This is a genomic window from Zhongshania sp., from assembly GCF_041623545.1.
GTDB lineage: Bacteria > Pseudomonadota > Gammaproteobacteria > Pseudomonadales > Spongiibacteraceae > Spongiibacter.
The window spans coordinates 1-53,602 of the sequence record NZ_JBFJWS010000005.1 but is presented as its reverse complement, the minus strand read 5'-3'; the positions used below and the strand labels follow the sequence as shown (position 1 = coordinate 53,602).

Sequence of the window (53,602 nt, the reverse complement as noted above, 5' to 3'; positions counted from 1 at the left end):
GACCCAAGAACCCAGCTCAGTAGCTGTCCAGGCAAGCTCGAAGCATTTCTGTCAAACGGGGCAAAAATCAAACGCAGAACAACCGTCGGTGTGCGCTGCACCGCTGGGGCCAAACCCTGGAAAATTTATCTACCGGTCACGGTGGAGGCCTACGCCAAGGTAATGGTTGCCCGTCACCCTATTGCCCCCGGCACTGAAATAAGCGCCAATGACATTAGCTGGAGCAAGCGCGACATCACTAGCTTGGGCTACGGCTACTTGCGATCTTTAGGGGATAAAGGCGGCTATCAGAGTCGCCAGAGCATTGCCCAAGGCGCAGTGCTCACCCCCAATATGGTTACCGCCAGCAGCATTATTAGTAAGGGCCAGCGGGTGCAGCTCAATAGTAATGATGGCCCGGTCAGTGTGAGTATGATGGGCATCGCCCTGCAAAACGGGGCCTTGGGGAAGCGGATTTTGGTTAAAAATCTCAACTCTGGTAAACAGTTGGAAGGCGTTGTGGCATCGGATAACACCGTTCTCCTCAACTGATGACGGCCTTGGGGTAAACCACCATGCTCGACAGCGTAAATTCGTGCTAAAGTTTTAGCTAATAGTGCCGATATAACAGACGAAAGCTATTTAAAGAGGATTTAACAATGGTTGACCGTATCGATGGCTCCTCGCTGAGTCAGACCCGCAAGCTAGACAGCGGGCGTACCGGTGCCAGCAAAGCAGAAAGCAGCCCGGCAAGCACTGCCGCCGCCAGCACCGCTAAAAGTCCGGTTGCGGAAACCCCGCTGCTGGAGCGCACCCGCGACCAAGTGAATAGCAGTGACGGCATTGACCGCCAAAAAGTTGAGGCCATCAAAACCGCGATCCGCAATGGCGAGTTCAACATCGACGCCAATAAAGTGGCAGCGGCACTAGTTAATATGGAAGCCCTCAGCGGCAGCTAAATATGAGCGATGAACTAAGCGAAGTCCTGAACACCATCCACACTGAAGCGCTGCGCTTAGAAGCCTTGCTGGGCGAAGAAGCCCGAATCTTAAAACTTGCTCGGGAACCTGAACAACTTGAAACAGTTGTTCAGCAAAAAATGGATTTGGTGCAGAGCTTGGAACTACTCGAAAAGCGCCGTGGCCAATTGGCCAGCACTGCCAACAATCACAACGAAGCACTTTGGCAGGAAACCCTCAGTATACTCAGCCGCTGCCAAGCCTTGAATGTACAGGCTGGCGCAGACATTAGCGCCCAGGCTCGCTACGGCAAACGCGCGCTAGAGATTCTTGGCGCGAGTAATAATGACACGCCGATTTACAGTGCCGGCGGCGAAACCCTTGGCCCACTTGGCGGCCAAAATCTCGGCAAGGCCTAAGCCAGCCACCCTTCCCCGTTTCTATCACCTCGATAAATACAGGCTTACAGGGTCTTTTCCATATAAAGATGGTTATCTAAAACACTGTTATAGCTTTTATTGCGTTTCACAAGCTTAAAGCCCATCTGTTGATATAAACGCAAAGCCCCAATATTTAATTCTGCCACGTCCAAGCTCAAGGTCGAGTACCCCAGCCCTTGGGCCCGGACAGTCATAAAATCAATGAGCTGCGCCGCGATCCCCTTGCCGCGCCACTGGGGATCGACGGCGATATGGCACAAGTAATAACAGCCTTTGCGAGGCGGCTTAACCAGCCGCAACTCAAACATTAAGCCTTTTACAATGCCCCGCCAACCATATTGGCTAAAAATAGCCTTGGCATTGCCCATAAGCGTTGCGTCGTGACTGGGCTTATCAAAACCGCCGATGGTAGCGATAAGCTGACCATCCTGTTCGTAAACAAAATGATGACGGTGGCTGAACATGGTCGCCGGTTTGGCGAATTCAGCCTTTAAAAAGTCGCGAATATCCGGGTCGTGGCCGGAACCAAAAATATGTTCAAAGGCAGCTGGCCCCGACAAAAATACTAAGCCTGCCGCCACCGCGCTGTCTTTACTCTCTGCTGGTCGAATCACTGTCGCTCCCTCAATAAACTCGCCACACTGTACCGCATTCATTTTTTTATACCATACTTGAACTCAGTACAGCGGTATGAATGAGCCATGAAAAGTTCTATGCTGAAAACAGGCGAGCCACCATCAATGTATTAGCTGAAGAGTGTAGCGATGACCCAGAGCCAGACCACCCAACTTGTTATATTCGGCGGCACCGGCGACCTTGCCCTGCGCAAGCTGCAACCCGCCCTTTACAAATTGCAGCGCGAAGGGTTTTTAGACAATGTGACCGCCATCATTGCCCTGGGCCGCGCCAACAGCAGCGATGAGGACTACCGACAAATTGTTAACACTAAGATGCAAGAGTTTTTGCCCGCGCATTTTTGGGACGAGCAACACTGGCAGACCTTTGCCAGTAAACTTCATTTTGTCAGTTTAGATGTTAATTCCCTCAAAGATTACCACCGCCTCAGTGACGCGGTTAATCAGCATAGCTCGGCGACAACGGTTTTCTATCTGGCCACCCACTCCACGCTCTACACCAGCATCTGCCGGAATTTACACAGTATTGGCGTGGTCAACGCCCAGTCGCGGGTGGTTTTGGAAAAGCCCCTCGGCCACGACTTAGCCAGCTGTACCGAGATCAATCACGAGGTGCTGCAAGTTTTCCCGGAACAAAACATCTTCCGCATTGATCACTACCTCGGCAAAGAAACCGTGCAAAACTTATTAGTGTTGCGTTTTGGCAACGCCCTGTTTGGCCCGCTGTGGAATAGCCAATATATCGACAACATTCAAATTACCGTGGCCGAAGATATTGGCGTTGAAGGTCGTGGCGACTTCTACGCGAAAACGGGCGCCCTGCGGGATATGGTGCAAAACCACCTCTTACAGCTTTTGTGTTTGGTGGCCATGGAGCCCCCAGCCAATCTGCGCGCCGATACCATTCGCGACGAAAAAGTCAAAGTACTGCAGGCCCTGCGCCCTATTACCGCCAGTAATGTAAAAGCGAAAACCGTGCGCGGCCAGTATCTTGCGGGCGCTGTTAACGCGGCGCCCGTAGCGGCATTTCTCGATGAAACAGGCTTTGAAGATAGTGAAAACACTGAGACTTTTGTTGCCCTGCAAGTCGACGTCCACAATTGGCGCTGGGAGGGCACGCCCTTTTATTTGCGCACCGGCAAACGCCTGAGCAGGCGCTTTTCCGAGATTATTGTCGAACTTAAAAAACACCCTTTTAGCCTGTTTGAAGGCGACCCCAACGACCTACCCAATAAGCTGGTGATTCGCCTGCAACCCGAAGAAAATATTACTTTGTATAAAGTAAATAAAAAGCCGGGCTTAAGCAGGCAGCTCAAACTCGAACAAGTTGAGCTAAATTTAGACCCAGACTTACACGATGAATTGCAGGCCCACGAAGCCTATGAGCGGCTATTATTAGATGTATTAGAGGGTGACCAAACCCTATTTATGCGCCGCGATGAAGTGGAGGCCTGCTGGGCATGGGTAGACGGCATTATAAGTGCGTGGCAGGAGGCGGGTATTCAGCCCAAAAGCTATGCGGCTGGCAGCATGGGGCCGAATGCGGCACTGGCGCTGCCGGAAAAAACTGGGAGAAGCTGGCATGAATAAAAAACCAACCCTTATTTTATTACCCAATCGCAAAGAGTTAAACGCGGTATTAAGTGACGATATTGCCAAAGTCTTAAACACCAGTCTAACGCGCTCGGGCGCAGCTAGCCTTGCGGTCTCTGGCGGTTCCACACCCGAAGAGATGCTGACGCTGCTCGGCAAGAAGCCATTGGACTGGGCCAAGGTGCAAACCCTGCTCGTCGATGATCGCTGGCTGCCCGCTGAGCATCCCGACAGTAATCAAGCCTTGCTCAACAAAACCTTGTTCACTGGACCAGCGAGCCAGTCGCGTTATTTACCTTTAAAAAATACGGCTGCCGATGTCGACGACGGCCAATACGCCTGCGAAGAAGCGCTGGCGGAATTGGATTGGCCCCTGAGCCTTGTTCATCTCGGTATGGGCAACGACGGCCACACTGCCTCATGGTTTCACGACGCCAAGGAGTACGAGATACTAATGGCGGCCCACGAACAGCATTGCATTGCGGTTCACCCCGGCGCGGCGCCATACTCCCGGATCAGCCTCACCCCCGCCGCCGTCTTCAACAGCGAAAAAATTGTGATTCAAGTGTTTGGCAAGGCCAAACGCGACGTGCTTGAGCGTGCCTTAGCCAAAGACGCCGATTTCCCCATTTCACTGGTATTGCATCAGCAGCAGGTACCTGTAGAGATTTACTGGGCACCGTGACAAATAAGAAAACATCAACATGGCAAGGAAATGCAGCGATCAATGCTGGCGTGGGTATTTTCCGCGGCACGGTGGGCGACAGCCATTTTCACACGCACTGGGCAACGCAAATCACCATCGCCCTGCACGACGAGTTCGTCGTTGACACGGCAAGTGCCAGCCATGTGTGCCAAGTCGCCATTATTCCCGCAGGAACACCACACCGTTTACAACAGGGCCATGTGGTGTCTATTTATATTGATCCCGCCAGCAATTTTACCGATGCATTATTTTTGCAGCCACCCGCGCGGAACGGCGTCGCCGTGCTGAAAAAATCCGACTTGCACCCGACATTTTTACGTATATCTGCAGACTCAAATCTAGAATCCATACTCATCAATATCCAACAAAATACACAGCGCCAAACAGGCGCAGACCCTAGGTTGGCGCAGCTACTAATGCAACTCAACGATGCTGTGGCTGAAGCCGAATACACACGCAAGCAATTAGCGACGAGTCTCGGCCTATCGCCAAGTCGATTTTCACACTGGTTTAAAGAGCAAACAGGTATTCCCCTGCGCAGTTACAAAAAATGGTTAAAGTTACGTATCGCCATTGAGGCACTATTGCGAGGTGTGCCCGCCGCTGACGCCGCACTCATTGGTGGATTTAACGACCAGGCGCACTTCAGCAATAGCTTTAGTGCCGCGTTTGGTATTACCGTCTCAACCGCAAGCCAAGCCTTTACCCCACATTAACGCGCAGCTGATTCATACAATCCTCTCTGGTGCCAAGGTGGCAAACTAAGTATTCCATTTGAGGATTATGACAATGCAAAGCTTTATACGCTGGGGCGCGTACCCCATTATTTTTGGAATGACTGCGATTGCACAGGTATGGGTATTAATTCAGCAACTACCCTACTGGCCGCTGTCGCCAATGATCGCGGCACTTGGCATCAGCGCCGTCGCTCTCCTCGAGCGCGTATCACCGTATATTGATCGCTGGAACAAAGACCACGGTGACAGCGGCGCCGATATACTGCATGCCGCATTTAGCCTCACGCTCATTTTTGTCAGTGCCGAAATTGTCAGCCTGTTTCGCCAGCAACTTCCAATCAGTTCAGCCTGGCCTGTGCACGCCCCAATTGCCCTACAAATTTTCTATGCAGGACTCATTATTGATTTTGGCCTGTGGGGGATGCACTGGCTAAGTCATCAAGTTCCGTTACTCTGGAAGTTTCACGCTTTGCACCACAGCGCCGAACGCCTGTACTGGTTAAACGGAGAGCGACGCCACCCCGTCAGTGCCCTACTACTCGCCGGCCCCGGCTTAATCGCGGCGGTATTACTCGGCGCGCCCGCCGCAATCATAGGAGGCTGGTTTGCAATTATCGCGGTGCACTTAGCTTTTCAGCATGCCAATCTCAACTACCGCATTGGCCCGCTGCGCTACCTGATTAGTACTGCAGAAGTACATCGCTGGCACCACAAACGGGATTACCAAGACGCCCAGGTAAACTTTGGCGAGTTTTGGTCTGTCTGGGATATTGTATTTGGCACCTTTAGATACCACGCACAGCAGCTTACGGCCAGTGAGGTCGGTGTGCAGGGCGCAATGCCGAAAAACTATTTAGAACAATTGTACTGGCCGTTTCAAACTCATAGTGCCGACAAACCAGCCGAGTAAATTAAACTACTGCGCTATACAAGTTATGCAACATACTTAAATAGCCGTCCCGGTCCTTTGCCAAGGCCTCCTCGCTTGGCACGAGCCAACTACCGCCCACGCAAGCCACATTAGGCAAAGCCAGATACTCTTGGTAGTTCGCTTCGGAAATACCACCGGTAGGGCAAAACACCGCCTCTGGAAAAGGGCCTGTCAGTGCTTTTAACAAGGCGACGCCACCAATAGCCGTGGCCGGATACATTTTAAATACACGGTGTTCCTCCGCCATTGCGGCCATAATTTCGGTTGCTGTTGCCACTCCGGGGATATAGGTAGTGAGGGTTTTATGCGCTAACATTGACAGTTCCCGCGAAAAACCCGGGCTGATCACAAAATCGGCTTCATCTACTGCACGCAGCATTTGCCTGCGATTGAGCACGGTACCCACACCGATTAAGGCCTTGGGCATAAAATCTCTAAAGGTTTTCACCATTTGCCAGGCGTCGTCATGGCGCAGGGTAATCTCCACGGCGGGCACGCCCGCTTCGGCAAATAATTCTGCACAGGCTTTGGCGTGGTCTAGGGATTTAAATTGGCCAACCGGCATTACCGGTGCCGCCTTTTTAACAACGGTTAGTGCATCGCGCATTATTTGCCTCCTCTGTTAACGCCAAGCCCCCTACTCTACACGCCAAGTTTATTAGGGTCGACTCGGACATCGCTAGCCATCAATCCAGTGTCCGCTTGTAGCGCAGCATCGCCACGCAACTCACCACCCCCATAAAAATTAGAATCGCGCCGAGATCGTAGCTTAGGTCCTTAAACTCCGAGCCCTTGAGCATAATCCCCCGCACCACACGCAGAAAATGGGTAAGAGGCAAAACCTCACCAATCGTTTGCGCCCAGCCCGGCATACCCCGAAATGGGAACATAAAGCCCGACAACAGAATGGAGGGTAAGAAGAAAAAGAAGGTTAACTGCATTGATTGAATTTGGGACTGAGCAATGGTTGAAAAGGTAAAACCCAAGGCGAGATTAGCGACAATAAAAATTGCCACACTTAAAACTAACAGGGCGATACTGCCAACAAAGGGCACGGCAAATAGCCAGTGGGCAACCACTAGGACTATCACCGTTTGCACCGAGCCCACCCCGACATAAGGCAGTATTTTGCCAATCATCACTTCAAAGGGTGAGCCGGGCATGGCGAGCAAGTTTTCCATGGTGCCGCGCTCGGTCTCGCGGGTCATCGCCATGCCAGTAATCATCACCAAGGTCATGGTCAGTATCACGCCCAGCAAACCCGGCACAATATTGTATTGGGTAATACCTTCGGGGTTGTAACGCGGATGCACCACCAAATCAAACGCTGGCGTGCTGGCACGTAAATGCGCCAGTGGCCCCGTCAAGTCTTTGGCTAAGGCTTGGTTAACGATAGTACTAATGCGCCCCAAGGCATTGGACGCTGCAACCGGGTCGGTGGCATCCGCCGATACCAATAATTGCGGACGTTCGCCGCGGATAAGCTGGCGGGTAAAACCGGCAGGGATTTCTATAATAAACACCACTTCGCCACTGGCGATCAAATGATCGCTAGTGCGCGGGTCGCTGTTAGTGATAACAACATCAAAGTATTCTGAGTTCTCTAGACCCGTGAGCACACTGCGCACCACTGGCGTGAATTCCTCAGCGTGGACCGCGGTAGGCAAATGTTTGGGGTCGGTGTTAATCGCGTAGCCAAATAGTACAAGCTCTAAAATTGGGATAGCGAGCATAACCGCAAAGGTCAGCCGGTCTCGGCGCATTTGGATTAACTCTTTGATGAACACCGCGTTAATTCGCGCCAATTTACGAGCGAGGCGATTCATCCGTGAGCCCTCTGGTCCCCACCGCTCTGTTCCATAAGTGCGATAAACACGTCTTCCAAACTGGGTTTAATTTCCTGCCAGCCGTAACCGCGATCAGCAACTTTGACCACCGCTGCTTCCAGTGCGGCGCGGTCGTGGCCGCTGATATGCAGGGCCGCGCCGTAATACGCCGCGTGTTCAATACCCGGCTGAGCCGCCATCAGTGGCTCCAACACCCGCACACCGCGGCCCTCCGCACGGAAGCTCACTAGACCAGACTGGTCAATAATATCCGGCACACTGCCTTCGGTAATTAATTTGCCGTGAGCAAGATACACAATATGATCGCAGCGTTCGGCCTCATCCATATAATGGGTCGACACCAGAACCGTCATGCCCTCATTAGACAGGCGGTGAATTTGATCCCAAAAATCTCGCCGCGCTTGGGGATCTACCCCAGCCGTGGGCTCATCTAAGAGCAACAATTTGGGTTTGTGCATGGTGACTGCCGCCAATGCCAGACGCTGCTTCCAACCACCGGACAAAGCCCCGGCCAATTGCCGCTGGCGGTGAGCAAGGCCTAGCACCGCCAAGGTGTCATCTACACAACGCCGGCGATTATCGAGCTGATAAATTCGAGCGACAAAATCCAAATTTTCCCGCACGCTGAGGTCAGCCCAAAAGGAAAATTTCTGGGTCATATAGCCGGTTTGACGGCGTATCGCTTCAGCCTCCCTGCGCAGGTCAAAGCCTAAACAAGTGCCCTCGCCACCGCTGGGCTTTAATAGGCCGCAGAGCATTCTTATTGTGGTCGTCTTACCCGAGCCATTGGGTCCCAAAAAACCCCACACCTGCCCCCGCGGCATTTGTAAATTGACATCGCTCACCGCAGCCTTATTGGCAAAGTGCTTACTCAAGCCGCGAACATCGATCACCAGTTCACTCATAACAAATCCACATCGACCGGCTGACCAGCGTGCAGACCACTATTGGCCGGCAGCCGCGCCTCAACCATAAACACCAGCTTCTCGCGATTGGCCACGCTATAAATTACCGGCGGGGTAAACTCGACTTGTTCAGCTAAATACGAGACAGTCGCCGTGATCGGCTCCGTGCTACCGTCTTGGCGTATTTGCACCTTAGTGCCAGCAGAGAACGCTGATGCCCGCGACTGCGGAACAAAGAACCGAACTTTTAGACCATCATCTGGTAGTAGCGCCAACGCCGGCGCACCGGCGGGCAATTGCTCGCCCTGGCGATAATATACGGCGGCAATCAAACCTGCTTGCCGTGCACTGAGTCGACGTTGATCCAAGCGCCACTGGGCGCGAGCCAGCCCCGCTTCGGCGGCTTCTGCAGCAGCCTTAGCGGCAAGCAATGCGTCTTCCCGCGCGGGTAACTTAGCCACCGTGATCGATGCACCTGCACTTTCGACACGGGCTTTGGCCGCACTAAACTCGGCGGCCGCGCGGTCGACCGCAGCAACTGAGCTAGCGCCTTTGCTCCGTAAATTTTGTAAGCGCTTCAGTTCCACACCGGCAAGCCTTAAGGCTGCCTTGGCTTCTTTATATTGAGCCGTGAGACGAGCTAGCTCTTCAGAGCGGGCACCACTGCCCAGATCTCGCCATTGGGCTTGGGCCTGACTGGCGCGCTGTGCCGCTTCATTTAAATCGATTTTTTGTCGGTCACTATCCAAACGCAACAGCACCTGTCCAGCACTCACACGATCACCTTCGCGAACCTCACTCGACGCTATCCAGCCAGTCTCCAGTGCACTGAGATAAACATACTCAGCCTCAACATAACCCGTCAGTACCTCAGATGATGTCCCGTTGCCGCAGGCGAGCAATTGACAGCAGCCAAGTAACAACAGTATTTTTATTTTTCTCACCCAGCACTCCTTCCGTCGCAAAATGCGTAAAAGGCAATTTATTATCAGTCCAAGCTTAGCGTATCACCGCAAAAAGCCGTTATATTTAAGCAATATCACCGCTAATTCACTGGCAAATCTAGCTAATAGTCGTCGGGTCGGTAAAATCCCCACTATTAGAAGTAAATGAGAGACCGCTATAGCATGGCGCACAAACCCGATCCACAGCTGCTTAAATTATCGACCTACCCATACCGCTTAAGCATTGACACGCAATTTAGTGATATGGATGCCTATACCCACCTCAATAACTTAGCCATTGCTAGGTTCTACGAAAGCGCCCGTGCCCGCTTATTATTGCAGGTCACCGGCCGTGATGATTTTTACCAACCCAGTACACCGGACAAAATGCTCTTAGTTGAAGCCCGCCTGCAATACTTAGCCGAAGGGCAATTTCCAGCACCCGTCGACGTGGCAACCGGCATCGGCCATATTGGCAATAGGGCCTACCACATTCATCAAGCGCTCTTCCAAAATGACCGGTGCATCGGCTTATGCGAGGTAGTGATGGTCTACGCTATCGATGGTAAAGCCACCGCAATACCCGCAGCTATACTCGAACAACTTGAAGGCCAGCGCTTAGCGAATTTCACGCCGGCCAGCAGCGTTCTTCACTGAGTATTAGAAATGACGAAACGAGCCAGCTGCCCACACTGTGAACGCCCGCTGCGCACTTGTCTCTGTGATGTTATGGTTATGCGCGATATTGATTATCGCCTCATTATTTTACAAGACCCTAAAGAAGCGAAACACGCGCTGTCGTCCGCTCCGCTATTAGCAAAATCCGTTAGCGGTGCCCAGCTGATTGTTGGCGAAGTATTCGACCCAGAACTGATCCTCGGCGACAACTGGCAGTCAAACAGCCTCGTCATTTTCCCCGGCGAAAACCCTATTACCCGGGAGACCGTGGCAAAAACTGACATCAAAACCTTGATACTACTGGACGGCACTTGGCGTAAAGTCGCGCGCTTAATACACCTCAACCCCTGGCTAAATACTCTGCCATGCTACGCCATAAATGCAAACGACAGCAGCCAGTATAGAATTCGACGATCACCACGCGCCGATGGTTTATCAACCATTGAAGCTGGGGTCTGCGCGCTGAACGAGCTCCACGCGGAGGCGGATTTTACGAATATTTTATTCGCCTTCCACAAGATGATCGATTATCAAATTGACGCGATGGGAGCAGAAACCTTTAACAAAAATCACATCAATACAAAAAAAGCGCCATAACACTGCCAAGATCACACACCAGAAAAAGTAATCTAACAGCAGTATTAATTTGCGCTAATCTCCTTTATATTGCGCGGGCTGGAAAACCGGACAGTGTCGGTTAGCCCCTAATAATTAAGGAATTTTGTGTTTAGATTTATCCTTGCTGTACTGTTATTGGTTTTTCAATTCCCTAACCTCGCCAACGCCACAACACCACCAAAAAGCTTCTCCGCTGCCAAAAAGAGCCTAATTCGCCTGTACCATAGTGAGCAGGCAGAGCAGAGTTTTTATTGCGGCTGCAGCTACTCCGAACAAGCTGTGAATGGGAAAAACAAACTATTAGCCAATCATCAAAGTTGCGCTTATACACCGCGCAAAAATGCCAAGCGGGCGGCAAGAATCGAATGGGAGCACGTCGTACCGGCGTGGGAATTTGGCCATCAGCTGCAGTGCTGGCAGACTGGCGGGCGCAAGGCATGCCGGAAAGATCCAGTTTTTAAGGCAATGGAAGCTGACCTATTTAATTTAGTGCCGGCCCTTGGCGAGGTGAATGGCGACCGCTCCAACTTTCAGTTTGGTATGATTAGCGGCGAGGCGCGCGCCTATGGTGCCTGCGATGTTGAAATAGCCTTTAAAGAGCGTCGTGTTGAACCCCGGCCCGATATACGCGGTGATATTGCCCGCAGCTACTTTTATATGGCAAAGCAATACGGTTTAAAAATCAGCAAGCAAAATCGCCGTCTGTATGAAGCGTGGGCGCGGCAAGATCCGGTGTCCGAGCAGGAGCTACGTATTGCCCGCGCCAAAACGAAGCTCATGGGCTGGAGCAATCCATTTATTGAGACGGCCACCACAGTGGCGAGCGCCAACCCGTCACATTGAAAAACCTAGTCTAAGCGTGGGGCGTACCAAACTTCAGCCGATACGCCCTCGGACTCAAACCCGTTTTACGTTGAAATAAGCGATTAAACGAACTGGCGTCGGCATAGCCAATCCGCACCATCACTGCATCGGTAGACAGCGCAGTGGCTTCAAATAATTTTTTGGCGGCCTCTATCCGCAGATTTTGCAAATAACTATTTGGAGTATCGCCAACCGCCGCTTTAAATCGGCGCATTAGCGTGCGTGAGCTAATACAAAATCTCGCGGCTAGCTCATCGAGGGAAAACGCCGCGTTGAGGTTTTTCTCTAGATAATCTTGCACCTCTAGCATAAGGGAATCACTATGCTGCTTTTGCCGCGGCAAGGTTAAATACGGCGCTTGTTGGGTGAGGTTGGTATCCACTAATAAGGTGCGCGCACTTTGAGAAGCCACTGCGCGGCCCATGTAGCGTTCAACCATGGTCAGCGCGGCCAGCATTTCTGCGCCGTTGGCTCCGCCCGTCAATAGACGGCCTTCATCGACCACCAGTTGATCTGCTCGTAATGTTATTTCTGGATAACGCTGGCGAAATTGTTCCGCCAGCCACCAGCTCGTGGTTGCAGACAAGCCATTGAGCAAACCGGTCTCCGCCAATACAAAACTGCCCGTGCAGTGGGTACAAATGATGCAATCATTTGCATACTGCCGCTTTAGCCAGTCGATAATATTACGCAGGGAATCTAAGGTTTTGTTAAATTCCCGTCCGCCGGGGTAAGCCATTGCCGGTACCACAATAATGCTGCCCGGCGCCAAATCAACAAAGGGACCATCAACGGCCACCCTAAGTCGCGACGCCGTGACTACCGGCTCACCGGATGCAGACAGGGTTTGCCATTCAAAATCGCCTTCACGGCCCTTGTACTGCTCGCGCCAATGGGCATTAGCAACGGTGTACAAATCTTGTGGGCTTGCCAAGCTACCGGCGTAGCAGTCTTGGTAAGCAATAAAAAACACCTTGGCCACAATCATTTCTCGAGTGCGAAAAGCGGCAGTGTCACTATCAACCCTTTTAATGTCAATACTGACACTACCCTATGACGGCAATTACCTCTACATTAAGGCCTCGAATCACCGCCGATGGAAAATCATTGCCATGAGCTTACCCGCTTCACTTGAAAACCGCCTTCGCCTGCCCGCTGTTGCCGCGCCTATGTTCTTGGCCTCGGGACCTGACTTGGTCATTGAAACTTGTAAAGCTGGCATGGTTGGCTCATTTCCCGCGCTGAATCAACGCACCAGCGACGGCTTCGAGGAGTGGCTAAACACGATCAATGGTGCGCTGAATGAGTTTAATGAGCACAGCGACACGCCTGCCGCGCCATTTGCGGTGAATTTAATTGTGCACAAAAGCAATCCGCGCCTACAGGCTGATCTTGCCTTGTGTGTAAAACATCAGGTGCCCATTGTGATTACATCATTGGGTGCAGTAAAAGAAGTCATTGACGCAATTCACAGCTATGGCGGCGTGGTATTTCACGATGTAATTAACGCACGGCATGCCCGTAAAGCAGCCGACGCCGGCGTTGACGGTTTAATTGCGGTGTGCGCCGGTGCCGGTGGCCATGCCGGTACGACCAACCCCTTCGCGCTCGTTGCCGAAATTAGGGAGTTTTTTGATAAGACATTGCTTTTAGCGGGCGCTATTTCCAAGGGCAATGACATTGCTGCCGCCCAGTTAATGGGCGCTGATTTAGCCTATATGGGTACGCGCTTCCTGAATACCAAGGAGAGCTTGGTACAGCCCGAATACAAGCAGATGATCCTTGACTGCAAGTCCTCGGATATTTTTTACACCCCAAATATCTCAGGCGTATTCGCTAACTTCCTCAAGCCCAGTATCGTGAATGCCGGTCTCGACCCACACAAATTAGAGGCGGTTACCGAAATCGATTTTGGCGACGAACTTACGGTAGATGCAGATACGCCCGACGGTGAAAAAACCGGAGGAGCTTGGAAGGCCATTTGGTCTGCCGGTCAAGGCGTCGGCGCCATTCACAACATTCCTAGCGCCAAAGACCTTGTTCAAAGTTTGGTAAACGAATACCAAGAAGCAACAGCGCGGTTCCGGAATTAAGCGAGCGGAGTAACATCTGTGTACGCTGCGGCTTTACGCCGCAGCGGTTTTCATGGGCCGAAGAAATATCTCCTCGGCTAACTCTTCGGCAACCGTCGCGGTATTCTTACTCAGTTTGTCTGCACGCCGAAAAATTTTTTGTAAAGTCTCGCCTATGCTCTCAACATGAGCGGCGGTATTATCCGAAGAACCCTCTATCCGCTGATGGTAGACATCAATAATACCACCGGCATTGATAACGAAATCCGGCGCGTACAAAATTCCCTGTTGGCGCAGCTGCTCACCCTGAATCGCATTGGCCAATTGATTATTCGCGGCGCCCGCAATTATCCCAGCCTTTATCTGCCCCACGCGCTGTTCATCAATTACCCCGCCCATTGCGCAAGGCGCCAGCACATCGACAGCTAAGCTAAATATCGCCTCGGGACTAACAGACTCAGCGCCAAGGTCTTGCGCCAGCTTGAGATTATTCGGGTTAATATCGGCGACAAATACCACAGCGCCGTCATTAATTAATAACTGGGTCAAATGTCTGCCCACTGCACCTGCACCCTGTACGGCAACCCGAACGCCTTTCAGTGACGTGACATTTTGACGATACGCCAACGCCGCTTTAATGCCGCAGTAGACCCCCTGCGCCGTATAGGGTGACGGGTCACCGCCAAATTGACTGCCATCCATTACCCCAGAAACATAGCGGGTACGCTCGTTGATAATTTTTAGGTCAGCAACGCCAGTGCCGGAATCTTCCGCCGTAATATATTGGCCATTAAGCCCTTCAATAAAGTCACCCATGGCCCGAAATAACAGCCGATTTTTTTGCGTGGCCGGGTCGCCAATAATCACCGCCTTGCCACCGCCCAGCGGCAATCCCGCCAGCGCGGATTTGTAACTCATGCCCCGTGATAGACGCAGAACATCGTCTAGCGCTTGTTCATCGGAGGTGTACGGATACATCCGACATCCGCCTATAGCGGGGCCCAAATTTGTATTGTGCACCGCAATAATCGCCCGCAAGCCGCTGGCATGATCTTCTTTAAAAGCCACTAGCTCATGCCTATCAAAAGACGGGGAATTAAACACTGTCATCTCTATACCCTCGCATTTTTAGTGTGGCAGACCGCCAGTTCAGGCAGCGTTACCAACATCCACTAGCTGCACGATGTCACCGCGCAAGCGCCCCAACAACTGCTGCCGACGAATCCGGTATTGGGCAATCGCCTCGTCTTTAACGTGGCCAAAGCCTCGCACCTCATCGACCAGCGCCACTATTTCAGTGATCAGCGCGATATTGTCGGCGTTAATTTGCGTCAAAAAGCTGTCTAGATCCTCATTAAACTCGGCAAGTAACGCCCGCTCGGTCTTGCGTTCAGCGCTGTAGCCAAAAATGTCCCAGGCACTACCCCGTAAGCCCTTAAGCTTTGCCAGAAAACCGAATGCCGTTAACATCCATGCTGAAAACACTCGCTTTTTAGGAAGACCATCGCGGCCACGCTTAGACAATATTGGCGGCGCCAAATGAAATTGCAGTTTAAAGTCGCCGTCAAAACTGGCTTTAAGTTTTTTCATAAACTCACCGTCGCTATACAGGCGAGCCACTTCGTATTCGTCTTTATAGCTCATCAGCTTATGTAGGCTGCGAGCAAGTGCTTCCGTTAAATTGCCCGCCGCACCGCTGATCTCAATCTCCTTGGCGCGGACTTTTTCTACGCGATCGCGATAGTTTTGGGCATAGGCAAGATCTTGATACTTAATTAAATGCTGAAAGCGAAACTCGATAATGTCATCAAGGTTTTCCAGCGGCGTCCAGTGCTCTACAGCAACACCGGCCGCGGCCATCACCGCCGCCATATTGTCGACAGCGCGGCGCCCCCACAAAAAGGCCTGCTGATTAAATTCAACAGCAACACCATTAAGTTTAATTGCGTGCTCTATCGCTTCAGAACTGATGGGAATGTAGCCCTTTTGAAAGGCGTAACCCAACATAAAAAAGTTTGTCGCCAGGCTGTCGCCGAGTAAATGACTGGCGATCTCTGAGGCCTGAATAAAATCAACTTTCCCTTCACCAACCTCGGTGACGATAAGCTGTTTCATAGCCTCCCCAGGGAATTGCGCATCGCGGTGATACACAAAATCCGCGGTTGTCATTTCCGTGTCGTTAATCACCGCCACGCTGCGCTCGACATTGACCTTGGCAATCGCTTCGTCGGAGCTCGACACCACTAAATCGCAGCCTAGTAAGAGATCCGCATCCCCCGCGGGAATGCGCACTGCATTGATGTCTTCCTGATTATTGGCAACCCGTAAATGACTCACTACCGGGCCAAATTTTTGCGCCAAACCGGTTTGGTTCATGGTCGCGCAGCCCTTGCCTTCAATGTGAGCAGCCATTGCCAATACCGCGGTAATGGTGAGCACGCCGGTGCCGCCGATACCCGTGACCACCAAATTCCATGGGGTGTTCAGGGTTGGCAAGGTCGGTTCAAGCAGCCCCGCAAAGCCGTCACTACTGGCGGCATCAACACTCTGCTTCTTAAGGCCGCCACCAACAACGGACACAAAGCTTGGACAAAAGCCATTAACACAGGAATAGTCTTTATTACAGGCGCTTTGGTCGATTTGACGCTTGCGCCCCAGCTCCGTTTCCTTTGGTAGTACAGACAGGCAATTGGATTTTTTACCGCAATCGCCACAGCCTTCACACACCGCCTCGTTGATAAAAATCCGGCGATCAGGATCAACCATGGTGCCCTTTTTACGGCGGCGACGTTTTTCAGCGGCGCAGGTTTGCTCGTAAATCAGTACCGATACCCCTTCGATCTCCCGCAGCTCTTCTTCAATACTCAGCAGGTCATCGCGGTGATTAACCGTTAAGCCTTCCTCTGTTGGGGTGTCATATTGCTCGGGGTGATCTGACACCAGCGCTATACGCTTAATCCCCTCACCACGCAGTTGTAAAATTAGTTGTTCGACAGTAAGCGTGCCATCAATCGGCTGACCGCCGGTCATGGCAACCGCATCGTTATAGAGGATTTTGTAGGTGATATTTACGCCAGCCGCAACTGACTGGCGAATCGCTAAGCTGCCAGAGTGAAAATAGGTACCGTCGCCGAGATTTTGGAAAACGTGTTTATTCTCGGTGAATGCCGCCTGCCCCACCCAGGTCACCCCTTCGCCGCCCATTTGGGTAAAGGTTATTGCTGGGCGCGAGGGCATCCACGTACTCATATAGTGGCAGCCAATGCCGCCGAGGGCGATGCTGCCCTCTGGCAACTGAGTCGAGGTATTGTGGGGACAACCCGAACAATAATGCGGAGTACGGTTGATGACGCCCTGTTTATTGGCAATAGACTGTTCTTTTTGATTATAGAAATTAAGGCGCTTTTCAATTTCCTCGCTTTTATAAAAGCGGCGAATACGCGAGGCAATCGCCCGTGCAACCATCGCCGGGGTCAGTTCACTGAGGTTGGGCAGTAAATCTGCACCGCTCTCATCGAATTCACCGATGACCCGCGGCCGATCCGCTACCGGCCAGTTATAAAGCTGCCCAGTAATTTGATCTTCAATAATGGAGCGCTTTTCTTCGACGACCAAAATCTCTTCTAGGCCGCGCGCAAACTCGTGCGTGGTTTCCGGCTCCAGCGGCCATGGCATGGCGACTTTGTATACCCGCAGACCAATCGCCGCCGCCTGCTTCTGGTCAATGCCCAAATCTTCTAGGGCCTGCAAGACATCGAGGTAGGCTTTACCACTGGTGACAATACCGAGGCGGGCCTTGGGGCTGTCGATAACAATGCGATTGAGATTATTGGCTCTTGCAAAAGCCCGAGCCGCATAGATTTTGTATTTATTGAGCCGTTTTTCCTGGGCCAGTGGCGAGTCCGGCCAGCGGGCGTGAACACCGTCTTCCGGCATTACAAAATCTTCTGGCAGCACAATATTGACACGGTGGGCATCGATCTCTGCGGATATCGCCGAATCCATATTTTCGGTAATTGCTTTAAAGCCTACCCAGCAGCCCGCATAGCGTGACAGCTCCCAACCAAAAATACCTAAATCCAATACTTCTTGGACATTGGCCGGTGCTAACACCGGAATTGAGGCACCCATAAACATGTGTTCTGATTGATGGGGTAGAGTCGAAGATTTGGCGGCGTGGTCGTCCCCCGCCACTGCGAGCACACCGCCGTAGCGCGATGTACCCACCGCATTGGCGTGCTTAATCACATCCATGCTGCGATCCACCCCCGGCCCCTTGCCATACCACATGCCAAATACCCCGTCGTATTTAGCACCGGGAAACAGACCAACTTCTTGACTGCCACGGACAGCGGTGGCCGCCATATCCTCATTCACCCCAGGCACAAACTGAATATGGTGTTTATCGAGATAGGGCTTGGCTTGCCACAGCGCTTGATCAAGATTGCCCAATGGCGAACCGCGATAGCCGGAGATGAAACCAGCGGTGTTTAAACCGCGCTCCAAGTCGCGTTGATGCTGGAGCATAGGCAGCCTAACCAGAGCTTCGATACCCGTCATATAGGCGCGGGTACTATCAAGCCGGTACTTATCTTCTAAGGATATCTTTAATGCAGCTTTAGACAGGGCCATGTTTGATCCTTCCTATTATTAACAGCGCGACGCCATTAATAAGAGTCTAGACCCAAGTTAGCGAAGAATTTATGTTATTCACTCCAAAATAGGCAAATAGCTTGGCTGATTTATTCCCAAAGACTGTCTTTATAGCAAAATTAATTCCAAAAGAATTAGAGTAGATCCGTAGCTTGATCAAAAAAACGCAATAAACAAGATTTCTTAGACCTGCGCATTAAGCAAAACACCCGCGATTCGTCAAGAACCGCGGGTGTTTTAGGGAGGTCAAACGTAGCTGGGCTGCAAGCCTAGCCCTGGGCTTGCCGAGGAAATACCGGCTCCCGCTTTTCCATGAATGCCTTGAGGGCTTCACGGTGTTCGTCACTATTGCGGCAACGCTGAAAGTTTTTAATTTCCTCTGCAATATAACTTTCGCAACTCATTTCTTGTGCGTTTTTAAGGTTCGCTTTAATACAGGCTAAGGCATTAGTCGGCCCCTCTGCCAAATGCGTCGCCAACCTAGCCACATCGGCTTCGAGTTCTGTGTCGTCGCAGACCTTGCTAAGTAAACCATTAGCAAAAGCTTCCTGGGCGCCATAAACCGGATTTAACAGACAAAACTCCCGCGCTTTACCCGCGCCCATCCACTTGCTTAGGAAATACGCAGCAGCAAAGTCCCCAGACAGCGCAATCTTGGTATGGGCATAGCTTAAGCTTGCGGTACTGTCGGCAACCCGAAAATCACAGGCTAGCGCCAAGGACAAACCTCCGCCCATTGCAGGACCGCGAATCATGGCGATTGTTGGTTTGGGCATTTCATGGAGTAACATTGCTGCCTCAGCGCCCACTCGCAACAGGACTTCGGTAGAGTACTTGCGAGTATGCTCAGCACCTAATGCGAGGTTTTTAATATCTGCACCGGCGCAAAACGCGTCGCCAGAACCTTCCAACACCACCGCACCGACGCTGTCATCTTGCGCGGCTTCCCGCAGGCTCCGATACAGTGTGGTGACCATGTCCTCGTTTATCGCGTTTTTCAGCGCTGGACGACTCAGGGTGATGTACAAAACCCGGCCAAGCCGACGAACACCTACTGAGGCACTATCATTACTCATTATTTTTATCCCGTATTTTGCCAATTAGCCTACGCACCATATTGCTGGCACTGAAGAAATACTACCACCATCAGCCCCTTTGCGCCTCCCAATCGGCGCCAATGAACCAGAAAAGCTAACATATCGTCAATACTGATGCATGTGCTTAGCTCACATGCCAGAATCCAGTGAAGCACCTTGCTCCCGCTCCTCACCGCCCAGTGAGAGTAGGCGGGTATTCCCGCCGATTGCAGCCGTATTAGTACTGATTAGTTTTTCCTCGACCAAGCGCAGCCAACTCGCGGAGTGTAGTGGCTCTGATACCAATACCGGAATACGTCCCGCTAAGCGATTAAGTTGTGACACAACGGCCTCAAGCATAAGGGCGCTAGGCCCCAAAATTAGGCAACTGATATCTGAACGCCAGAAGGCATCTTCACTCACAAGCGCAACGGCGCTGTCACAACTTAAACTCGCGCCCTCAATTTCTGCTTGCCACGCCGCCGGAATCAGCGCCGTAACTCGACAGCCAAGCCGTGTGGCAAGAGCGCAGTAATCGCGACACTCCTGTGGGTCATCCGCTTCGCTATAAATGATATGAACCTGCCTGCGCGCTGATAAATAATACTCATTAGTCTCGCCGGTTGGTCCACGGAGTAATGACTTTGCCGGCGCTCGCTTGTCACTCGGCACCGGTTTATCGCCAGCCTGATAGCGCATTAAGCTCGGCAGATAAAGCGGCCCGCCCGCCTTCGGCCCGGTTCCCGACAAGCCGCGTCCACCAAAAGGCTGCACCCCGACAACGGCGCCCACCATATCCCGATTGATATAAACATTGCCCACCTCAGCAGCTGTGGCAATCTGCTGTGAAATGCCCGTGTTGCGGCTATGGACGCCAAGGGTGAGGCCAAAACCGCTGGCATTCACGTCGGCAATGACTTGCTCTAGCTCACCCGCCTGATAACGAATGACGTGTACTACCGGTCCAAATACCTCTGCAATTAAATCGCTCATGGCCGTAATTTCCACTAAACAGGGCGCAAAGAAGTGACCGTCGGCTAGGTCGAGGGGCAGCTCGCATTGATACAACAGGCGCGCGCGGCTACTCGCCGCTACGTACGCCAAGTGTTGTTGTAATTTTGCCAAGGCATTGCTATCGATAACCGGGCCAATGTCCGTGGCAATCACCGCGGGGTCACCAATGTGTAACTCCGCCATTGCGCCTATCAACATAGCGATAAGCTTGTCAGCGATATCATCCTGCAGGTATAACACCCGCAATGCCGAGCAGCGCTGGCCTGCGCTCAGAAAGCCGGAGCGAATTACGTCGTCGAGCACTTGCTCAGGCAAGGCTGTGGAATCGACAATCATCGCATTTTGACCACCGGTTTCCGCAAGTAAAGGGATCAATGCGTCGCGACGGTTCGTCAAGCGCTTAAACAGCCACGCCCCCGTGGCATTAGAACCGGTAAACATCACCCCCTTTATCCGCGTGTCAGCGGTGAGGATTGGCCCAAGGTCGGGCCCTGCACCCAGCACCAACTGTACGCAGTCGGCAGGCAAATCAAGCGCAGCCAATATTGCGAGGACTTTCTGGGCGATAAGGCTGGTTTGTTCGGCGGGTTTGGCAAGCACCGCATTGCCGGTCACCAAGGCCGCCGCGACCTGCCCGATAAATATTGCCAGTGGAAAGTTCCACGGGCTGATACACAGGATAACGCCCCGAGGTTGCCCGCAGTTACTCGCAGCGGCCAAGACCTGTGCTTGTTCAGCGTAATAACGACAAAAATCAATCGCCTCACGTAGCTCAGCCACGCTGTCTGCTAGCGTTTTCCCCGCCTCCTTAACGCACAACATAATTAAATCAGCTCGCTCGCGCTCAAGACCGTCCGCAAGCCTTTGTAAAAATTCCGCCCGCTTAGTCATTGACCATTCGCGGTGACACACAAAGGCCTGCTGCGCGCGCGTGAGCTTGTCGTCTAAGCTGGCCGCATTATCCCATTGCAGATGCGCGACAAGCTCTTGCGCATCTGCGGGGTTATACACGGCAATATCCCCACTGCCTGGTTTACGGCAGGACCATGCGGCAAGTAATTCGCCGCGCAAGGTATTCAAAGCATGACGATCACTCAAGTCCACGCCTAGGGAATTTTGACGAGACGGCTGATAAATATCCGCAGGTTTGGGGATGATCGAATGATCGCGATGAGCAGGTCTTGCCATATAATCCGCGCGCAAGGCGATAAGTGGATCGCTAAGTAATATGTCTTTGGGAAAGGTGTCAGCCAGTATCTGATTTACAAAGGAGTTATTGGCGCCATTTTCTAGCAGGCGCCTTACGAGGTAGGCCAATAAGTCCCGATGCGGACCAACCGGCGCATACACTCGGCACACCACCTTATCGCTGCGTATTAAGCGCGTATATAGCGATTCGCCCATGCCGTGAAGCCGCTGGAACTCAAAGTCGCCATCGGCGGACGTTGCGCCCTCCTGTTTAGCTCTCGTCAACACCCACGCCACTGTCCACGCGTTGTGCGTGGCGAACTGCGGGTATAACAGCTTTCTATGCTGTAATAATTTGGCGGCGCAGGCTTGATAACAGACATCGGTTTCTATTTTTTTGGTAAACACCGGGTAACCCGCTAGCCCAGCAGTTTGGGCGAGTTTTATTTCGCTATCCCAGTATGCCCCCTTCACCAATCGGACATTTATGCGGCGCCCAAGCTCCCCAGCCAGTGCGGCAAGATAATCAATTAACTGTGGCGTGCGCTTTTGGTAAGCCTGTACCGCAAGGCCAAAACCCTGCCACCCCTGAAGCGCCGAATCCCGATAGACCGCCTCAAACACGTCCAGTGCCAAATCAAAGCGTGCCGCTTCTTCCGCATCGATGGTCAGGGCAATATCGTAATTGCGCGCCTGCAGTGCTAGGCGTTTCAATTTCGGCACTAACTCGATCATGATTCGCTCACGCTGTGGGTCGCTATAGCGTGGATGCAACGCAGATAATTTCACTGAAATGCTGGGACGATCATCGCCCTCCCGCGCTGCGCCCAAACGCGCAATAGCATGCAGATAACCGCGCATATAGCGCTCGGCACCAGCCATGGTACGAGCGCCCTCTCCCAAGATATCATAGGAAAAGCAATGACCTTGAGCTTGCCATTTTTTTGCCTTACGCAGCGCACCGTCAATATCCGCGGCCATAACAAACTCATTGGCCATCGTCTGAATACCGATCTGTGCAGCGTGACGGATTAAAGGCCGCACGCCTACCCGAAGCAAGCGTCGGCATCGACCTTGCAATCCGCGTTCAGGCGCATTTTCGGCTAAGACCCATGCGCCAATATGCAGTGCACTCGCCAACAGCCGCACCGCCCAATTTTCTATTTTTGAGGCGCCACTTAACCAGTCCACACCGGTCAGTTTATCCTTCAACAATTGATCCGACGAGTAGTGATCAGGCACCCGCAGCATCGCTTCAGCGAGCGCCATTAAAGCAATTGTTTGCGGCGAAGACAGGGGAAAGTAGCGCAAAAATCGCTCTAGATAATTGCGATGAACGCGGTCGTCGCGAATGGCGTCAAACATTGACTCAGCCCGGGCGGCCACGGCGCCTCTCGCCTCGCCGATGTCAGCCAGTGGCAATAGATCAAGCAATATGTCTTGGCCATCAGCAAGCCATTGCGCTTGCATTTGCTGCCGTAAATAAGGGCTAGCGACTTTCTCGCGGTAGATAAAGGTATCCGTCATCACATCCGCCTTGTTTGGCACAGATATGACTCAATAATAGTGCACTAGCCACGGCTTGGCCGCAGAAGTTTGTATTGATTGCTGTAAACGAGGGAGGCGGCGAAAGAATCACACTGTTAAGGGCCCAGCCGGTACCTCAGTTTTCTTCAATGGCAGCTCAAACCAAAATGTCGCGCCATCACCCGGCACAGACTCGTAGCCAATCCATCCTTCCATATGCTCAATCAGCTCATGAGTAATCGCCAAACCTAAGCCGGAGCCGCCTTGCTTACGCGTATCTGAAGAATCCGCCTGCGAAAAGCGCTGAAAGATTGCACCGCGAAAAGACAGGGGAATCCCACTGCCCTGATCGGCCACTTCAACTCGGACTTTATCTGTGCTGGCCTTTACTGACACTTCAACCGTCGAGCCCTTAGGTGAGAATTTAATGGCGTTTGACAACAGGTTGGTAATTACCTGCTGAAGACGCAAGGCTTCAACTCTCACTTCAGTACCAACGCAGTCGCCACTGTGAAAAACAACATTAATTTTTTTCTCAGCGCCGTAATGACTTAGCGTCTCAATGGTTTGTGTTATTAAGGGCAACAGGGGCTGCCAAGTCAGATTAAAGTTTAGTTGGCCCGCCGTAATTTTCTCGATATCCAATAGGTCGTCTATCAACAACTTTAAACGCTGACTATTTTTACCGGCAATATTCAGCATTTGCGCTATTGCCTCGGGTACCGGGCCCAATGCACCTCCAGCGATGAGCTCTAAACTCCCCGAAATTGAAGTTAATGGTGTTCGCAGCTCGTGACTCACAGTCGCGAGAAATTCACTTTTGATATTGGCGAGGCGCTTACGTTCAGTAATATTTTCAGCGATACCCAGATAGCCGGTGATCTTGCCGGAGGTTGAGCGCATTGTCGTCACCACCAAAATAACTGGAAAGCGATGACCATCTTTATGAACATAGGTCCATTCCCGAGCTTCCTTTCCCTCGTATTCAGACTTAAGGACAAAGACCTTAAAACCGGAAACGGGGCGACCAAACTCTTCACTCAATTCCTTTCCCCGCGCCGCGACTTCGCCCTCGACATGAAATAAGGCGGGCGTGTGCTGCCCAATCAAATCACCTGCCTGGTAACCCAGCATACGCTCTGCCCCAGAGTTAAAAATAGTAATGACGCCGGAGGTATCAGTTGCAATAATGCCAAACTCCGATGCTGCGGCTAGCACCGACTGCAATAAATCATTGGTCGCGCCAAGTTCCCAATGCGCGAGCTGCATTTCACCTAAGGCCTTTTCAGCTCGCTCTTTCTCAACACCGACCCGCGCCATTAACTCTTCTTGACTAAAAACCAATGCAAAAGACCGAGTGGTCAGAAAAGCCCTAATAACACCGTAACTTAATATAATAAAACCAATCGCAAAAATGACATGGGCTAGCCACCAAATGTGATTCCACGGCGCGCTAAGTAAAAACGCCGCTGACGATTGCGCAAAAAACAGCAATGACACCGTAAATATCGTCATTAACGGCGAACCAATGCCGCGCTTAATGACGATAAAGATACAAAAGAGGGACACAGCCAAGGAACATATTTCGAGGGCACGCTGAAGTCTCGGCGCCCAACTACTTTCGGCCAAATTAAAAACAAGAATATTGATTGATAGAAATACCACGAGCCAAATCAACCACTGTTGATACCCAGCACGGCTATTCAGAGCAATATTCGGCCGTTCGTACATCAACAGACCAACGAAAAAGCAGCTAACCATCGTCAAGCGACTGGCTGGCCCATACAGCACAAACTGCCAAATATTAGTGCTGGCCATGCGCGTGAATATGCCGTGGCAGGCGTAAATGATGGTAAAACCCCAAAAACCCCATGCCAGCCAACGCAAAAACCGCTCACCAGAATACTGAAAACATCGCCAAGCTATCCAGGCAATAAAGGCGCTCTGACATAACGCGACCATAATCGCAATTTCATGGCCTAGATGGCTGGTGAAACGGAGTTGCGGATCTTGGAAAAAGTAGAGGTAGCCAATGCTAAAAGAGGGAATAAAGCTTAAGAAGATAGTGATTGCAGTAGCGTATAAAGCACTCAAGCTAACAACAGCATCTCGCGAATTATGAGTACGCATACACTACCTATTTAAGTAAACTCTCTCTAAATAAAAATATTGCTAAAAATTAAATAGGCAGCACAAACAAGACTACATAGTAGTCCGAACCGCCGATTTATAACTTAGGTATCATTTAGTAAGAATACAAACAGTACAAGCCGCGATGCTGACTACCTCCATAAGCACATACCCTTACAAACCCTTACAAACCCTTACAAACCGTCGATTCAATATTAAAATTCAATCGGCTACCGCCTAATGTGCCATTCCTTCACCAGCAGCTTACTAAGCAATTCCAACAATAACTATGATTGCGACTAATCACTACGCTATAAAAGTGGGTTGGTTTGGCATTGAGCAACCTCACCACAAATGACTGCTCAGGGTGGCACGAACACACGTAAGTAGTTCGGAATAAAAGCATATAGCCGCGCAGGAACTGGACTTCCCACAAACTTAGCCAGCGTCGTGCTGGAAAGCTTACCAGTAGCAGTGCGGTAAAAAACCGACACCAACGAGTAGTCGTGTATTTATTATGCGTTCTTAATTTGCGTTATTCAGAGCTAGCTGCATAAATAAGGACGTAAACCCCAGCTCAACCATGGTATAGCGCAGATTGTTGTTATCGCCATTTTGTAAATTCAATGTCGCGTGATTTGCCGCCAAACTAGCACGTAAGGCTGCATATGCCATACCGAAATTCATAGTGCGCTCATCCGGTTCTCGACCGCCGTGGGCAAGATAGTGAGCAAGAAATTTGTCCCAAGCAATGTGCTCAGAAATATGTGGTTTAATATACGCTAAATCCTGCTCCGGCGCGCCAAAACCAGCGCATTCCCAGTCCAGAATTACCGAAATATGGCCCTGATCAACCAACACATTATGAATATTAAAATCGCCGTGCACCAAAACTGGTGGTCGTGTGTCCTGTGGAATATTGCTTTCAAGCCAAATCATTAACCAAAGTAAATATGGTGACGGCAAATGGACTTGCTCTTCAAGGTAATTAGTCCAAGCTGCCAAATTAAGACGATAGGCGTCTGCAACAGAGCCGTTAATAATATCTGGCGAATCATATTTACTGGCATAATCAGAAAAAGTAGCCAGCGGAATTTGGTGTAAACGCGCAAGCATCTCAGCAAGTTCGAGAAAAACCTGCTCAGGCATTGTTTGCTTCATGCCGTGGAGAAATTCGCCTGGCGCCTCTCCGCGGTTGCGTTTCATAATATAAAAATCACCATCAACACCCTTCCAATTCGCGGCATAGGCGATAGGTCTGGGCGAGGGATAATCTGTTGACGCAAGTGCGCCCAACAAACTGTGTTCATTATCAAGCAAGCACGCACCATGCATCATGACTGGCATAGGGTCCGACTTCCGAACTACTAGTTCATGCAGTTCGCCCTGATCATAGTAGGTACATAGATATGTTTGTTTGCCAAATCCACCAGTTAAAGGCTCAAACTTTTCGAGACTAATTACACCCTGCTCTGGGCTTCGTAAGTTGTTAATAAAATCTTCTAGCAGCCCCTTACTCAGCGCAACACCTTTTCCAGTAGGAACCTTATCTTTAGGTAGCGGCAATTGCGCATCGCGAGTGTAATACGCGAGTTCCCACTCCGCCGCCCGCCGCAACATGCCTATTATCTCTTCCTTAGCGACATCGGAACACAGCAGCTTTTTACACAGCTCTGTTAAGGTGACTGTTAACTTAGAATATCGCTCACTCAATTCTGCAAAACTGGCACATTGACCAAGGTGTATTTCCTCATGAGTACAGTCAAGTAGCTTCGCTATTTTCAAAGCAAGCTTATCCCCTTCGTCAATGCACTGCTGCAGCATTTTTGGTGCAGTAGTTTCGCGTTTGCGCAATTCGGTCAAAATGCTTCTAATCATTGCTGCGCAAGTTTGCGCCGACGAGGTCCTCAACTCTGGCATTACCAGCTCGTCTAGTGCAGTTATAACTAAAGACAAATATCTGTCATTACTGTTAATCTGCATAACATGACCTATATTTTAATAATTGGCTCGCACAGCGCCGCACACCGTTAAACTTATTCATATTTATAGTTAAAACTAATACCTAATGTACGAGTCATCCCAACATAGCGAGCGATAGTATCAGCACCGGTTTCAAACATACCACTGGTGTAAACTTTATCTGTAATATTGCGAGCCCATAAAACAGCCTTCCAGTGCTGATCTGCAGCTCCGACATGACAGCGGCCATTCAACAGGGTGTAAGCATCAATCGCAAATAATTTCTCTTCAGTAATGAGTGCATTGGTCTGGTCACTATAATTCACATCAGCACCAACACCCATTTCCAGTGTATCCGATATGGCCCAGACGTAATCCGCGATTGCCGTCACCTCGATTTCTGGCGAAAAATTAAATTTATTGCCCGCAAGATCCACTTGCTCACCTTGACGATCCAAAGTCACCCCTTCTTTCACTTCCGTTACGAGGTAACTGACGGAAAAACCAACAAAAACGCCTTTTACAGGTTTTACGCTAACTTCTATCTCTGCGCCAAAGACTTCAGAGTCAGGCACGTTAACTAAGATAGGTAGTGGGCCGAACACCTGATCGTAGGTGCGACCTAACAGCTGCTTATCCATATAGTCATAATAGAAGCTTGCCAAGTTTATCTTGAGGCCTCGCGAGAAAAAATCGGTCTTCACCCCAACTTCAAAAGCGGTTAGTCGCTCCTGTGTCGCCGGCCGATACTGATCCTGACTCGACGATGCCAAAACTGGAAAGCTACCCGACTTAAAGCCACGACTAAAGGTGGCATATAAAAAATCGTCCTCCGTCGCTTGCCAGCCACTGGTGATCCTCCATACGAAACTTTCTTCTCGTAATACATCACTATATAAGCCAGGCTCTTTTTTATTTGGTGCGCCGGGCACATCAGACTCTTCCTCACCAAGGGTCAAACAATCCCCCGGGCGAATACCGCCGCTCCCCCCCGAGGATATGCTAATTAAATTTAAGACGTTCCCGTAACCGACCCCGGTCGAATTATTTGGGCTGTCAATAGTACAGCCTGAAAACGCGCGCTTCTCGAAGTTATAACGAAAACCAGTGGTGATCGTTACTGACTCCGACGTGCGCCAGTAAACATTATTAAATATTGCCTGTGTCGCAGCCTGCTGTTCGCCAAAGGTATCAACTCGATTACCAACTACCGAGCTAAGCCCCGTAGAGTCCGAGGGATCCGGCGGCGCGAATGACGAGCTTGCATGATCGATAAACACCGACTGGTACTCATAGACATCATCATGAGTAGAAAAAAGACCTATCATCCAGTCCGCGTTATCCCCCCATGCTCCGTCTAACCTAAGCTCAAGAGCATACGCAGTGGTATCTACGAAAAGTTCGCGCTCCGCATTACGCACAGATAATCCACTTTGCGGAATAATTGAGTGGTCATTTTTAAATGTTGCGTAAGACAATAGCGCCGTTAGTGTCTTTGTGGGTGACACTTTCCACTGTGAGCTCGATGCAATCATTAAAAATGTCTCTTTAAGCCGCCATTCTAAGTCCGCCCAGTCTGCAATATTATTGTTATCTGTATCCCTAGGCACTATGGGGTGATTGCGAACATCTCGCGGCAAGCCCCTGTCTTGTGGCACGCGGCCAGTAGATAGCAGTCTTGACGAAACTGCATTTTGAAGGCGCAAAGCGATAACTTGTGGTGCTTGAGGCTCACCGCGATCGGTCCACATCATCACCGAAAAGGTATTTTCAAAACTTTCACTCGCTTGCCACACTAGGCTGCCGCGGGCCGAGGATTTATCCACCCTGCCAAGATGATCCTTTGGCCGAGTTAGGCTTTTTTGCCAGCCTTTACCCGATTCCACATGCCGAATAGCCAAGCGTCCCCCGAGTTTATTGGCCATTGGACCGCTAATATAAGCTTCTATATCTGCCGTTTCATAGTTGCCATAACCGGCGGTATACGCTGCCTCGAACTTTTCACCGGGGCGCTTGGAAATGTAGTTCACCACACCGGCGGTTGTGTTACGACCGTAAAGCGTGCCCTGGGGGCCCTTTAGGATTTCAATCCGTTCTACATCGAGATTAACGCCCTTGGTGAAAACGGGATACGCGAGGTTTTGTCCGTCAATATACATTCCAATTGTGGCGGTAGCGGTTTGACTTGCTTCATTAAAGCCAACCCCCCGCAGTGTGTAAATGGGCGTAGAATAGCCACTGTCAGAAACGTTAAAACTGGGGATAAGTCTACCAAGGTCCCGCATATCCATTAAACCGAGATTGATAACGGCATCACCAGTAATAGCAGTGATAGACATTGGCACCCGGCCTATGGGTTCGGGCTTCTTTTGGGCTCGAACAATAACCTCCTCCATGAGGATTCCACGACGCAGATGACGGTCGTCAGACTGATCGACAGTCAGTTTTGCTTGAACATCGTGCATAGCAAAATTGATTACAAGCAATAGACAGCTAGGAGCCTTGCAGAGGGCAGCCCGCCTGCTAAGCGCCTTCATCGGTTCGTGTTTATTATTATTATCACAATACATCGTCTCAACTACACCACCACTACTTAGGCATAGTTCAGTATAGACACTGCCGCTATATTTGCCGGTATTACAGAGACAATTCGCCGGAAACCAATTAAATTATTTATCAGGACAACGGCATTGGAGCCATCGCTAAACAGCCTAGCCAAAATCGATGTGTAATAATACTCTTGACTTAAACGAGCACCAGACGGCTGGTAGTGACGACGGAGAGCAGCCCCCCTTAGGCCATTATGCTTTTCGTTAGGAAAATTTAGGCCCGCAGCACAACTTCACCGCACCGGTTTTGGCCGCCAACACCGTCACTATTTCCGTCTATGCCGCACTTACCGACGAACGCAAACTCAACCAATCGGCACTTTGCGCCCATACTGCACTTTGTGCATTAGCACCTAGAATGACCCCCATATGCCCACCCGGCGCAACGCGAAATTCCTTTTCTTTTGACGCAACGATATCCACAATTTTTTCCGCTATTTTCGGTGGGACCAGCACGTCGGTTTCACCGGCGTAAGCCAGCAGTGACGACTTGATCTTATCGAGCTCTGCGAGCTTTTCGCCAATCTCGATTTTACCGGCGGCTAACTTATTGTCGACGCCAATTGAGATCGCCATTTCTCGCACCACCCCGCCCGGATACAGCAGCATATTGTTCAGATAGTCTGAGGTTGTCGAGTGCGATTCAACAAAGGCGCGGTCTGACATTCGCGTCAGTAAATCCCAATATGTGGTCACACTGCCGATGGGGTCAGTTAACTTAAAGGTGACCGTCGTCAACCACCCTGGGGAATGAGTCAATGACGGTTTTAATAAACTCATACGAAAATCGCTGTATTTGCGCACCAGCTGAGCCGGCGCATTTAAGGTCTGCGCCACACCCGCAATAATCCCACCACCGCGTAAATCGATCGGGCTGGCCACCGTCACAATATTGCGAATCCGAGGGTCTTGCGCCAAGCCCTGCTGCAACAAACACAGCAAGCCGCCCATACACCAGCCCATTAGCGACAAATCCTCAGAACCTGAGTGCTTGCGAATTTTTGCCAATGCTGTGGCAAACATATCGTCAGCATAGTCACTTAAACCAAAATGACTATGGGCCTTATTCGGACGCCCCCAGTCAATGAGGTAGACCTTGAAGCCACGGGCGACCATATAGCGAACGAGGCTACGCTGAGGCATTAAATCAAACGTCTCAGTGGTCACGCCAAGGGGCGGTACCAATACCAAGGGCACTGCAAATTGCTGCCGCTCGATATCCATACGGCTGCCGTCGACCAGTTCAATGTCTTTCTCATCTGGCAATTCATAGTAACGCACCGCCATTGGGTCGCCATCATGTACCAGCTCAAACCAAGTACGCCCCGATTTAATCAGCCGGTCGCGGCGAAATAACCAGTCAAAGCTATTGTCGACGGCACTCGTTAAACGCTGATTTACCGCTAAACTGTGATCACGCAGCCGCCGACTTAGTTTACGCTCACTCATTGCACCGCCCCCTCTTCAAGCATCGCGCCCAAATCGTCTAACGCTTGCTCCATATACACTGCCAAACGCTGCAAACTTGGTAGCGTTTCCCGCGCGCCGCAAATACCAATGTGAATATTATCGGCATAATGCAAACAAGTAATACTCAAGGCGCTATCTTGGGCGAGGGGAAACATCGGATAAAACTCGACTAACTCAGCGCCGTTACAGTATTGCCGTTCGGCCGGTCCGGTTTCACTGCTAATATTGATATTAAACATGGCTGGCACCAAGGCACTTGCGCCGCTGAGCTGTCCCACCACATAGGGTAAAGCAGTGATGCCGGTGTATACCGTTTTCAAACCCTCAGACAGGCCCTCTAAGTGGCTCTTTGATGCACTGTAAGACTGATTAATCGCCGCAAGGCGCTTCAATGGATCAGCGATATGGCTAGCTAAACTCACTAAATTCAAACTTGCAGCGCTGCTATCACCTTGCCGCTGACTAGGTATAGCCGCAATCAAGGGCGCATCAGGTAGCGCGTTATATTCTTTAAAAAAGCGCCTAAGCGCAGTCGCACACAGATACAGAATTATGCATTCCACTGAGCTGGAGCTCGCTTGCGCTAGTTGTGTCAATCGGGCTTGTGAGTATTTTTGCGTCGCCAATCTTCGCGACGGACCAATCGGGACGTTAAGCGGCGAACGGGGCGCCTGATACGGTCGTTTGAGGGCCGCCGAAGCACCTGAGCCAGCACGAAGCAAGCGTCCGAATGCGCCACTCATTGCCACTGCAGATTGCCAAGCTGACTTGGGACTATTGACACTTGCTAGTATCGGACGCGCCCATTTAGCGTCAGCGGTGCTGCGCTGCGACAAGGTAGTCCACGGCGCGGCACTGACTTTGCCGGATTTTACCGACGCCAGCCAATCTGTTAAAAGCCGGTAGAAGCCAGACGAATCCGTTAAAGAATGGTGCATTTTAAAAAACAGGGCGTAACGGCCGTCACTCAAACCCTCAATGAGATGGCACTCCCACAGCGGCCGCCGCATATCCAAGGGGTGACTGTGCAAGCGCGACACCAAGCCGCCTAACTCCCGTTCACCACCCGGCTCCGGCAACGCCGTGTGCCTAACGTGGTAATCGAGGTCTACCTCAGAACTTTCTGACCATGCGGGTCTCAGCCCTTTAACCAAAGTATAATTCCACGGCGCTACAATATCTGCCGGAGCACGCAGCTGCGCGATCAATCCAGCGACGTGGCCTTTAGCGGCCTTTGCCGGCAATTTAAAAATTAACAACGCGCCCAAGTGCATAGGCGTCGTTTTAGAGCCCAGCAACAACCAACTATGCTCACTGGGGTTGAGTAAATGTGCCATGAAAACCCTTAATAAAACTCAATTTAAAATAGCGCCCTACCACTAAATAACAAGGGCACCACCTCATGCTTTAGCATAATGCAGGATCATTTATCCGACCACAATGACCTACTCTAGGTGATGTTTCGCCGGTAGTCTAAACGTCCTCGAGAAAACTCCACCCACAAACTTACTCAAATTCCGCTGGATCAGGTGCGGGGCCATTACCCCGATAAGCATTTTCAACACCATCTATTCGTGTCGCACTATCGTGCAGATACGAAAGGTGAGGATGCCCACCTTCAAGCACTAACAGCGCAGTGGCGTCTCCGCGCAGATAATAATCCATCCATGCCAATGAGTAATTTGCGGCAATTTCCCGCCCCCAGGTCGCGGTTGGAATTAAAGGGTAATTGGTATGCTGGCCATGACTGGAGGCCTCCGCCACGATAAAGGCTCTGTCACGTTCAAAGCTATCGTATAGCGGCCGAACCACCGCGGGATTCGCAAAAGGAATGGGGGCGATAGGGCCATCGTGGTCACCGGTCTGAATCATGATCGGAATCGGATTCGCGCTTACCGACTCCCCCACCGGTGCCGCCGCCACACCGGCCTTGATACGCACCGGATTTGGCTCGGTCGCATTTTCTACTTCCTGCTCTTGTACTCGCAGAACCGCGCCCGCCCCCATGCTGTGACCAATCACACCAACTTGCTCGGCATTGAGCACACTGGCAACTGACGAACTTTCAAATAGATAGGTCATGGCGTCTTGGGCATCATGCAAATTATTGCCGGGATCACCTTCCGCTTCATCGTCAGAATGCCCCTGACCGCTAAAATCGAAGGCAAACACCAAATAGCCATTATCGGCAAACAAGCGATGCCACCAACGGTACATGCCGACATTGGTATTCAAACCCTGGAGGGCGATAATCACCGGAAATGGCCCCTCTTGCGGGCTACCTTTAGCCGCATAGGGTAAGACAATTTCGCCATAGAGCTTAGTGCCATAACGATTTAAAAATTCTACCGGTATTAGCGCGACTTCGGCATTCTCGTAGGGGTGACCATACCAGTGGTAGACATGCTGAAGGCGGGAGCCATCTTGCAGCTGAGCGAAGGTCGAGCGCACCATATGCTCTACAATTACCGGGTCGCTAATATCGTTTACGGTGTAGCCAAAGGCAACAGGATCAAACAGACGATTGGCTACGTTACCCGGCAGCATACTGGCTAGCTCGTCGCCATTACTGACAATCGGCTCAAACTGTTCAGGCGCCGGCGGCGGGTTTTCACCCTGCTGGGAGGCCGGCCAGACACTCAGGCCACCCGCGCTAACCGCACCACTGGTATTTGAGCTGCCGCCGCAGGCTGCCAGCACAATACTCGCCAAAACCACACATACCAATCGCACTATCAACCTCTCCCCTGCTATTAAAATCACAGCAGAGCATACGGCAATTAGATATCGGTCTAAAGGTGTAATTTTCATACCCCGACTGAGCGTTGGTCGGTATTTATGCTGGCTAGCGAATGATGCTTTGGACCCGCAATACAGGCTTAAGCCTTATTCCACGCCAATTCGAGATGAACTGTAAGCCTAACTCCAGAATGCACTAACAGGTGTTTCTAAGCTCAGATGAGTTACACACTGAGCTTGAAGTAATTCACCGCAGGCTAAAGCATCAGTCAAGGCATTATGCTGTCGATAATAAGGTAAATGATAACGGGTACGGCAATCAGTCAGGCGAATCGATACCGGGTCGCGTCCCATTAGCCTATTCCACAGCATCTGACGCCAAGTCCGAGTATATCTCGCCTCAATTTCCATAGTATCAATTACGGGGAATTCGACTCCCTCCCGAATATGACGTTTAAGCGCTGCGTACAGAAACCTTCGTTCAATAGAGCTGTAATGAACAACCACTACTTTGCCCTGTAATTGAGCTAACAAGGCGTCGATTACACTAGCAAAATCGGGTGCGCCCGCCACCGCTGCATGGGTAATACCGTGAACCATAATCGAGGTCGAATGCAGGTGTGTCTCTGGCTTAACTATCCAGTGTCTTGCGCCATTGCAGCGTATCCTGCTTATACTCATTGGCACTAAGCCAATACTAACGATACTGTCGTATTTAGGATCTAAACCCGTCGTTTCAAAATCCAGAGCCACTAACGGCACATCGCAAATTGGCGTAGAGGCAGTGACGACACCTTGCTGATAAAACGCTTTTAAGCCTGGGTGTTTACTCGTCTTAGCCAAAAAAGCAAACCGACCGGACCAGTCTATCCGCTTGCCCTGCGGCGCAGCTTGGGCTTGGCCGGTTAGTTGATTTTTAGCAAGATAAAACATGCAGATGCCTCAACTTACTCGGCCTGACTGATACCTAAATTTCAGATAACGCTGAGCACCACTTAATATTTGAAAAGCTTCTTTAAGATTTTTCCGTTCAAAATCCGACAAATGCTCTGGCTCAATATTGTTGTCTGGTTCGCGCTTTAACTCTATATCTGAGGCCTGATGACGGATTCTCACCATAGCAATAAATTCCAGTGCATCGCGTAAATCAAGCCCCCTACCGGCAGGCAGTATCCCCGCCTCAATAATATCTTCAAGACGGTCAAAGGTATTCCGCGCCGACGATCCGACCGCTAAAGTATGTACTCGCACTAGGTCGGCGATGGGACCCGTGCCTCGGCGCTTCATATTAATGGAATTAGTCTGGCGACCATCCGTTTCCATTACGAAGTCCTTAAAGAAGCCCAGTGGAGGAGTTCGCAGCAGAGCATTACGCGCCATACAGGCTAAAAATCTGGCGTTTTTTTGCGCCTTTTGTCGAATCAAGCAATTAAGCTCTTCCGCCCAATGAGTTTCTCCCCACACCCCTTCAAGATCGAAAAAAATGGCACTGTGTAACAATGATTCTGCGCTAGGTTTCTCGACCCATTCGCTAAAATAGCGCTGCCAAACTGCTAATGGCTGGCGCCACCGTTCGTTGCTTGCCATTATATTACCGGTGCAATAGCTATAACCGCAGCGCGCTAAACCGTCGCTAACGAAACTTGCCAGTTCACGAAAATAGCCGTCATGCTGTTCCGCTACAAAGCTATTATCAAGAATCAGCGCATTGTCCTGATCGGTCACGATGAGCTGTTCACCACGGGCCATTGAGCCCAAGGCCAAAAAGCAATAAGGCACTGGTGGCGCGCCCAACGCCGCCTCAGCCAGCTCGCACAAACGCTGTTTAAAACTGCGGCCAATCACCGCCATCGCGCTGCCAATCATTTGCGAGTTAGCGTCCTGATTTACCATACGGGCGAAACAAGCTTGTACTTCCGGTGTTAAGAGCGCTAGTTCGTCAACGCTCTGAGCAATAAATATACTTTTTACCACGAACAAACTGTTTTGCGATTCGTATCGCAAAATATCAAGATGACTAATGAGACCTATAGGTTTGTTTTTTTTCAGAACTGGCAGATGTTGTACCTTGTGTTTGAGCATTAACATCATCGCATCGAACACAAATTGATGGCTTTGCACATAGATCAACTCTGTGGTCATGATATCCGCCACCGGAATATCACTCCTTAAGCCCTTAGCAACCAGACGCCCACGAATATCCAAGTCAGTAACAATGCCAACAACTTGGCCCGCTTGCTCTGCTTGATCATGTTCATCAAGTGTAATTAATAATGAGGATACGTTTTCCTCGGTCATACGAATGGCAGCTTGATGCACTGTTGTGGCGCTGGATACGGTAACGGGTAAGGCTGTTATTAAGGTGCTAACTTTCGCGGTAAGCAAGGTATCGTCGTCTTCCCCCTTGGCGATGGATTGACGTAAACGAGTTTGGTCTTCTACTTCGACGAAATCGGCAAAGTGCTCAAAATTATCAAATAAATAGTTAAATGTCTCTTCGCCAACGAGGTATACCAGCGTGTCTTCTAAGGCAGTGACGGGAAACCGGACTGGGCGGTTTAGCATCAAGCTTTGTTCACCAAAAAATTCGCCGGCTCCCAAACGATTATATAATTTCCCGTCGCGACGAAAAACCTCTACCGCACCACTACGAATCACATACCACTGATGATTGTCTTGCCCCAATTGTAAAATAGCCGACTGCGCTCGGTAATACGCGATTTCAATATTCGCGGCAACATTCGCCAGTACCTCACCCGGCAAATTTGCAAATGGCGGGTGGCGCCTGAAAAAATCCAATACCTCGGATTGTTCAGCCAGCATTATGTTACTCCGTGATTGACTTATTCAGCTCATCCGGAACTTACACGCTATCCGGATGAGCCTCTAGTAAGTTACTAATTATCGGGGTTCTGACATCAAGCCCTTAATCATAGAAAATGCGGCTACCAACAGGACCATTGTAAAGGGTAAGCCGGTGGATACTGCCATGGCCTGCAGGGCTACTAACCCACCGCCTAGAATAAGCGCGACAGCAACCAAGCCTTCAAATAAACACCAGAATACCCGCTGTGGCGTTGGTGAGTCGACCTTGCCGCCGGCCGATATCACATCAATTACTAGCGAACCAGAATCAGACGACGTTACGAAAAATACGATAACCAGCACTATAGCGATAAAAGAAGTGATACTGGACAGCGGTAAGACGTCAAGCATACTAAACAGCTGTAAAGGCAGATCAGCTTCAACCACTTTTTGATAACCATCAGCCACAACCTGCTTGATGGCGGTGCCGCCAAACGCAGTCATCCAAAACACACAGGCCGTAGACGGTATCAGTAACACCGAGATAATAAATTCCCGCACTGTACGGCCACGCGAGACCCGCGCGATAAACATACCGACAAAAGGACTCCAAGATATCCACCACGCCCAATAGAAGGCTGTCCAACCGGAGGCGAAATTACTGTCTTCGCGGCCCACGGGGTTCGCCAATTCAGGCAAATAGCGGAAATACGCAATGATGTTATCAATAAAACCGGTGGCAATAGCCAGCGTTGGCCCCACAATCACCACAAAAGCCAATAACAGCACTGCCAAGACCATATTTATTTCAGACAATTTTTTAACGCCGGCATCCAGGCCCTTTACCACTGAAATCAGCGCTATCGAGGTGATCCCAATCACCAGCAAAATCTGAGTCGTTGACCCTAAAGGAATTCCAAACAAGTAATTCAGGCCAGAGGCGGCTTGAGATGCACCTAACCCCAATGACGTAGCCAAACCAAATATGGTCGCCAATACCGCCAAAATATCGATGATATGGCCCGGCCAACCCCAAATCCGCTCTCCCAGTATTGGATAAAATACTGAGCGAATAGTCAGCGGCAAGCCTTTGTTAAAGGAAAACAGCGCCAAACCCAAGGCCATCACCGCATAAATTGCCCAGGGATGAAGCGCCCAATGGTAAATAGTCGCCGCCATCGCCAGACGCTCCGCTGACTCGGCATTGCCTTCAGCGCCACCCAGTGGCGCCCAATCAGTGCGCACACCGTTTTCTGCTGCGGTGCCCGCAAAAGAGGTCGTAAAATGGGTCAGTGGTTCAGAGACGCCATAGAACATGAGGCCAATGCCCATACCGGCGGCAAACAACATCGAAAACCAGCCCAAATAACTATAGTCAGGCGTCGCCTCGGTACCACCCAGACGCACCCGCCCTAGGGGGGAGACCACGAGTACTAGACATATCAGTACAAAAATATTTGCCGCGCTAATGAAAAACCAGTCCAGATTAGAGGTTAACCAGTTTCGCACCCCACTAAACATCGGCTCTGCTTGTTCTTGAAAAAACAACGTCAGCGCGACAAAAGCAATTATCGCAAAGGCTGAGATAGCAAAGACTCGATTGTGAATATCTAAGCCGAATGGCCCGATATTAAGCACAATATTGTCTTGGCCTACTTGATAGTCGGTATCTATTGGAGTGACCTGGCCATCAGGAACCATCGGGTCCTTGTTATCTGTCATCAGATTATCCTTAGTACGTGTGTTTAATATAGATTTTGGCGACCTTAGCTTAAAAGTAATAGCCTATATTGATATTAAAGCGCTGCTCGTAAGCGCTGCTATCACCTGCCGCACTGCCGCCCACAAAGGGCTGATTTTTTGCATGCACCCAGTCAAAATAGGTAAACAGACCGCCGGCTGCGACCGACACCCCCGTGACATTCATCACCGTATTCGCAGTACTGTCTGACTTGTCGTAAACGACACCGTAGTTATTATAAAATTGCAGGCCTGTCACTGGTCCAAAATTCACAGCTAGATCGTAGGCCACATTTAGGGTAGTCGACGTCGCCTCTGCGGCAATAGTGTCATAGAACGAATAGGCACCTACGGCGATTTGCTTGACCTGATCTATATCGTAGCTGTATTGGCTTTGCTGCAACTGCAGATGCCAGCTTTGATATTGGCTATTGGCATGTAGCGCCCAAGCCTGATAGTCGCCAGCGCGCCTCGTCCCATCGTGCAGACCACCACTTAGCGCCGACACACCCACTTCTGTGGCTAATTCGCCACTTTTGAAATGATAGGCAAAACGTCCGCTAAAGGTATTGTATTCAGCCAGCGCCTGAGCTGGCAAATCGTAGATACCCTCGCCTGCTGTCCGACTGCCAACAATATCGTATGAATAGCGATCGGTGCGATTATCGACGTATCCGTCTATGCCGCCGAGCTCATCATTTTTGAAGAAGCCTAAATCCAGCTGCCAATTATCGGCAACACTTCGTTTGAACACGACACCCAAATCAAAATCGTCTTCTAGGCCAAGGTAATAATTGGTACTAAAAAAATAATTGTTCGAATTATAAGGGCTGTTACCAAAGGGCACCTTAGTGATACCTGCGTTAACTTGCCATTTTTCACTAAATTGATAGCCGACGTACGCGTATTTAATCGCCGTCATATAGTCAAAGAAGCGAATTTCGCCGTTTAAGGAAACATCGCCGATCTCGCCTTTCAGATTTAGCCGAAAGATATCAAAATCAAAATCCCCGCCGCGATCCTTATTACCTTCGCTATAGGAGGTATGATTAAAATTGGTGCGAATAGCACCCCCTACCGTGATGCCATCCTCCGATTTGGCCTTAGCAGGCGCCTCGTCAAGCGATTTCTGCTCGGCAATAGTTTGGGAGTTTACCGCTACACTTGTGGTAGTGACCTCTGCCTTTTCTTCAATTTCAGCCAGCCTGGCCTGCAGCGCCGAAATTTGTGCTTTAAGGCTATCAAGCTCTTCTGCCGATATATCTATAGCTTGCGCACATAGTGGGCTAGCCAAGGCACTGGCGAACACAATCGATAATAAACAATGTTTATTCATGATTATTCCCTGTAATGATAAATTGGACGGCGCTAGCAAGTATGCTGCAACTTAAAAATTCAGTTTTCGGATTAGTGACAAAAAGCGACATTGCCTCCGGCGTAAATACAGAGGAACAAGTGAATTTGAAGGGGAAAATGGACATTTAATATATTGGCAATCTCACTCCACAATATTAATCAGACATTTATATTGACGAATTTTCATGCGCCGACTCGTGGCCGGGGTGATAGCGAAGCTCGTTCTCGCTATGGGTCTAAATATACGAAAAAATCCACTAACGATTCACATCTCTACGCTTTCTCAAGAAATGCATAATGCATCAGTCAGCGCAGATATCCGACCACCATAGCATTAGTTCCGCCAAGTCGCGATAGCTGAAAGCTATTTACGCACACCGCTAGACGATCTGAAGCATCAAGAATTACGGAAAATTTCGAATACTAAAGCTAAGAATTTATCACCGGCAACTGGAAGTCTATATAAATAACTATAGACCACCACGCCGAGTATGCCAGATTTTCGTCAAGCTCAAAAATAGCAAGGACATTCTAAAACACCGAATAATCACTTATTAATATCTAGCGGCGGGGAAGTTATAGAATTCAACATCCCAAAAAATTAACTCAAAAAACTTCACTACAGCCGCTACTTTTCCTTTCTCGCCTTAATATTCACTACAGCTTGAAAGCCATCTTGATTATCGGTAATCGATACGCCTGACACCGAATACTTCGAGTCACTTATGACTAGGCCCACGCCCGCTCTTACTCTCACGCGGCTGGTTATTGGTTTCGCCTGCTTTGCAAAATCCTTTGACTGAATCTCGTAGTCATCAGCGATATCAACACCCGTGCTACTTACGACTCCGGATATCACCTCCGACAGCGCCTCTGAATCAATATACGGTGAAGAAAGTTCTTTTATCTCGGCAATTGAGGTGATTTCCGACGAGTTGATTTTCTCTGTTATTTTTTCATTTAAATCGGCAACATCCTGAGAGTCTTCTATTTTAGAACTTATGCCTTTTAAAATTGACCCACATATTTTGGCGTAGGACTTCGACGTTGCTCGAGGCGATACCTTCAAAAAATCGTCCATCCAGTACTTAGTTTTCTGGCCAAGATTGTCAACAACAAAAACGCCTTGGCTATCTGGGAAGATCAGCGCCCCCTTTTGAATCTTATTAAGGGATATTCCGCTTCTTTGCACTATGTCAAAAGAGTCGGAAGATTCAGTAATCTCAAGAAAATCATCTTTATTCTCGATTTTCACTACGGCGAGGCCACTCGACTCGGCCTCATCTACTTTGACTCCAGAAAAAAATAGAAAGACAAGATCGCCAACAGATACATTCTGATGAGTCGAGGTAGCATACAAATGCTTGGCAAGACTTTGCGTTTTGCCGACAAAATCACTTGAGTCAGAAAATATCTTTCCGACAATACTCGACACGGCGTTTAATGACAGGTCTGATTCATGAAAGAAATCATATATCTCTTTTTGCTTTGAGAGCGGCGCTAGGTAGGTCTTCGCTAGCAATTCCGCCATTGACTCGCTTACCTTAGATTCTTTTTCTGCGAGACGCATCCCCTCTTCACGCGTTTTATTGCCTACGCGGTGCACTGCAACATTGGTTAGTCGCGCAGAACTTACATCGATCATTATTTACCCCACTCATTATAAGAATAGGTGTCACTGCCATTTTTCAAGCAACACCGAGAATATCTTCTAGATTATGTAACATCACAGAACGAACACTATCATCAGATCCTGCCGACCACGCGGTTTTCACTACATTGGCACGGTCAAATTAACAAAATGCCGTTAAACCCATTATTAACAGAGCATCAAAGGGGGATCTTAGATAGCAAGTACTGGTATTGGCGGTATTGTACCGCCACTCGCGAACTGTGGCAGCAATCGCAGCGAGATAAATTGAATCCACGCGTTAGAGGCGGTCACTCCTTACTTTCGCTGTGAATCCGGCGCGGCATTCGCAAACGCCGGCCATTCATTGCAGTGCTGCGCAATTGCATTAATTCGGGGAAAACGGTCAAGGGAAATATTGAAGCGGTGTGCATTGTACACCTGTGGCACTAGACAAATATCAGCAAAAGACGGCGTATCCCCGACACAAAAATCGTAAGCCTTATGGCTTTCTAACAAGGCCTCAATCGCCACAAACCCACTGTTTACCCAATGGGCGTACCACTGCTGTTTCTCGCTATCGCTCGCACTGAGGGGCTGTTGAATATACTTCAGCACCCGCAAATTACACAGTGGATGAATATCGCAGGCGATAATATTGGCAATCTGCCGAGACAGCCCACGCGCCTGAGCGCTAGGCGGCAATAATGGCACCTGGGTGTAGCGCTCATCTAAGTATTCGAGAATCGCCATTGATTGACCTAGAGAAACTTCACCGTCAATCAAAAATGGCACTAAGCCCTGAGGATTAATCGCCAAATAATCAGGCTGCTGATGCTCACCGTCGATCAAAGACACTGATACTGTCTCGTAGTCCAAGGCTTTCAGATTAAGGGCAATCCTAAGCCGATAAGCCGCGGACGAGCGCCAGTAACTGTATAAGACCCGCTTTGTGCTATTAGTAGCCATAAGCCTCTACCCGTTGATCAATTGCCCCAAAAACGGATTGTCCTCGGCGATCAAGCATTTCAATCCGCACACGGTCGCCAAAACGCATAAACGGCGTCACCGCCGCGCCGCTGGCTATCGTCTCAATCATGCGGAGTTCAGCTAGGCAAGAATAGCCCACCCCCCCCTCGGCAATCGGCTTTCCTGCGCCGCCGTCCAGTTTATTAGACACCGTGCCGGAACCGATAATACTGCCAGCACTGAGCCGCCGGGATTTTGTCGCGTGCGCTATAAGCTCCCCAAAACTAAAGGTCATGTCGACACCGGCGTTCGGGCAGCCAAAGGCCTCGCCGTTAAATTGCGTTATTAGTGGCAAATGGACTTTGCCATGATGCCAGTCGTCGCCCAGTTCATCGGGCGTCACCGCGAGGGGCGAAAAACTACTCGAGGGTTTCGACTGAAAAAAACCGAAGCCCTTTGCCAGTTCGCCGGGTATCAAATTACGTAAGGAAATATCATTCACTAGCATAATCAGCTTGATGTGCTTCGTCGCATCCGCCGCATCAACCGCCATGGGCACGTCATCGGTAACCACCGCAATTTCCGACTCAAAATCAATTCCCCAGTCTTCATTGCGCATTTTTATAGGCTCGCAGGGCCCTAAAAAGCAGTCGGAGCCGCCTTGGTACATCAGCGGGTCAGTCCAGAATGACGCGGGCATCTCTGCGCCTCGGGCCTTGCGTACCAGCTCGACGTGATTAACATAGGCGGAGCCGTCTATCCATTGATAGGCGCGGGGCAATGGCGCCGCACAGGCCGCCGGATCAAAGACATGTCCGCGGCGCTCCCCCGCATTCAATGCGTCGTAGACACCGCAGAGTGCGGGTGCCACATCTGCCCACTGGTCTAGGGCTTCTTGCATGGTCGCGGCGATTTCAGGCACCGCCAGCATTGTCGTCATATCCTGCGACACAACGACTAACTGCCCGTCTCTTCCGGTTTGTAATGAGGCTAATTTCATAATCTTTGTCGCCCGTTAACAGTCACTCATTTCAAACTTTGTCAGCGTTCATGCCACCCCAAGAGGCGACATAGCCACGCCACTCAATTCCTTCAGCCCCACTTGCAACATCTAGCGCATCCCGCGCGTCTATCATGACGGCAACTTCATCCGTCGTCTCCCGAGCCCGTGTCTGCCCCTTCGCAAACGCGCCGGGGTGAGGCCCGTGGGTAAAGCCATAGGGGTGGTAGGTGATCATGCCGGGGTGGATATTATCTCGGCTAAAAAACTCACCCCGGTGATAGAAGATCACTTCTTCATAGTCGTCATTGCTGTGATAAAACGGCACGTTCAAGGCGCCAGGGTCAGATTCAATCGGCCGTGGGCAAAAAGTAGTCACTACAAAGCGATCACTGACAAAGCTGGTGTGAGCTGAGGGCGGCAGATGGTAGCGATGACTCATTACCGGTCGGATATCGCGCCAATTAATACTGACCACGCTGAGATCGCCTTTCCAGCCAAGCGCATCTAAGGGGTTAAAGGGGAAGGAGATCTGCGACACCGTATTTAAGCGCTTAACTTGCACCCGCCACGGCGCTTCGGTCTGCTGCGCAATAAAGGCTTGATCCATTTCCGGAATCGCCAGCATCGCGGGATCGAATAAGCTATGGCCGCCGAGTAAACCCTTGTCGGGTAGCCTAAAGCTGCTATTGCTGGCCTCCACCATTAGCAGTTTGGTATCAGCTGCAGGCTCTAGGCGCCACATTGTCCCGCGCGGTAACAAAATATAATCACCGTCTCGGTAGGCGAGCCGACCGTAGTCACAAAAGAGTACGCCGCTCCCCTCGTGCACAAACAGCAGCTCGTCGCCGTCGGCATTACGGGCAAGTTCCGGCATTGCCAAAGTCAGCTCCCAAAAGCGTATACAACAATGAGCGTTACTAAGAATAGTCGTCGCCCCCCAAGGACTGTCGGCGTTTACTGCTAAGTTATTGGTGTCAAAAGCGCGGGGCCGCAAATCACCTTGAAAATCACTCCAGCTCGTTGGCGGGTGGCGATGGTACATATGGGTAGTCGGGCCAAAAAAACCTTCCTTGCCAATTTCCCGCTCATAGCTGCCCTCAGGCAAATCACAATGGGCCTGACGTGAAGCAACACCTTGAACATGGGGAAAGGAAATCCAATTTTTCATTGTCCGTGTCCTCAAGCATAAGACTAAGTGCGTTTAGCACCCTACTCTTTCAGTACACCGCGGCGAATTTGGTCTTGTTCAATTGACTCAAATAGCGCCTGAAAATTACCCTCACCAAAGCCTTCATTACCCTTGCGCTGGATAATCTCAAAGAAAATTGGGCCAATCACATTGGTGGTGAAAATCTGCAACAAATAGCCTCCGCCTTGAGACTCGCCGCCATCAATTAGGATTTTGCGGCGATGAAGCTCAGCTTCGTCCTCCGGATGATTCGGCAAGCGCGATGACAAATTATCGTAGTAAACATCGTTGGTATCCTGAAACTGAATACCGCTTTCTCGCAAAGTATCTACCGTGTCATAGATCTGGTCGGTATCGAGGGCAATATGCTGTATTCCCTCACCGTGGTACTCACGCAGATACTCTTCAATTTGCGACTGATCATCGGCGGACTCATTGATGGGAATGCGAATTTTGCCACAGGGGCTGGTCATCGCCTTACTCTTCAGGCCAGTGACTTTGCCCTCAATATCGAAATAGCGAATCTCCCGAAAATTGAATACTTTCTCGTAGAAGCCCGCCCATTTAGCCATATTGCCGCGACGAACATTGTGCGTCAGGTGATCGATACTCTTTAAGCCTGCCGATACCGCAGGCTCAACATCAGCAATGGGCACAAAATCAACATCGTAAATGGTGCTCGCCCCGTAACGGTCGACTAGGTACAAACGACTGCCGCCGATGCCTTCAATAGCCGGAATATTCAATTCCATAGGGCCCACTTTTTGATTAACTTGCCGAGCACCTGCGGCAACCGCTTTGTTAATAGCCAAACTCGCATTCTTGACACGAAAAGCCATGGCGCAGACGCAGGGGCCATGCCGCGCAGCAAATTGCTGGGCGAAGGAGTCGGGTTCAGCATTAATGATAAAATTGATATCACCCTGACAGTGCCGGGTAATATTCTTTGACCGGTGATGATGGGTGGCAGGAAAGCCCATACGCTTAAACAAGCTACGCAGCAGCTCTGGATCCGGCGCCGCATATTCAACGAATTCAAAGCCGTCGGTACCCAGCGGATTCGCCAATACATCCGTCATGACCCTCTCCTTCTTTCATCCTAAGCCATAAGACCTTTATCTTAGATTCAGTGTATTTTGTAAAAACCGGTTACATTTACCGATTTACAGCCAATACTCAGCTAAAATAAGATAATTCCACCGTTAAATAAGCCAATAAAGGAAGTATTTGCCGTGAAACTCGACAGAAGCGAAAGAGACATTTTGCAGCTACTACAGGCCAACGGCCGCATCTCCAATGTGGAGTTAGCCCAAAAAATTGGCAGTTCCGAGTCGCCCTGCTTTCGGCGAGTTAAACAATTGGAGCAAAGTGGCATTATCAGCGGCTATGCCGCCATCGTTGATCAGCGCAAACTTGGGCTAGAAGTTACCGCCTTTGTGCAGGTGACCATGGAAAAGCAAAGCGACGCCGACACTAAAAAGTTTATCGCCTGCGTAGAAGCGGAAGAACATATCATGGAGTGCTACGCCATGAGCGGCTCCCACGATTACCTGATGAAAGTCGTGGCCCGCAATATCGATCATTTTTCAGAATTGGCCATGCGCCGGATATTAAAATACCCCGGCGTTAAAAACGTTGAATCAAGTTTTAATCTGCAAGAGGTCAAACACAGTCGAATCCTGCCGACCCACTAATTGACGACCGCTTAGTGAAATGCGGCTAGGCCTCGCGTAAAAAGTCGGCGACACAAAACGCCAGCTCGAGAACCTGATCAGCGTTTAGCCTAGGATCACATTGGCTCTGATAGCACTTCGCTAAATCAGCTTCCGATATCGCATAGGCACCACCGGTGCATTCGGTAACGTGCTGGCCGGTCATTTCCAAGTGAATACCGCCAGGGTGGGCACCCGCCTCCCGCAAGATCGCAAAAAAGCGCTTTATTTCGAGCAGAATTCGATCAAAGGATCGGGTTTTGTAGCCCCCAGCCGCCTTGACGGTATTGCCATGCATGGGGTCACAGGACCATACCACCGAGCGCCCTTCGGCCTGCACTCGGCGCGCGAGTGCAGGCAATACCTGTTCTATTTTATCTGCGCCCATTCGGCTTATTAGAGTTAAGCGCCCGGGAATATTCTCTGGGTTCAGGGCGTCGACAAGCCCAATCAGTTCATCTGCCGTCATTGTTGGCCCAATCTTTACTCCGATGGGATTATGTAGGCCTTTGAAAAATTCAATATGCGCGCCGTCGAGCTGACGGGTACGCTCGCCAATCCACAGCATGTGGGCGGAACAGTCGTACCACTTGCCGGTGAGATGATCCTGCCGAGTTAAGGCCTCTTCATAATTAAGGAGCAGTGCTTCATGGGAGGTATAAAGTGTCGTCTCGCGCAAGGTTGGCGTATTCGCACTGTTGATACCGCAGACCTCCATAAACGCCAATGCATCTTGGATGGTATTAGCGATGTTCTGGTATTTATCGCGCAGGGGATTAGATTCTAAGTAACTTAAATTCCATTGATTCACGGCGTGGAGATCGGCAAGACCACCACTGGCAAATGCGCGAACTAAGTTTAAGGTTGATGTCGACTGGTGGTAGGCGCGCAGCAAGCGCTGAGGGTCTGCAGCCCGCGCGATGGCATCAAACTCAGTGCCATTGACAATATCCCCGCGATAACTCGGCAGCTGAATGCCGTCTCTAATTTCCATATCATCTGATCGCGGCTTGGCAAATTGACCAGCCAAACGCCCCACCTTAACCACCGGCTTGCGACCAGCATAGGTCAGCACAATAGCCATTTGCAGCAGCACTTTGAAGGTGTCGCGAATACTGGTGGCGGAAAAGTCAGCAAAGCTTTCCGCGCAATCGCCGCCTTGCAGCAGGAAGGCGCGCCCCTGTGCGACGTCGGCCAAACTGTTGTGTAATGAGCGCGTCTCGGCGGCAAATACCAATGGCGGCATGCCCTTCAGTTCGGCTTCAACTTGCAGCAAGCTATCACGATCTGCATAGCTTGGCTGCTGCAATACCGGCTTGCTACGCCAGCTTTGGGGTGACCAGAGATTCATCGTTTTACCTCGTAAACGGCGGTGATTCATGCCCGCCCTTTTAAATATACATTTATCCTAACGATCTGTTTTCTATCAACCGCGCTTTGCGTCCAGAACCGCCATGAACTTTGTTCTCAGCACACTCAATAGAACGACCAAGACCAGCGCAGGCATCAAGTTAACCGCATTAATCTCAGTGATTTCTAGTACATTAAGAGCAATGGCCATAATCAATACGCCACCGGTAGCACTGATTAAACTGACAATTTCCTCAGTAAATAAGCGCCGCACCTTGCCTGCCAACAGGGTCAAACCACCCTGAAAAATCAGCATGGGAATCACCGAGAACATCACCCCAACTCCCATTGACGATGCGAAGGCAATCGACACCATGCCATCAATCATTGCCTTAACGCTCAACATTTTACGATTACCCGTCAAGCCTTCGTCGATAGCGCCAACGATAGTCAAGGAGCCCACGCAAAACACCATAAACGCTGTGACCATGCCATCAGTAAAGCGGGGATCTGCGAATTGAAAAGCAGTTTTTACGCGGCTGGCCGCATCCTCAAGCAGCAAGTCTAAATGACATAACTGGCCGACAATCCCCCCTAAGATCAGGGCAAAAATAAGGAGCAATAAATAACTATCGGCAATTTTCAGGCCCAGGCCAATGCCCATTAACAGCACACCAAGACCCACTGCCTGAAATAAAATTGTCTGAATTTCTGCCGACATAAACTGTTCAAACATTAAACCCAGCGAGCTACCCAGTATGACGGCCAACATATTGATAAAAGTGCCTATAGGCATACGAAGCATAGTTTTTCTCTAATTGATTTTTGCTTATTAAGGCAATGTTATTCAGCCTAGGACTTGACCGTCGCCACGCTGGCTAGGGCCATGTCAATTAGACAGGCGTAATCCTCGGAATGCGAGCGCAAGGCCATTAACTCTGCAACGATACGGTGGTAATGGTCATGATCTGCCGGCAATAACTCCAGTATTTCAAAGCGCAATAGCCACTCCTTCGGGTACTTTGCAAGGCAGTCATGCAATGAGCACAATACCGCTAAATCAATATATGTTCCCGCTTCACGCATATCCCGCACTGTTTGATACATTGAAAACAGCGCTAACTCGCGCTCACTGTGGTTTCGCGTTTGATGACTTGCCGATGGCGGCAACAGCCGCAAAGGGTAATGTTCCTTGTCTGCGGCGCCGCCATAAACAGAGACGACCCGCTCACCTATGGCCATATCGTAATCGCCCTCATCGGCCCGAAATAGCGCTTCGCCAGTGGGCCCAGTGACCGTACAGTTGCTAAAACGAAATAATAAATTTTTATGATCGCGACGCAGAATATTTTTTAAGCAGCCAACAACCGTGACGCCGGACAAAAACTCTAGGCGTATTTCAGCATTGCAATAAATCCCCAATTCTCTCAGTTCGTCAATTGTATAAACAGACAAACATCGTGGCATATCTTTGAGTTGACCAACCGGCGAGGCAATGCCCTTAGGGTGCTCAACAATGCCATGACCGAGCAACTGCGCACTTTTATAGGCCAACTGACTTGGCCCCGACGTGGCGACATAAATTTCGTTGCCAACGGCATCAGTTAGTATTTTGCTGACAACACCACTTAATTGGATGCCCGAGGAATACTCCACCGTGGCCACGGTGGCACAATCCAATGCTTTCTGAAGGCCGATCGCGCCACCCTGCTTAAATGCCATGCCATTGGCAAAGGACTCCAAAACTTGGCTTAAATGCTTGCAGCTTTTGGTGACAAACAATTGCGGTTGTTCACAGGTAATATCGTATGGGCAATTTATCGCCGCAACCGTTAATGGAATTTTTTTGACCCGCTGGTCATCCAAGCAGTGACCGCTCTCTCCTAGCGAAGACAGTAAACCCGCACCGAATATTTTATAATCGTTCACATTACCGACCAGCCCATACTCTACGGTCCACCAGTGCAGGCGAGATAACTGATACGCCTCTGAGGTACTATTACTCGCCGCCAGCGTGCGCTCCAAGGTACGTTGCGCTTCGGCGAGTTCCGCCGCGCCCCGCGATGCGTCTTCTTTTATTATCGACAGTTTTCGCACCGCTTCGTAAATGGCGTAATCTTGTTTACTGCTGAGTGCCTTCACACCGATCTCGCCGATCCGCTGTAAATAATCCGCGTAATCCAAATCGATAATAAACGGCGCATGCCCCGCCGCTTCATGAACAATATCTGGGGCCGGCGTATACAGCATGTGATCGATAGAGCGCATATCTAAAGCAATCGGCAATATCTTTAATGCCTGCAATTCCATAAATACGGCTGATGGAATCACGCCATCGACCACGACCGCCGACCAGCCGATATCCGCCAGTTTCTCATTCATGTCATCCATATTCGGGATCGCGTCGAGCGAAATGCCGGTTTTTTCGAGGCCCTCGAGGTATATGGGATGCGCGGTCTGCTCAAGGCGTGTCGCTAGCTCTCTGAGCAAAAAACGCCACACGGCATGATCCTGAGCCGTGTAGGAATCGTAATGCTGTAGGGTCGTATAGGGCCGCAGATGCGACGGCATACTCGCTATAATCTGCTCTTGGGTAATTTTCATAGCGCCTCGCCTAACTCGCAGGTGTTAACTCCAATTCAAGGAAGCATGCCCCGTCGGCCGTGCTGTACGCTAGGGCTTACAAGATACTTGTGGGAGTTTATACTGCCACCAGTATAGAAAAACAAACGAGGCCAAAATCACCAGTTTGTTCAGCGACAACCTCAATCTGGGTGTAATCCACCAAATAATCGCGAGATAAAGGTGAATTACTGCTGCTAAACAATTTGCCTGCCACTAAGGACCCAGCCATGAAAACACCGTGTCAGGCCCGCCACCAATTGCTGTCGACAAGAACATCATGACCGCCAAACCGCCACCCACCTCGCTGGATCGAGCCTCACTTGAGGATCCCCTTTATTACCTCAAGAACCTGCAAACCGTAGTGCGCTGGGTAACAAGCTACCACGGTGATTTACTCACCGCAGATGAAGCACAAACTTTTCAGCAGCTCTTGCAGCTATCGACGCCTGCGCAGGCACTCTTTGCCAGAATGATGATCCGTAAAGGCGAGCTATTTCGCAGTGATAAGCTGGAATACGACGAGATACCGGAAAGGGCGCAAGCCCTTGATGAACTGTCAGATTGCGGCTTTATCGATTACCAGCCCCATATCGACGCCGCAGACGTACACAAGCATTGTCGACGCGATGAACTACTGGACATGCTTCAGGCCGCTGAGCGCCCGGTCCCTAAATCAAGCAAGAAATCAGAACTGCTCACCACACTTCAATCGCTACCGATCTCAGACTCCCCAGCGCCGTTAACGCAGTGGTGGCCAGACGCGCCGTTCACCCTAATTGCATTGCGCCACATGGAAACCTTCGACCGCCTACGGCTGATGTTTTTTGGCAACCTCCATCAGGACTGGTCCGAGTTCGTACTGACGGAATTAGGCCACCAAAGCTATGAAAAAGTCGCCTTCAACAGCCAATCTCGCGCCTTTGAAAGTCGCGCAGATGTCGATAATTACCTTACTCTACACAGGTGCATCACACTGCTTTTTGAGGAAACACCCGCCACTAAAATATTACCGCTGGTACCCACTGCCCTAAGCAATCCCTGGCTCGAGTTCCGACGCCAACGGCTAAGCTTTCAGCTCGGCCAATATGCCGAGCGCACCGGTGAGATCGCCCTAGCCACAGATCTCTATACCGAGAATACATTGGACGAAGCCAAGGTACGCTTGTACCGCGTACTCGAAAAAAGTGACCGTGACCCACATGAGGTACTGCGCGATTTAGAGCAAGATTTAGGCAATATCACTAGACCCGAAACCCGTCTCCACCTCGGGCGTGTCCAGCGACGGCTAAACCGTAAAATTGGTTTAAAAGCAAAGCCAGTGCGCAAGCCAACACTGCCGACGATTGAGCTAAACCTGTGCAACACCGGCGAACGAGTAGAATTTTCGACATTAGCGGCGCTCACTAATGACGGGACACTCCACGGCTTTTATACCGAGAACTGGTTATTCACCGGCCTATTTGGCCTATTATTCTGGCCGGTACTGTTTGAGCCCCTACCCGGCGCTTTCTTCCACCCCTTTCAGGCCGGCCCTGCCGACCTGTATCGAGCTGACTTTCTGCGCCGCCGAGAAGTTCAAATCAATGCCCAGCTCGCCACCTTAGATACCGGTGGCTATACAGGCTTGATTAAGCAATGCTGGCAGTCCAAACATGGCACCGCCTGCTCCCTAGTGCACTGGCCCGCACTCAGCGAAGAATTAATTGACCTGGCGCTCGCAATTATTCCAGCGCAGCATCTCAAGGTGATATTCCGCCATCTATTAAGCGATCTGCGCAATCACCGTCGCGGTATGCCTGACCTAAGCGTCTTTGACCTAGCGCAACAAAGCTACCGCTTGATTGAAGTAAAAGGCCCCGGTGACAAACTCCAAGATCACCAAACACTATGGATCGAAACCATGCTCGACAACGGTATTCCCATTGAAGTCGCGCAAGTCCAATGGCGCACCACGTGATTGCGGTATCCGTAAAATCGCTCTGCGAATTTGCCGCACGCACCGGCAGTTTGGAGTATCGATATACGCCAGCGCCCAGCGCCGAAGAAGGCATAATCGGCCATATCACGGTCCAGCAGCGTCGCCCCGACCCCTATGTCTCGGAGTACTCCCTGCGCGGCGAATGCGAAGGCGTAAGTGTGGGTGGCCGCGTCGACGGCTACTATGCGATGCCAGAGGATTGCTTTCTCGAAGAAATTAAAACCCATCGCGGCAATGTTGCCCGTATCGGTCCGGGGCGACGGGCCTTACATTGGGCGCAATTAAAAGTGTACGGCGCCCTCTTCTGTCACCGCGACCAACGCGATGCCATTAATCTTCGGCTGACTTATTTTGAGGTGCGCCGCGAAGAAGAAACCCATGAAACACTCGAATTTAGCGCTGAAGAGCTGTGGGACTACCTCTGCGCGCTGTGCCGAGAATACGCCCAGTGGGCGGCCAAAGAACAAGACCACCGAAGCCAACGAGACCTTGCCCTCGCCGAGCTAAGCTTTCCCCACCCTGATTTCCGTACCGGTCAGCACGAGCTCGCCAGCAATGTTTACAAAGCGGTGGCCTCCAATGTGCCATTATTGCTACAGGCGCCAACCGGTATCGGCAAAACCGTTGGCGTGCTGTTTCCTGCAATGAAGGCGATGCCGAAAACAGGCCTAGATCGCCTATTTTTTTTAAGCTGCCGCAATACCGGCCGCAAACTTGGCCTCGAAGGCTTAAAAACAATTAGTAGCGCGCAAGCTGAGCCAACGCCAATACGGGTATTGGAGCTGTCATCCCGCGAAGCGGCCTGCGACTACCCCGACAATGCTTGCCACGGCGACTCCTGCCCCTTGGCCAACGGTTTCTTTGACCGGCTGGCGGGCGCCCGTGAAGAAGCCATTCAACAGCGTTTTTTAGATCAAAGTGCGCTGCGCAGCATTGCGCGTAACCACAATATTTGCCGCTATTTTCTCG

General features: G+C 50.6%; 42 protein-coding genes and 1 pseudogene. 14 read left to right on the top strand and 29 right to left on the bottom strand.

The window, feature by feature from the left end; genetic code table 11:
• The 3 genes from flgA to ABYT30_RS01920 form a co-directional block, all read left to right on the top strand.
• Positions 1-531, top strand: a 531-nt coding sequence (gene flgA / locus ABYT30_RS01930; RefSeq protein ID WP_373094980.1) for a flagellar basal body P-ring formation chaperone FlgA, incomplete at its 5' end; no start/stop codon positions are given.
• 107 nt (positions 532-638) lie between these two features.
• A complete protein-coding gene (gene flgM, locus ABYT30_RS01925) occupies positions 639-938 on the top strand; it encodes a flagellar biosynthesis anti-sigma factor FlgM (RefSeq protein ID WP_373077219.1) in 300 nt (99 codons plus the stop codon).
• Between the two features lie 2 nt (positions 939-940).
• On the top strand, positions 941-1,357 hold the full coding sequence (locus ABYT30_RS01920; protein ID WP_373077221.1) for a flagella synthesis protein FlgN: 417 nt from the start codon (positions 941-943) through the stop codon (positions 1,355-1,357).
• A 44-nt stretch (positions 1,358-1,401) separates the two neighbouring features.
• Here the strand turns inward: ABYT30_RS01920 and ABYT30_RS01915 are convergent, their stop codons facing one another.
• Complete coding sequence (locus ABYT30_RS01915; protein ID WP_373094979.1) at positions 1,402-2,034, bottom strand: GNAT family N-acetyltransferase; 633 nt, start codon at positions 2,032-2,034, stop codon at positions 1,402-1,404.
• 108 nt (positions 2,035-2,142) lie between these two features.
• On the opposite strand from ABYT30_RS01915, the gene zwf reads away from it, so the two are divergent.
• From zwf to ABYT30_RS01895, 4 genes are all read left to right on the top strand, one after another.
• The gene (gene zwf / locus ABYT30_RS01910) at positions 2,143-3,603 is read left to right on the top strand and encodes a glucose-6-phosphate dehydrogenase (RefSeq protein ID WP_373077225.1); all 1,461 of its coding nucleotides are present in this window, start codon (positions 2,143-2,145) and stop codon (positions 3,601-3,603) included.
• Positions 3,596-4,291 (top strand): 6-phosphogluconolactonase, encoded by a 696-nt coding sequence (pgl, locus tag ABYT30_RS01905; RefSeq protein ID WP_373077227.1) that lies wholly within the window; start codon positions 3,596-3,598, stop codon positions 4,289-4,291. Before zwf ends, pgl begins: the two co-directional genes overlap by 8 nt.
• The gene (locus ABYT30_RS01900) at positions 4,288-5,028 is read left to right on the top strand and encodes a helix-turn-helix domain-containing protein (protein WP_373094977.1); all 741 of its coding nucleotides are present in this window, start codon (positions 4,288-4,290) and stop codon (positions 5,026-5,028) included. The genes pgl and ABYT30_RS01900 overlap by 4 nt, the downstream gene beginning before the upstream one ends.
• A gap of 73 nt (positions 5,029-5,101) precedes the next feature.
• A complete protein-coding gene (locus ABYT30_RS01895; RefSeq protein ID WP_373094975.1) occupies positions 5,102-5,959 on the top strand; it encodes a sterol desaturase family protein in 858 nt (285 codons plus the stop codon).
• A 1-nt stretch (position 5,960) separates the two neighbouring features.
• Here the strand turns inward: ABYT30_RS01895 and eda are convergent, their stop codons facing one another.
• The 4 genes from eda to ABYT30_RS01875 all read right to left on the bottom strand — a co-directional run bounded on the left by eda (position 5,961) and on the right by ABYT30_RS01875 (position 9,676).
• Positions 5,961-6,587, bottom strand: coding sequence for a bifunctional 4-hydroxy-2-oxoglutarate aldolase/2-dehydro-3-deoxy-phosphogluconate aldolase (gene eda, locus ABYT30_RS01890; protein ID WP_373094972.1), 627 nt, complete (start codon positions 6,585-6,587; stop codon positions 5,961-5,963).
• A gap of 79 nt (positions 6,588-6,666) precedes the next feature.
• A complete protein-coding gene (locus ABYT30_RS01885; protein ID WP_373077235.1) occupies positions 6,667-7,806 on the bottom strand; it encodes an ABC transporter permease in 1,140 nt (379 codons plus the stop codon).
• Positions 7,803-8,732: an ABC transporter ATP-binding protein gene (locus tag ABYT30_RS01880; RefSeq protein WP_373077237.1), complete on the bottom strand. Its 930-nt coding sequence runs from the start codon at positions 8,730-8,732 to the stop codon at positions 7,803-7,805. The genes ABYT30_RS01885 and ABYT30_RS01880 overlap by 4 nt, the downstream gene beginning before the upstream one ends.
• A complete protein-coding gene (locus ABYT30_RS01875; RefSeq protein WP_373094969.1) occupies positions 8,729-9,676 on the bottom strand; it encodes an HlyD family secretion protein in 948 nt (315 codons plus the stop codon). The genes ABYT30_RS01880 and ABYT30_RS01875 overlap by 4 nt, the downstream gene beginning before the upstream one ends.
• 183 nt (positions 9,677-9,859) lie before the next feature.
• On the opposite strand from ABYT30_RS01875, the gene ABYT30_RS01870 reads away from it, so the two are divergent.
• From ABYT30_RS01870 to ABYT30_RS01860, 3 genes are all read left to right on the top strand, one after another.
• On the top strand, positions 9,860-10,333 hold the full coding sequence (locus ABYT30_RS01870) for an acyl-CoA thioesterase (RefSeq protein WP_373077241.1): 474 nt from the start codon (positions 9,860-9,862) through the stop codon (positions 10,331-10,333).
• A 9-nt stretch (positions 10,334-10,342) separates the two neighbouring features.
• The gene (locus tag ABYT30_RS01865; protein ID WP_373077243.1) at positions 10,343-10,951 is read left to right on the top strand and encodes a tRNA-uridine aminocarboxypropyltransferase; all 609 of its coding nucleotides are present in this window, start codon (positions 10,343-10,345) and stop codon (positions 10,949-10,951) included.
• A gap of 126 nt (positions 10,952-11,077) precedes the next feature.
• Positions 11,078-11,815: an endonuclease gene (locus ABYT30_RS01860; RefSeq protein WP_373077245.1), complete on the top strand. Its 738-nt coding sequence runs from the start codon at positions 11,078-11,080 to the stop codon at positions 11,813-11,815.
• A gap of 10 nt (positions 11,816-11,825) precedes the next feature.
• On the opposite strand, the gene ABYT30_RS01855 is transcribed toward ABYT30_RS01860, so the two are convergent.
• Positions 11,826-12,818, bottom strand: coding sequence for a GlxA family transcriptional regulator (locus ABYT30_RS01855; RefSeq protein WP_373077247.1), 993 nt, complete (start codon positions 12,816-12,818; stop codon positions 11,826-11,828).
• Positions 12,819-12,867: 49 nt separating this feature from the next.
• On the opposite strand from ABYT30_RS01855, the gene ABYT30_RS01850 reads away from it, so the two are divergent.
• Positions 12,868-13,929 (top strand): NAD(P)H-dependent flavin oxidoreductase, encoded by a 1,062-nt coding sequence (locus ABYT30_RS01850; RefSeq protein WP_373077249.1) that lies wholly within the window; start codon positions 12,868-12,870, stop codon positions 13,927-13,929.
• A gap of 33 nt (positions 13,930-13,962) precedes the next feature.
• Here ABYT30_RS01850 and ABYT30_RS01845 read toward each other — a convergent pair whose 3' ends face one another.
• The 19 genes from ABYT30_RS01845 to hppD all read right to left on the bottom strand — a co-directional run bounded on the left by ABYT30_RS01845 (position 13,963) and on the right by hppD (position 46,047).
• Positions 13,963-14,976: a Glu/Leu/Phe/Val dehydrogenase gene (locus ABYT30_RS01845; RefSeq protein ID WP_373094967.1), complete on the bottom strand. Its 1,014-nt coding sequence runs from the start codon at positions 14,974-14,976 to the stop codon at positions 13,963-13,965.
• Between the two features lie 81 nt (positions 14,977-15,057).
• Positions 15,058-18,540, bottom strand: a complete 3,483-nt coding sequence (locus ABYT30_RS01840) for an indolepyruvate ferredoxin oxidoreductase family protein (protein ID WP_373077253.1) — start codon at positions 18,538-18,540, stop codon at positions 15,058-15,060.
• Between the two features lie 290 nt (positions 18,541-18,830).
• A complete protein-coding gene (locus tag ABYT30_RS01835; protein ID WP_373077255.1) occupies positions 18,831-19,637 on the bottom strand; it encodes an enoyl-CoA hydratase-related protein in 807 nt (268 codons plus the stop codon).
• 150 nt (positions 19,638-19,787) lie between these two features.
• Positions 19,788-23,366, bottom strand: coding sequence for a bifunctional proline dehydrogenase/L-glutamate gamma-semialdehyde dehydrogenase PutA (putA, locus tag ABYT30_RS01830; RefSeq protein ID WP_373094965.1), 3,579 nt, complete (start codon positions 23,364-23,366; stop codon positions 19,788-19,790).
• Positions 23,367-23,474: 108 nt separating this feature from the next.
• The gene (locus tag ABYT30_RS01825) at positions 23,475-25,496 is read right to left on the bottom strand and encodes an ATP-binding protein (protein ID WP_373077259.1); all 2,022 of its coding nucleotides are present in this window, start codon (positions 25,494-25,496) and stop codon (positions 23,475-23,477) included.
• A 525-nt stretch (positions 25,497-26,021) separates the two neighbouring features.
• A complete protein-coding gene (locus ABYT30_RS01820; RefSeq protein WP_373094962.1) occupies positions 26,022-27,374 on the bottom strand; it encodes a phosphotransferase family protein in 1,353 nt (450 codons plus the stop codon).
• A 158-nt stretch (positions 27,375-27,532) separates the two neighbouring features.
• Positions 27,533-29,923 carry a TonB-dependent receptor gene (locus ABYT30_RS01815; protein WP_373077263.1) on the bottom strand — a complete coding sequence of 797 codons (2,391 nt, stop codon included), beginning with the start codon at positions 29,921-29,923 and terminating at the stop codon, positions 27,533-27,535.
• Between the two features lie 420 nt (positions 29,924-30,343).
• On the bottom strand, positions 30,344-31,516 hold the full coding sequence (locus ABYT30_RS01810) for an alpha/beta fold hydrolase (RefSeq protein WP_373077265.1): 1,173 nt from the start codon (positions 31,514-31,516) through the stop codon (positions 30,344-30,346).
• Entirely contained in the window at positions 31,513-32,874 is a 1,362-nt protein-coding gene (locus ABYT30_RS01805; RefSeq protein WP_373077268.1) for a wax ester/triacylglycerol synthase family O-acyltransferase, read from the bottom strand. The genes ABYT30_RS01810 and ABYT30_RS01805 overlap by 4 nt, the downstream gene beginning before the upstream one ends.
• Before the next feature lie 169 nt (positions 32,875-33,043).
• The gene (locus tag ABYT30_RS01800; protein WP_373077270.1) at positions 33,044-34,270 is read right to left on the bottom strand and encodes an alpha/beta hydrolase family protein; all 1,227 of its coding nucleotides are present in this window, start codon (positions 34,268-34,270) and stop codon (positions 33,044-33,046) included.
• A 186-nt stretch (positions 34,271-34,456) separates the two neighbouring features.
• Positions 34,457-35,209 (bottom strand): 3'-5' exonuclease, encoded by a 753-nt coding sequence (locus ABYT30_RS01795; RefSeq protein ID WP_373077272.1) that lies wholly within the window; start codon positions 35,207-35,209, stop codon positions 34,457-34,459.
• A gap of 9 nt (positions 35,210-35,218) precedes the next feature.
• Positions 35,219-37,099, bottom strand: a complete 1,881-nt coding sequence (locus ABYT30_RS01790) for a DUF294 nucleotidyltransferase-like domain-containing protein (RefSeq protein WP_373077274.1) — start codon at positions 37,097-37,099, stop codon at positions 35,219-35,221.
• 78 nt (positions 37,100-37,177) lie between these two features.
• Complete coding sequence (locus tag ABYT30_RS01785; protein WP_373077276.1) at positions 37,178-38,803, bottom strand: BCCT family transporter; 1,626 nt, start codon at positions 38,801-38,803, stop codon at positions 37,178-37,180.
• Positions 38,804-38,852: 49 nt separating this feature from the next.
• The gene (locus tag ABYT30_RS01780; protein WP_373077278.1) at positions 38,853-40,157 is read right to left on the bottom strand and encodes a porin; all 1,305 of its coding nucleotides are present in this window, start codon (positions 40,155-40,157) and stop codon (positions 38,853-38,855) included.
• 648 nt (positions 40,158-40,805) lie between these two features.
• Positions 40,806-41,822, bottom strand: a complete 1,017-nt coding sequence (locus tag ABYT30_RS01775) for a nucleoid-associated protein (RefSeq protein WP_373077280.1) — start codon at positions 41,820-41,822, stop codon at positions 40,806-40,808.
• A gap of 303 nt (positions 41,823-42,125) precedes the next feature.
• Positions 42,126-42,776, bottom strand: coding sequence for a maleylacetoacetate isomerase (gene maiA, locus ABYT30_RS01770; protein ID WP_373077282.1), 651 nt, complete (start codon positions 42,774-42,776; stop codon positions 42,126-42,128).
• On the bottom strand, positions 42,766-43,776 hold the full coding sequence (locus ABYT30_RS01765) for a fumarylacetoacetate hydrolase family protein (protein ID WP_373077284.1): 1,011 nt from the start codon (positions 43,774-43,776) through the stop codon (positions 42,766-42,768). Before ABYT30_RS01765 ends, maiA begins: the two co-directional genes overlap by 11 nt.
• Positions 43,777-43,807: 31 nt before the next feature.
• Positions 43,808-44,947 carry a homogentisate 1,2-dioxygenase gene (locus tag ABYT30_RS01760; protein ID WP_373077286.1) on the bottom strand — a complete coding sequence of 380 codons (1,140 nt, stop codon included), beginning with the start codon at positions 44,945-44,947 and terminating at the stop codon, positions 43,808-43,810.
• A 41-nt stretch (positions 44,948-44,988) separates the two neighbouring features.
• Positions 44,989-46,047: a 4-hydroxyphenylpyruvate dioxygenase gene (gene hppD, locus ABYT30_RS01755; RefSeq protein WP_373077288.1), complete on the bottom strand. Its 1,059-nt coding sequence runs from the start codon at positions 46,045-46,047 to the stop codon at positions 44,989-44,991.
• A gap of 153 nt (positions 46,048-46,200) precedes the next feature.
• On the opposite strand from hppD, the gene ABYT30_RS01750 reads away from it, so the two are divergent.
• The gene (locus ABYT30_RS01750) at positions 46,201-46,662 is read left to right on the top strand and encodes an Lrp/AsnC family transcriptional regulator (RefSeq protein ID WP_373077290.1); all 462 of its coding nucleotides are present in this window, start codon (positions 46,201-46,203) and stop codon (positions 46,660-46,662) included.
• A gap of 25 nt (positions 46,663-46,687) precedes the next feature.
• On the opposite strand, the gene ABYT30_RS01745 is transcribed toward ABYT30_RS01750, so the two are convergent.
• The 4 genes from ABYT30_RS01745 to ABYT30_RS01730 all read right to left on the bottom strand — a co-directional run bounded on the left by ABYT30_RS01745 (position 46,688) and on the right by ABYT30_RS01730 (position 50,884).
• A complete protein-coding gene (locus ABYT30_RS01745) occupies positions 46,688-48,031 on the bottom strand; it encodes a class II 3-deoxy-7-phosphoheptulonate synthase (protein ID WP_373094983.1) in 1,344 nt (447 codons plus the stop codon).
• 75 nt (positions 48,032-48,106) lie between these two features.
• Positions 48,107-48,835, bottom strand: a complete 729-nt coding sequence (locus ABYT30_RS01740; RefSeq protein ID WP_373077294.1) for a DUF554 domain-containing protein — start codon at positions 48,833-48,835, stop codon at positions 48,107-48,109.
• Positions 48,836-48,882: 47 nt separating this feature from the next.
• A complete protein-coding gene (locus tag ABYT30_RS01735) occupies positions 48,883-50,634 on the bottom strand; it encodes an aromatic amino acid hydroxylase (RefSeq protein ID WP_373094959.1) in 1,752 nt (583 codons plus the stop codon).
• A 97-nt stretch (positions 50,635-50,731) separates the two neighbouring features.
• Positions 50,732-50,884: a hypothetical protein gene (locus ABYT30_RS01730; protein WP_373094957.1), complete on the bottom strand. Its 153-nt coding sequence runs from the start codon at positions 50,882-50,884 to the stop codon at positions 50,732-50,734.
• 9 nt (positions 50,885-50,893) lie between these two features.
• Here ABYT30_RS01730 and ABYT30_RS01725 point away from each other — a divergent pair, with 9 nt between their 5' ends.
• Positions 50,894-52,612 (top strand): VRR-NUC domain-containing protein, encoded by a 1,719-nt coding sequence (locus tag ABYT30_RS01725; protein WP_373094954.1) that lies wholly within the window; start codon positions 50,894-50,896, stop codon positions 52,610-52,612.
• Positions 52,609-53,602: pseudogene (locus tag ABYT30_RS01720) on the top strand (ATP-dependent DNA helicase); the annotation flags it as partial. The gene ABYT30_RS01725 and the pseudogene ABYT30_RS01720, both read left to right, overlap by 4 nt.

What these genes read in the sequence shown, in the direction of transcription:
- flgM (WP_373077219.1), top strand. Translation starts at nt 639, where the DNA reads ATGGTTGACCGTATCGATGGCTCCTCGCTGAGTCAGACCCGCAAGCTA.
- ABYT30_RS01920 (WP_373077221.1), top strand. Translation starts at nt 941, where the DNA reads ATGAGCGATGAACTAAGCGAAGTCCTGAACACCATCCACACTGAAGCG.
- ABYT30_RS01915 (WP_373094979.1), bottom strand. Translation starts at nt 2,034, where the DNA reads ATGAATGCGGTACAGTGTGGCGAGTTTATTGAGGGAGCGACAGTGATT.
- zwf (WP_373077225.1), top strand. Translation starts at nt 2,143, where the DNA reads ATGACCCAGAGCCAGACCACCCAACTTGTTATATTCGGCGGCACCGGC.
- pgl (WP_373077227.1), top strand. Translation starts at nt 3,596, where the DNA reads ATGAATAAAAAACCAACCCTTATTTTATTACCCAATCGCAAAGAGTTA.
- ABYT30_RS01895 (WP_373094975.1), top strand. Translation starts at nt 5,102, where the DNA reads ATGCAAAGCTTTATACGCTGGGGCGCGTACCCCATTATTTTTGGAATG.
- eda (WP_373094972.1), bottom strand. Translation starts at nt 6,587, where the DNA reads ATGCGCGATGCACTAACCGTTGTTAAAAAGGCGGCACCGGTAATGCCG.
- ABYT30_RS01885 (WP_373077235.1), bottom strand. Translation starts at nt 7,806, where the DNA reads ATGAATCGCCTCGCTCGTAAATTGGCGCGAATTAACGCGGTGTTCATC.
- ABYT30_RS01880 (WP_373077237.1), bottom strand. Translation starts at nt 8,732, where the DNA reads ATGAGTGAACTGGTGATCGATGTTCGCGGCTTGAGTAAGCACTTTGCC.
- ABYT30_RS01870 (WP_373077241.1), top strand. Translation starts at nt 9,860, where the DNA reads ATGGCGCACAAACCCGATCCACAGCTGCTTAAATTATCGACCTACCCA.
- ABYT30_RS01865 (WP_373077243.1), top strand. Translation starts at nt 10,343, where the DNA reads ATGACGAAACGAGCCAGCTGCCCACACTGTGAACGCCCGCTGCGCACT.
- ABYT30_RS01850 (WP_373077249.1), top strand. Translation starts at nt 12,868, where the DNA reads ATGTCAATACTGACACTACCCTATGACGGCAATTACCTCTACATTAAG.
- ABYT30_RS01840 (WP_373077253.1), bottom strand. Translation starts at nt 18,540, where the DNA reads ATGGCCCTGTCTAAAGCTGCATTAAAGATATCCTTAGAAGATAAGTAC.
- ABYT30_RS01835 (WP_373077255.1), bottom strand. Translation starts at nt 19,637, where the DNA reads ATGAGTAATGATAGTGCCTCAGTAGGTGTTCGTCGGCTTGGCCGGGTT.
- putA (WP_373094965.1), bottom strand. Translation starts at nt 23,366, where the DNA reads ATGACGGATACCTTTATCTACCGCGAGAAAGTCGCTAGCCCTTATTTA.
- ABYT30_RS01825 (WP_373077259.1), bottom strand. Translation starts at nt 25,496, where the DNA reads ATGCGTACTCATAATTCGCGAGATGCTGTTGTTAGCTTGAGTGCTTTA.
- ABYT30_RS01820 (WP_373094962.1), bottom strand. Translation starts at nt 27,374, where the DNA reads ATGATTAGAAGCATTTTGACCGAATTGCGCAAACGCGAAACTACTGCA.
- ABYT30_RS01815 (WP_373077263.1), bottom strand. Translation starts at nt 29,923, where the DNA reads ATGCACGATGTTCAAGCAAAACTGACTGTCGATCAGTCTGACGACCGT.
- ABYT30_RS01810 (WP_373077265.1), bottom strand. Translation starts at nt 31,516, where the DNA reads ATGAGTGAGCGTAAACTAAGTCGGCGGCTGCGTGATCACAGTTTAGCG.
- ABYT30_RS01805 (WP_373077268.1), bottom strand. Translation starts at nt 32,874, where the DNA reads ATGGCACATTTACTCAACCCCAGTGAGCATAGTTGGTTGTTGCTGGGC.
- ABYT30_RS01795 (WP_373077272.1), bottom strand. Translation starts at nt 35,209, where the DNA reads ATGTTTTATCTTGCTAAAAATCAACTAACCGGCCAAGCCCAAGCTGCG.
- ABYT30_RS01790 (WP_373077274.1), bottom strand. Translation starts at nt 37,099, where the DNA reads ATGCTGGCTGAACAATCCGAGGTATTGGATTTTTTCAGGCGCCACCCG.
- ABYT30_RS01785 (WP_373077276.1), bottom strand. Translation starts at nt 38,803, where the DNA reads ATGACAGATAACAAGGACCCGATGGTTCCTGATGGCCAGGTCACTCCA.
- ABYT30_RS01780 (WP_373077278.1), bottom strand. Translation starts at nt 40,157, where the DNA reads ATGAATAAACATTGTTTATTATCGATTGTGTTCGCCAGTGCCTTGGCT.
- ABYT30_RS01775 (WP_373077280.1), bottom strand. Translation starts at nt 41,822, where the DNA reads ATGATCGATGTAAGTTCTGCGCGACTAACCAATGTTGCAGTGCACCGC.
- maiA (WP_373077282.1), bottom strand. Translation starts at nt 42,776, where the DNA reads ATGGCTACTAATAGCACAAAGCGGGTCTTATACAGTTACTGGCGCTCG.
- ABYT30_RS01765 (WP_373077284.1), bottom strand. Translation starts at nt 43,776, where the DNA reads ATGAAATTAGCCTCATTACAAACCGGAAGAGACGGGCAGTTAGTCGTT.
- ABYT30_RS01760 (WP_373077286.1), bottom strand. Translation starts at nt 44,947, where the DNA reads ATGAAAAATTGGATTTCCTTTCCCCATGTTCAAGGTGTTGCTTCACGT.
- hppD (WP_373077288.1), bottom strand. Translation starts at nt 46,047, where the DNA reads ATGACGGATGTATTGGCGAATCCGCTGGGTACCGACGGCTTTGAATTC.
- ABYT30_RS01745 (WP_373094983.1), bottom strand. Translation starts at nt 48,031, where the DNA reads ATGAATCTCTGGTCACCCCAAAGCTGGCGTAGCAAGCCGGTATTGCAG.
- ABYT30_RS01740 (WP_373077294.1), bottom strand. Translation starts at nt 48,835, where the DNA reads ATGCTTCGTATGCCTATAGGCACTTTTATCAATATGTTGGCCGTCATA.
- ABYT30_RS01735 (WP_373094959.1), bottom strand. Translation starts at nt 50,634, where the DNA reads ATGAAAATTACCCAAGAGCAGATTATAGCGAGTATGCCGTCGCATCTG.
- ABYT30_RS01730 (WP_373094957.1), bottom strand. Translation starts at nt 50,884, where the DNA reads ATGGCTGGGTCCTTAGTGGCAGGCAAATTGTTTAGCAGCAGTAATTCA.